The following is a 57,100-nucleotide window of genomic DNA, read 5'->3' as shown; positions in this document are numbered from 1 at the left end:
ACCTTATTAACAGGCGCATGTGGATAAGCCTGTGGATACTTAAGGGGACAAGCTCGGTTAATGGGCTTAAAACCCTTAAGGCATCTGTGGATCGTTAAAAACGGCCCTGGGGGTTATCCACGTCCACACCCTGTTTAAAACCCCGTCGCCCACACATCGTGAACAGGCCTTAACCGCGGAACTGCGGGTCCAGAGGCAGTTATCCACAGTTTCCACAGGGGTTATTAACACTACTAATCCCAAAAAAATGAATTCCCTCAAATAACAATCTCCTTCCGCCCGCTGACCGACGCAGCCCGTGGCTGCGTGAACCCCAAGCCAGCAGGCTGGAGATGGGTTAATCCCCGAACTTCCCGCTAAGCTGTCTGCATCGCGTCCATCCTTGGCGCTGCTTTGTAGTTCGCTCACTGCGGACCATGCAGCTTTCGGGTTCCGGGCGCTGGTTTTCGGGGCTCCTGGGGAGTTCCCGGTGGAACACTGGCAGCAGCAATGAAAGGCGGCACCCTTCCGTGAAGTTCAGAGTCGAGCGGGATGTCCTGGCAGAAGCCGTCACATGGACAGCCCGGTCGTTGTCTCCGCGGCCGCCCGTCCCGGTCCTTTCAGGTCTCCTGCTCAAGGCAGAAGCCGGAACCGTGAGCCTCTCGAGCTTTGACTACGAGACCTCTGCCCGTCTTGAGATTCCCGCAGACATCACCACCGAGGGAACAATCCTGGTTTCCGGGCGTCTCCTGGCCGATATCTGCCGCAGCCTGCCATCGGCACCCGTCGAAATCGAAACCGATGGCAGCAAGGTCACCCTCACGTGCCGTCGAAGCAGCTTCCACCTCGCCACGATGCCGGAATCCGAATACCCGCCGCTTCCCGCACTTCCCGCCATCAGCGGAACCTTGCCCGGCGACGCCTTCGCCCAGGCCGTCTCGCAGGTCATCATCGCGGCCAGCAAGGACGACACATTGCCGATCCTCACGGGCGTTCGAATGGAGATCGAGGATGACATGATCACCCTCCTCGCCACGGACCGTTACCGCCTCGCCATGAGAGAAGTACCGTGGAAGCCCGTTACTCCGGGGATTTCCACGAGTGCCCTGGTGAAATCCAAGACCCTCAACGAAGTGGCGAAGACCCTCGGCGGCAGCGGTGACATCCACCTTGCCCTCGCTGATGACGACAGCCGCCTGATTGGCTTCGAAAGCGGCGGACGCACCACCACGTCCCTGCTCGTGGACGGCGACTACCCCAAGATCCGCTCGTTGTTCCCGGATTCCACTCCAATCCACGCAACTGTCCAGACGCAGGAGCTCGTCGAAGCCGTTCGCCGCGTGTCCTTGGTCGCTGAACGAAACACCCCGGTCCGCCTGGCGTTCACCCAAGGCCAGCTGAGCCTTGACGCCGGTACTGGCGAAGACGCCCAGGCGTCCGAGGAACTGGAAGCCCAGCTCAGCGGTGAAGACATCACGGTAGCTTTCAACCCGCACTATCTGGTGGAAGGCCTGAGCGTTATCGAAACCAAGTTCGTGCGCTTCTCCTTCACCACAGCGCCCAAGCCGGCCATGATCACTGCCCAGGCTGACGCCGACGGCGACGACAAGGGCGACTACCGCTACCTCGTGATGCCCGTCCGCCTGCCCAACTAGTCCCCACCGCCACCCTCGCCTCGCAAGTCCCCGCCGGGGAACCCTGGCGGGGTGGGCCCAGACAGTTATCAACCAACGCAGAAAAGAGTTCACACCGTGCACATCGGACTGATCGGCCTTGGAAAAATGGGTTTCAACATGCGTGAGCGCATGCGGAACGGCGGAATCGAAGTCACTGGCTTTGACCGCAATCCCGACGTCGCCGACGTCGCTTCGATCGATGAACTCATCGCAGCCCTTCCGGTGCCGCGCCTGGTCTGGGTCATGGTTCCCTCCGGGGACATTACCGATGCCGTGATCAGCGAACTTGGCGAGAAGCTCTCTCCCGGAGACATGGTGATCGACGGCGGAAACTCACGCTTCACCGAAGACCAGAAGCACGCCGTTTTCCTGGGATCCAAGGACATCCGATTTGCCGATTGCGGCGTTTCCGGTGGCGTCTGGGGCCTGCAGAATGGCTATGGACTCATGGCAGGCGGGTCTGACGAAGACATCGAACTCGCCATGCCGGTGTTCGATGCCCTCCGCCCCGAAGGCGAACGCGCCGACAGCTTCGTCCACGTGGGCGGCGTGGGTGCGGGCCACTACGCCAAGATGGTGCACAACGGCATCGAATATGGTCTGATGCAGGCCTACGCCGAAGGCTACGAACTGCTGGCGGCCAAGGACATCATCAAAGATCTTCCCGGCACCTTCCGCGCCTGGCAAAAGGGCACGGTTGTTCGGTCGTGGTTGTTGGACCTCATGGTCAAGGCTTTGGATGAAGACCCGGGCCTGGCCTCGATCGGCGACTACGTCGAAGATTCCGGCGAGGGACGCTGGACCGTGGAAGAAGCCATCGCCAACGCGATTCCGGCACCCGCCATAACCGCTGCGCTCTTCGCCCGCTTCTCCTCCCGCGAGGATAACTCACCGGCCATGAAGATGGTTTCGGCGCTGCGCAATCAGTTCGGCGGACACGCCACCCGTCCGGCCAACTAGGCCCAGGGCAAACAGCAGTACGCGTGTACCTCGAACATCTTTCCCTCACCGATTTCCGCAGTTACGCGCAGGTTGACCTCAAGCTCGGCCCCGGTGTCACGGTCCTGGTGGGGTCCAACGGCATCGGCAAGACGAACCTCATGGAAGCCATTGGGTACCTGGCCACCCTGAGTTCGCACCGGGTCAGTACGGATGCGCCGCTCTTGCGCTTCGGCACCGAACGGGCTTTGATCCGGGCGAAGCTTGTCCGCGGAGAACAATCAACCGTGGTCGAACTCGAAATCAATGCCGGCCGCGCCAACCGTGGCCGGATCAACCGCGGAAATCCGGTGCGTGCCCGCGACATCCTGGGCATTTGTCACATAGTGCTTTTTGCCCCTGAAGACCTCGCTTTGGTCAAGGGTGATCCGTCCAACCGTCGACGCTTCCTCGATGAACTTCTGGTCAGCCTCATGCCGGTGCACGCGGCGACCCGCAGTGACTACGACCGCGTGCTCAAACAACGCAACGCCTTGCTGAAATCGGCCCGCACCGGGAAGTTCACTGCGGGCCATGAAGCTACCCTCGATGTTTGGGACCAGCACATGGCCCGTGCCGGTGCGGAACTCCTGCATGCACGGTTGGAACTCGTGGAGCGGCTCCGCCCCCACCTCAAGAGCGCTTACGCGCAACTGACGGATGGCACCAAAGAGGCCGGCGCGGTTTACCGCTCCACCATCCAGGGCGTGTTGGACGACGACGGCGGCCCCGCCGAGCGTCTCGACGAAGGTTCGGACGGGGTTGAGGAGCTCCGCTTGCTTTCGGTGGAACAGCTCACCGAGCGTTACATCCAAGCTTTCGCCGCCTCGCGTCGCAAGGAGCTGGAACGAGGGATTTCCCTGGTTGGCCCTCACCGTGACGAACTCGAATTGGTTCTAGGGCAAGCGCCAGCCAAGGGCTATGCCTCCCACGGTGAAACGTGGTCGATGTGCCTTTCCCTGCGCCTGGCCTCCTACTACGTCATGCTCGATGACACGCGGACCGGCGGTTCTGCCCCGATCCTCATTCTTGACGACGTGTTCGCCGAACTTGACGTCCAGCGCAGGCGTAAACTGGCTGCAATAGTGGCCGGCGCCGAACAGGTGCTGGTGACAGCCGCCGTCGACGCCGATATTCCCGACGAACTGGCTGGGCGGCGCGTGAAGGTTGTGCCCGGAGGCATTGATGGAGAAGGATAGCCCCGGCGGACGCCAGCCGGGCAGGGACCCTGACGAGATTGACGCTGCCCAATCGGCCCTGAACCGGATGCGCGAAGCGGCCGCTGCACGTGGCGAAATCCGGCGTGCTGCGCCCCGTGCCGGTGCCGCTGCGAAACGGAAAGGCGCCCGTGATACCCGTGGATTCAGCCAATTCCACGGCACCGGCCGGGACCCCCTTGGCTTGGGGAAAGTCGTCGGGAGGCTCGTGGCCGAACGGGGTTGGACTACTCCTGTAGCTGTGGGCTCCGTGATGGCGGAATGGGACGCCTTGGTGGGACCGGAAATTTCCGCGCATTGCACCCCGGAGAGCTTTACCGACACCACGCTCCACGTACGTTGTGATTCCACGGCCTGGGCAACGCAACTCCGGCTTCTCAGTACCAGCCTCTTGGAAATGTTCCGGAGGGAACTCGGCGATGGTGTGGTGACGTCCATCCAAGTGCTCGCGCCAACTGCACCGAGCTGGCGAAAGGGCGGCCGGAGCGTCAACGGACGGGGTCCCCGGGATACCTACGGGTAACTTCCTGGGCGGCCCGTGCCGGCCGGTTTCCTTGAACGGCGCACAGGGGCGAGAAACCTCCCCGGACCGTATAGCTCCCTAGAGGGTGCTCTTTTGACGGCTTGCAGATGGGGCCAGCGGCCTCCCACAGGTACATTCGTGGGCATTCGGGCCGGGTTTTGCAAGGAACTGCGCTCAGTCACGATAGAATCGGCATAGACAACTGGGCGCCGGTGAACGTTGATTGGCTCCGCTTAACAGCAATGTGAAAGCGGATCCGCCAGTCGCGAAGTAGCCGGCGTTAGCAGTGACGTCCCTGTTGGCGGCTGCCGTATCCCGTGGTGTGTCCTGACGGACGTGCTTCCTTGGTGCGGTGACGGCCGGCGACCATCGAGTACAGAGGAGTCGAAAGCGCCTGTGGCTAACGACAATGCAGAGACCTTGGCAGTAGAGCCCGCGGAAGGGAATGCCCACACGCCTGATACGCCCGCGGAGGCCAAAGGATACGGTGCGAGCGATATCACCGTACTTGAGGGTCTCGAGGCGGTGCGCAAACGCCCCGGCATGTACATCGGATCCACGGGCCCACGCGGTCTCCATCACCTGGTGTATGAAGTGGTGGACAACTCGGTGGACGAGGCTCTTGCCGGTTACTGCAGCCACATTGAGGTGACCCTTCAGGCCGACGGTGGCGTGAAGGTGGTGGACGACGGCCGCGGCATCCCGGTGGACATGCACCCCACTGAGAAGAAGCCGACTGTTGAAGTTGTCATGACCATCCTGCACGCGGGCGGCAAATTCGGCGGCGGTGGCTATGCCGTGTCCGGTGGCCTCCATGGCGTGGGTATTTCCGTTGTCAACGCACTTTCGCGCAGGGTAGACACCGAGGTTCGTCGCCAAGGCCACGTCTGGCGGATGACTTTCGCCGACGGTGGCAAGCCACAGGGTGGACTCGTCCAGGGCGAAGCAACGGACCAGACCGGAACGTCGCAGACGTTCTACCCGGACGGCACCATTTTCGAGAGCACCGATTTCGATTTCGAGACGCTCCGTGCACGCTTCCAGCAGATGGCCTTCCTTAACAAGGGCCTGCGCATCACGCTTACGGACGAGCGTCCTGTGGCAGGGGTAGGCGACGATGACCTGGATCTTGACGCAGTTGCTACTGACGGCGAAGTGGCGGCAGAACACCGCACGGTCGTCTACCAGTACAACGATGGCCTGCTTGACTACGTCAAGCACCTCAACTCGAGCAAGAAGGTAGACATCGTCCACGAGGACGTCATCGCCTTCGAGACCGAAGACATCGAGCGGCACATCGCCGTCGAGGTCGCGATGCAGTGGACCACAGCCTATTCCGAGAGCGTTCACACCTACGCCAACACCATCAACACGCACGAGGGCGGCACCCACGAAGAAGGGTTCCGCGCCGCGATGACATCCCTCATCAACCGCTACGCGCGCGAGAAAACCATCATCAAGGAGAAGGAAGACAACCTCACCGGTGACGACATTCGTGAGGGACTCACAGCCGTCATCTCAGTGAAGTTGTCCGAACCCCAGTTCGAAGGCCAGACCAAGACCAAACTGGGCAACTCCGAGGTCAAGGGCTTCGTCCAGCGCGTGGTCACCGACCAGCTTGGCGACTGGTTGGAACGCAATCCCGGACCGGCCCGCGACGTCATCCGCAAGGCTGTCCAGGCTGCCCAAGCCCGCATGGCTGCCCGCAAGGCCCGCGACAACGCACGTCGCAAGAGCCCCCTGGAGTCCTTCGGCATGCCGGGCAAACTGTCCGATTGCTCCTCAAAGGACCCCGCGCGCTGCGAGGTCTACCTCGTGGAGGGTGACTCCGCCGGCGGTTCGGCCAAGCGTGGCCGAAACCCCGAAACCCAGGCCATCCTGCCGCTGCGCGGCAAGATCCTTAACGTGGAACGCGCACGCCTGGACAAGGCCCTCGGCAACAATGAAGTCCAGTCCATGATCACGGCCTTCGGCACGGGCATCGGCGAGGACTTCGACATCTCCAAGCTGCGGTACCACAAGATCGTCCTCATGGCCGATGCCGACGTGGACGGCCAGCACATCACCACGCTGCTCATGACACTGCTGTTCCGCTACATGCGGCCTCTGATTGAGAACGGCTACGTCTACCTGGCCCAGCCGCCCCTGTACCGCATCAAATGGTCGAACGCCCCTCACGACTATGTCTACAGCGACCGTGAACGTGACGCCAAGCTGGTCTCCGGCCAGGCCGCTGGCCGCCGAATCCCGAAGGACAACGGCATCCAGCGCTACAAGGGCCTCGGTGAAATGGACTACACCGAACTCTGGGATACCACCATGGACCCGGACCACCGCACCCTCCTGCAAGTCACCATGGACGATGCCCTGGCGGCGGACCAGACCTTCTCCGTACTGATGGGTGAGGACGTGGAGTCGCGCCGGAACTTCATTCAGCAGAACGCCAAGGACGTCAGGTTCCTGGATATCTAGAGACTTCAAAGCCTAGGAATATTCCAGAACTGACATATACCTGAAACGGAAATCATAAACTATGAGTGAAGAAACACCCGAGGTTCCCGCCGAGTCGGCCGGCATTCCGGAACCCGTACTAGAGGGCGATGTGCTGACCGACCGCGTAGACCAGGTGGACCTCCAGACGGAGATGCAGCGTTCCTACCTGGACTATGCGATGGCCGTTATTGTTGGCCGCGCGCTTCCGGACGTCCGCGACGGCTTGAAGCCGGTTCACCGTCGGGTGCTCTACGCGATGTTCGACGGCGGCTACCGCCCGGACCGCTCCTTCAACAAGTGCGCCCGCGTGGTGGGCGAGGTCATGGGCCAGTACCACCCGCACGGTGACACCGCGATCTACGATGCCCTGGTCCGCCTCATCCAGGACTGGACCATGCGCTATCCGCTGGCGCTCGGCCAGGGCAACTTCGGTTCCCCGGGCAACGACGGTGCCGCAGCTCCGCGATACACGGAAACCAAGATGGCCCAGCTGGCTATGGAAATGGTCCGTGACATCGACGAGGAAACTGTCGACTTCCAGGACAACTACGACGGCAAGAACCAGGAACCCACCATCCTGCCGGCGCGTTTCCCCAACCTGCTTGTCAACGGTTCCTCCGGCATCGCCGTCGGTATGGCCACCAACATTCCGCCCCACAACCTCCGCGAAGTCGCAGACGGCGTGCAGTGGTATCTGGCCAACCCGACGGCCAGCCGTGAAGAGCTTCTTGAGGCATTGCTCGTACGCATCAAGGGTCCGGATTTCCCGACCGGTGCCACCATCCTGGGCCACAAGGGCATCGAGGACGCGTACCGCACGGGCCGCGGCTCCATCACGATGCGCGCTGTGGTGAACGTGGAGGAACTCCAGGGCCGCACGTGCCTGGTGGTCACCGAACTGCCGTATCAGGCCAACCCGGACAACCTGGCGATTAAGATCGCCGAACTCGTCAAGGACGGCAAGATCCAAGGCATCGCGGACCTCCGCGACGAGACGTCCGGCCGCACCGGACAGCGCCTGGTGATCGTCCTCAAGCGCGACGCCGTGGCCAAGGTTGTGCTCAACAACCTCTACAAGCACACCCAGCTGCAGGACAATTTCGGTGCCAACATGTTGGCGATCGTCGACGGGGTACCCCGCACACTGAGCCTGGACGCCTTTATCCGGCACTGGGTGACCCACCAGATCAGTGTCATTGTCCGGCGGACCCGCTACCGCCTGCGTAAGGCCGAGGAAGAGGCGCACATCCTGCGCGCGCTTCTCAAGGCCCTGGACATGCTGGATGAGGTTATCGCGCTCATCCGAGCGTCCAACACCACTGAGGCCGCCCGCGACGGCTTGATGGGACTGCTGGATATCGACGAGCTCCAGGCCCGCGCCATCCTCGACATGCAGCTCCGCCGGCTCGCCGCATTGGAGCGGCAGAAGATCCAGGACAGGCATTCCGAGCTTGAGGCGATGATCACGGAGTTCAACTCGATTCTGGCCTCCGAACAGCGCCAGCGCGACATCATCAGCCAGGAACTGGCTGAGATCGTGGCCAAGCATGGTGATGACCGCCGGACCCACATCCTGATGGGCTTCGACGGTGATATGTCCATGGAGGACCTCATCCCCGAGGAAGAAGTGGTGGTCACCATCACCCGCGGCGGATACGTCAAGCGCACTCGCAGCGACAACTATCGTTCGCAGCAGCGCGGCGGCAAGGGCGTCAAAGGTGCCCAGCTTCGCGGCGACGATGTCGTGGAACACTTCTTCGTCACCACCACGCACCACTGGTTGCTGTTCTTCACCAACCTGGGCCGCGTGTACCGGGCCAAGGCGTACGAGCTTGCCGAGGCCGGCCGTGACGCCAAGGGACAGCACGTGGCAAACCTGTTGGCCTTCCAGCCGGACGAGCACATCGCCCAGGTCCTTGACTTGCGCGACTATGAGCAAGCCCCGTACCTGGTGCTCGCCACCAAGAACGGCCTTGTGAAAAAGACGCGCCTTGAAGATTACGACACCAACCGCACCGCGGGCGTGATTGCCATCAACCTTCGGGATGAGGACGAGCTCGTCTCGGCGCAGCTTGTGTCCGAGACAGACGATCTACTCCTGGTTTCCCGCAAGGGCCAGTCGATCCGCTTCACGGCCACCGACGAGGCACTGCGCCCCATGGGGCGCGCTACCTCGGGTGTGACCGGCATGAAGTTCCGCGAAGACGACGAACTCCTCGCCGCCGACGTCGTTCAGGATGGCTCGTTCGTTTTCGTGGTGACCGAAGGCGGGTACGCCAAGCGCACCGCCGTCGAGGAATACCGGCTCCAGGGCCGTGGCGGACTGGGCATCAAGGTTGCCAAGCTTCAGGAAGAGCGTGGCGATCTTGTCGGCGCGCTGATCGTCAACGAAGAAGACGAAGTCCTGGTAGTCATGGAGGGCGGCAAGATTGTCCGCTCCGCCGTGGCCGGTGTTCCTGCCAAGGGCCGCGACACCATGGGCGTCATTTTCGCGAAGCCGGACAAGAACGACCGCATCATCGAAGTGGCACGCAACAGCGAACGCGGCCTTGATGGCGAGGAAACCGACGACGAACAAGGCGATGGCGCTGACAGCGACTCAGCCGTCAATAGTGTCGAAAATCCTCTTGGAGGACCGTCCGAGGCGGCCAATGACGTAACGTTGGCTGCAAACGGCGGTGCCGATGAGGCGACCGCAACGGCCGAATCGGGATCGGCCGCGGGATCCGCTAATGGGTCCGGCGTCGAGCTGAACGAAGACAACACCGGAGGTAACGAGTGAGCAATTCGGACTCATATCCCAAGCCGAGTACGGGTGTCCCTGGAGGATTCCGGCAGCCGTCGGCCACTCCGCGGGTAGACGCACCGGCCCGTCCCCAGCAGCGCCCGGCGGCATCTGCTTCAAGCCCGGCAGGAACCGGCGCGGAAAGGGTCCCGGGCCAGCGCCCGGCCGTTCCCGGCCAGCGGCCTGCACAGGGTCAGCAGCGCCCCGCAGGGCAGCGCCCAGCCGTACCTGGCCAGCGGCCCGCACAGGGTCAGCAGCGTCCGGCCGCCGGGACTCCGGGTCTTGTGAAGCCGGCACCGAAGGCAAAGGTCCGCCGCGCCCGCCTTCTGGTCAGCAAGGTTGATCCGTGGTCGGTGCTCAAGATGGCATTCCTGCTGTCCGTTGCCCTGGGCATCGTGACGGTGATTGCCGCGATCGTTCTCTGGACCGTTCTGGACCTCACCGGTATTTTCAACCAGGTGGACAGCCTCCTGGGCACGCTGGCAGGTTCGGAAAGCGGTGGCTTTGAACTCAAGAAGGTCGCATCGCTCGGACAGGTTGCCTCCTTCGCCACCATCATTGCCGTCGTGAACGTGGTCTTGCTGACCGCCCTCTCCATGCTGAGCGCGGTGCTGTATAACATTTCGGCAACACTCGTCGGTGGCATTGGAGTGACCCTCACCGACGACTAGCCCAAATCCTCGCAAAGAGGGGGAAACTGCTGGAAAACAGTGGTGAAAATACCTCGATTTGAGATCGGGCCGGGATGTGCTGTAAAGTCATGTCTCGGCCCGAAGAGGTATCGGGGCGTATAGCTCAGGCGGTTAGAGCGCTTCGCTGATAACGAAGAGGTCCCAGGTTCAAGTCCTGGTACGCCCACGGAACCTGCACAGGTTTTGCTCAAGGTTCGGGAAACCGAACCGGAATGGGGTGCGTGTGAAGAAGTTGCTCATAGTTGCAGCTGCGATCGCAGGCGTCCTGCTCTACAAAAAAGTGCAGGAATCCGAAGCCCGGAAAACAGTCTGGAGCAAGGCAACCGACACGGTTGACTAGCCAGGACGCCCGGTCTGGACATGGTGAAAACCATGGAATGATCTGCGGTAGTATGGATGGGTTGCTTCTTATGGGGGCATGGCGCAATTGGTAGCGCACCTGCTTTGCAAGCAGGGGGTTCGGGGTTCGAGTCCCCGTGCCTCCACCATAAGAAAGAGTCCCGGTCAGAAATGACCGGGACTCTTTGCTTTAACCACTTCACTAAGGTTGAAATGTGAATTTCATTGTTGCTGCTTTGGGCGTGCTTGGTGTCGCATCATCCGGACCCCTCATCGCGGGAACGCTTGGCGCCACGTCTGTCACGGCACTGGCTATCGCCTTCTGGCGGAACGCAATCGCCGCCGTCGTCATGGCTTCGCCGGTCCTGATACGCGAACCCCGCCAGTTCCGGGAGGTCACCCGTTACGAGTTCACGTGGTCCGCCGTCGCCGCCGTCGCGTTGGCCTTCCACTTCGCGTGCTTCATCACGGCGCTTCAGTTGACGTCCGTTGCCGCCGCGACCGCCCTGGTGTGCTTGCAGTCGGCGTGGATCGCGGTTTTCCAGCTCCTTCGCGGCACTCGGCACCGTTGGCCGGTCCTGGTCGGCTTGGGCATCGCTCTGGGCGGCGTCGCGGCCATTACGGGCTTCGATATGGGATCTTCGCCCAAAGCTTTCCTTGGTGACGTCCTGGCCCTCGGTGGAGGCGCTTTGGCCGGACTGTATACCTTGGCCGGAGGAAAGGCACGCAAGAGCATGGGGACCGGGACCTACACGACGCTTTGCTATGGGATCTGTGCGGCCATTGTTGCCGTTCTGGCTCTCGCCAGCGGCGAGCCGCTTGTAGGGTTCGACGCCGGAGGCTGGGTGGGGATTGTAGCCATCACCGTGTGCGCACAACTGGTTGGCCACACCGCCTTCAACCACCTTCTCGCCACGATGAGCCCGCTGCTTGTCTCCATGATCATCCTGCTGGAGATTCCCGGCGCAGCCCTTCTTGCCGCGATCTTCCTGCATGAGACCCTGCCTGCCGGGACCTATGCGGGGCTAGCCTTGATCCTGGCCGGACTCGCCGTCGTCGTAGCTGGTCAGCGGCGCGGCAAGGCCGCCGAGGGCAAGATCGCCGAGCTGGGCACTGACTGAGCCCCGGTACGGCTGGCGCGGGAGGTTGCCGAGCGTGTGGCTACAGGCCGCCGCGGCGGACGCCCTGGGTGCTTGAGTTGGCCGTGTGGATTGCCCGGAGTAGCTTTGCTGGAAAATAGACCGAGAAGAACACCACCATAGGGGCCTTCAGCGCCATTTTCTTGACGTTGTGGGCCTTGTAGGTGCGGTCGAAGCGGGTCACGTAATAGCGGTAGTCGCGAGGTGAATCCTCGAGCCTGCGGGCGGACATTCCGGAGACCATCTGCGGCCAGTACTGCACCCTCAGATCGTGGTCGGCAAGGTGCAGGGAAAGATCGATGTCCTCATGCATCTCGTCCTTCTCGTCCAGGCAAGTCTCGTCACGGATGGTTTCCCACGCTGAGCGCCGGAGCGCCATGTTGGAGCCAAAAAGGAAGTGGAACTGGTGCTTCGCAAGCCGAAGCATGAGCTGGCGCATTTTGTCGTCGGCCTTGAGCCCGAATCGACGCATGGGCATGTCGTAGTAGACCACGGGACCTGTGGCGGCCTGTGCAGAGGGATCCGCGAAGGCCTTCTGGACCTGCTCAACCCAGTCCGGTTCCAGGACGGAGTCGGCATCGATCCGGCCCAGAATCTCCGAAGTGGCACTATTGAGGCCGAAGTTGCGGGTGGGAATGAGTCCTTGTGTCTTGTTCTGGCTCAGCAGGATGATGGGGCTCTCCGGGTATTCCTGCTGCATCTGCTGGACGATCTGGGTAGTGCGGTCCTTGGACATGTTGTCCACGACGATGATCTCGTCCGCAGGCACTGACTGATAAACGGCCGCGATAAGGCATTGCCGTATGACGCTTTCCTCGTTGAAGGCCGGAATGACGATTGAAACGCTCGGCTTCACGGGCGCGACGGGTGCGTTACTGGCTGCATCTGCGGAAGATCTATCGGCTAGCATCCCCATAAATCTAGCATCAGGCTGGTGTCCGCTGCGGAAGCCTATGGTGACATGTGGCCAAACAATTGAAGGGACCCCGGCGAACCGGAATCCCTTCAACGTGGAGCGAGTGTGGCTTTCTCCTAGGCGTCGTGCTTGCCTGCTTCGTCCGTGGCTGCCTCGTGTTTGCCGGCCTCGTCCTTATGCAGGCTGGCGGCGATGTTCTTCACTGCGGTCTTGGCGTCGGTCGCCACTTTTGCAGCAGCATCCTTAGCGTCATCGACGGCCTCCTTCGCCTTCTCCGTTGCAGTCTCGGCTTTGTCAGCTACTTTTGCGGCGACGTCGTCAACCTTTTCGGCAACCTTCTCTGCTGCGGCGGCAGCGGGAACCGGTGAAGGGGTCACGGGGACCGGAGTCTTCCACGGGTCTTCTACGGGGCGGCTTGCCTTCCATGCGGCAACTCCTGCTGCCGCAGCTGCTGCAAGAACAGTGAAAATCAAGAGGCCGCGCTTCTTGGGCTTCTTGTTCTTGGCGAGTTCGTTGGAGACTGCCTTTGATGCTTCCTCCGCTGCGGTTTTCAGCTGGGCCTTGGTGGCCTGTGCCTGCTCCTGGAGATTGTGCACCACTCCCGAGTCCACGAGTTTCTGGGCGACGGCATCCACCTGGGCGGGTGCATTCTCGAGGGCGTGGTGGACAACTTCGGAGGCTTGACCGAGCTGCTCGGAGAGCTTCGGCAAGTACTCCTCGACAACCTTGTCCCGGGCGTGGCTGAGGGCCGGCGTGGCCTTGTTGAGTGCTTCTTGGATCTTTGGCGAGGCGTCCTCGACGGCGTCGTGGATCTTCGGCGCGAGGTTCGCCAGGCCTTCCTGGAGTTTCGGCGTGACGGTGGCAACGCCGTCGGCGAGGTTGTGCGCAGCCGATTTCAGGCCTTCCTGGAGTTTCGGCGAAGCGGTGTCGATACCGTGCTGGATACGGGGAACCGCCCAGCTCACAGCTGCTTCGACGCGGGGCGTCGCCCAATCCTTGGCATTCTCGACACCATTCACAACGGTGTGTTCAAGTTCGCGGGCAATCCGGTCCGATTTCTTCACAACTACCTCCCGATCAACATGCTCGTTTGTTGTTAGCCTACGTCGCTTGACCGGCACCGGCTATTGCTCCAGCGGATTCGTGGAAGATTTCACCGAGCGCGGAACCGCCTTCCTAGCCGCCTCGCCGTTGACCCTGCATGAAAGAATGGCGCTATGACCATCGCAACCGCAAAAGCAACTTTCCACACGAGCCTCGGCGATATCGTGGTTGACCTCTTCGGCAACCACGCGCCCAAGACGGTCGCCAACTTCGTAGGCCTGGCCACCGGCGAAAAGTCCTGGACGCACCCGGAGACCGGCGAAGACAAGACCGGTACCCCCCTTTACAACGGCACCATTTTTCACCGGATCATCAAAGACTTCATGATCCAGGGCGGCGATCCCCTCGGCCGCGGCATCGGCGGACCGGGCTACAAGTTCGACGACGAGATCCACCCGGAACTGAACTTCAACGCCCCGTACAAGCTGGCCATGGCCAACGCCGGCGTCCAGATGGGCAAGGGCACCAACGGTTCCCAGTTCTTCATCACCACCGTCAACACCGACTGGCTCTACGGCAAGCACTCCATCTTCGGTGAGGTTGCTGACGAAGAGTCCAAGAAGGTTGTCGACGCCATCGAGGCCGTCCGCACCGGCATGGGCGACCGCCCGGTTGAAGACGTCGTCATCAACAGCATTGACGTCGTCCAGCTCTGATCCCCGGAGTCTGAGCAGCAGATGAGTTACGGAATCCCGGCGGCAGAGCCGTCCGCAGACATTCCGGTGTGCCCCAGGCACCCGGACAGGCCTTCCTATGTGCGGTGCCAGCGTTGCGGGCGTCCTGCATGCCCCGAATGCCAGCGGGCGGCCGCCGTCGGGTTCCAATGCATTGACTGCGTCAATGAAATGAAGCGTTCGACGCCGGCCGTGCGTTCCGCCTATGGCGGCGCCATTTCGACCGGTCGGCCCTTGGCGACGTACCTGCTTATTGGGCTGTGCGCCCTGGTGTATGTCCTGCAGTGGCTGATTCCCGGCAATGTGGTGGAGGATCAACTCGCCTTCGCATCTGTCTACGCCACCCCGCATTTTGGCGCCTTCGAACCCTGGCGGATGCTGACCTCCGCCTTTGTCCATTCCCAGGGCTTTGTCTTGCACATCGTGCTCAACATGTACATGCTCTGGATCTTTGGCCAGGTGCTTGAGCCCGTTCTGGGGCGTATCCGCTTCCTGGCTGTTTATCTGCTGTCCGCCGTCGGCGGCTCCGTTGGCTTTCTGCTCCTCACGCCCGTGTTGCCTCCAACCGGAGTTGAAGGTGCGTCCGGTGCGATCTTCGGCCTCTTTGGCGCACTCTTGGTGGTCCAAAGCCGGCGCGGCGGCGACACAAGGCAGCTCTGGATCCTCATTGCCATCAACGGCGTGATCGGCTTCGTTGTCCCCGGAATCGCGTGGCAGGCACACTTGGGCGGCCTCATCACCGGTGGGCTGTGTGCCGCCGTGATCGCCTTTGCTCCGCGTGGACCGCGCCAGGCATTGTTGCAGACTGCCGGCGTGGCAGTGGTGGCCGGGGTTCTGGTCCTGGCTACCGTCCTGCGGGCCACGGCGGGCTAGCCGCTCCTCGCGCTTTCACTACAGGAGCGCCTCCAAGCGATCCATCGATTCTTTGATGCCCGATTCCATGCCGCTTGCCACGGCCATGTCCCTCGCCTCGACCGACGGGAACACCGAGTGCTGCACCACGCGAGTGCGGCCTCCGAGGTCCTCAAACCTGGTGGTGTCCAGCGTGACCTGACCGGGGGCGCCGTCGAATTCGAAGGTCTGGATGATCCTCAATGGTTCCTGGACTTCGTGGAACACCCCGCGGAAGCCGAACTCGTTGCCTTGGCCGTCCGAGTGGATGTAGCGGTAACTGCCTCCGGTCCTCGCATGGCGACGCGGACCCATCCACTTGACCACGAGTTCGGGGTCCGTGAACGCTCGGAACACACGATCTGGTGCGGCGTCGAAGTCGCGGCTTGTGTCGATGAACGGCGTGCCGGCCGTGACGTCAATGGTTGTTGCGTTGGCGCTCATTTTTCTTTCTCCTTTTCCAGATGTTTCTCTTCGACCCGATCAGCGGTCTTACCGCCCAGCGGGGTTTCGTTAGCCAACAGCTCATCCAACCGGGCGAAGCGTTCCTCGGCTTGAAGGCGGTAGTTCTCGATCCACGCCGCCAAGGGACCCAGCGCCGTGGTGTTCAGGTGGCAAGGACGGCGCTGCGCTTCCCTGCTCCTCGTGATGAGCCCAGCACCTTCCAACACCTGTAGATGCTTTGAAATGGCTTGGAGGGTGACGGTGAATGGCTGGGCGATCTCATTGACGGTGGCATCGCCCAAGGCCAATCGCGCCAGTATCCTGCGACGGACAGGATCGGCGAGAGCCATGAAGGCCCTATTGAGCTGGTCTTCAGGATCCAGCTGTTTCTGATCCAGCGCTGCTGTTCCCGCAGTCTCCGGCATGCGTCTCCCCTGCCTGGCTCAAAGCTCAAGCATCGTGGACTTCGGAGTTTTCCACAGCGCCCAAGCGCCCTTGGTTATTCAAATACTTGGATTATTCAAGCTTTTGGTTGATCAACTAGTTCATTGAATAAAAATAGCGTAGAACCTTGAACTGGACCCGTCAATACCTCGGCGAAGTTTTCCACAGGGGTTATCCACAATGTGTGTAACTTACAAGCATGTAGTTCCGTGATGGATTGGCCGTCTGGGGCGAGATGGCGGGGGTGGCGGATTCTCCTGGGGATTAACGTCCACAACTGTGGATAACTTTTGCCCACACGCCTGTGGTTATGTGGATAAGAAGCGCCCTCTTTGGGGATGTGTGGACAACCTCACCATTGGCGGCGGCGGGAGCGTTGTATCAACAGGGTTATCAACATTGTTAATAACTCACATGGTTGTAGTTCGACGATTCATGGTCGGCCTGTAAGCCCGCCGTTACGGGAGTTTTCCACTTTGTCGCCACAGCTTTTCCCCAACTGTGGATAACTTGTGGGTACCTGCCTGTTGTTAAGTGTGTAACTCCGGTGGTGGCGGCCTGGACGGGCTTGTTCGCTACGTGGGTTCAGCGCGTCTGATGGGCGTCAGACCGGGACGTGCTCGGCCTGGGAAGCGACCGCTTGGGGCCTGCGGGCTGCGTCACTGATCCGCAGCAGCAGTGCAACGATGATCCAGTTGGCAAGGAGGGAGGACCCGCCCGCGGAGAGGAACGGCGTCGTCAGTCCTGTGAGGGGAATAAGGCGGGTGACGCCGCCGATGATGATGAAGCATTGAAGCGCCATGGTGAAGGACAGTCCGCACGCGAGGAGCTTCCCGAACGCATCTCGGATGCCTAACGCCGCCCGGAATCCCCTCGTGAAAAGCAGCAAATAGAGGAGCACGATGGCGAACAGCCCTATCAGGCCGAGTTCTTCACCAAGGGAGGCGACGATCATGTCGCTGTTGGCGAAGGGCACAAGGTCCGGGCTTCCGAGTCCGAGGCCTTTTCCGATCAGGCCGCCGTCGGCCATTCCGAAGAGGCCTTGGACAATCTGGGCACTACCTCCGGGAAAGCGGGTGTACACCTGGGGGTCAAAGGCATTGACCCAGGCGTCGATGCGCAAGCCGACGTGGGAAAAGATCTTTGCCGCGGCGTATCCTCCCACACCCATCAGTATCAGGCCGAGAACCAGCCAGCTGGCCCGGCTCGTGGCAACGTAGATCATCACCATGAACAGCCCGAAGAGCAATATGGACATGCCGAGATCGTGCTGGAAGACCAGTACGCCTACACTCGCGGCCCAAGCGGTGACCATCGGTCCGGTGTCCTTGACCCTGGGGAACTGCAGGCGCCCGAATTTCCTGCCCGCCAACAAGATCAAGTCCCGGTTGGAGGACAAGTATCCCGCGAAGAAGACGGCGAGGGTGATCTTCACGATTTCCCCAGGCTGGAACTGCAGGGACCCGAGGCGTATCCAGACATTCGCGCCGTTGATATCGCCGGCGGAAATGCCCGGGACGAGCGGAAGGATGAGAAGGGCAGCGCTGACAGCAAGGGCAATGAAAGTGTATCGGCGTAACAGCCGGTGGTCCTTTAATAGCCACAGCACGGCGGCCGCGACCAGGACCGAGACGATCGTCCAGTTGAGCTGATTGGTCCCCGCAGTGCTCCCGGTTGACGCGTCCAAACGTCGGATCATGGCGATGCCCAAGCCGTTCAAAGCCACGACAATGGGGAGGATCACTGGATCCGCATACCGTGCCCTGAACCGCAGGACAACGTGGAAGACCCCGGCCAGCGCAGTCAAGGTTCCGGCTTGGAGCCAGAATCCAAAATCGAGGGCTTCCTTCTTGTCCACGCTGGTCATTGCGATGGCCCCGACGCCGACGCCAAGGGCGAGTACCAGCAGCACCAATTCGACGTTCCGGCGAGGCTTCGCCAGAACCGCTTGCTGGCTCATGGGCATCTTCTTTCGCGGATTTCGAGCGGGCCGGTCGGTCCCTTCTCAGCGGGTCGGTGTTCAGTGGGTCATCATAGCCCCAGCAGCTGGGCGCCTGTTGGGAATGGAACCCGGCCTTTCAGCGGCCCGGTCCTGTCACAGGCTGTATCACGATGTCGTCGAGCTTTGGGAGCGCGCGCCCAAGCTGATGCCGCGCGTCGTCGACCGTTTCCTCCACGGCGGAGAGGGCCGTGTTGGCAACGACGATGGTGGCCGCCCCCTGAAGACGATGGCCAACCCAGCGAAGCTGCAGCTTCGGCACGGAAAGCACGCCGGGGGTCCTCTCCAACGCCGATTGGGCGTGATCGAGCAGTTCGGGCTCTATTCCGTCCATCAGGCGCCGTCCTACGCTGCGTACAGTGCCCCAGAGCAGGATCATGATGGCCGCCGAAATCAGCAGTCCGACGATAGGGTCGGCCAAAGGGAATCCGAGCAGCACGCCGCCGGCACCGAGTACCACGGCGAGCGAGGTGAATCCGTCGATCCGCGCATGAACGCCGTCGGCGACCAGCGCAGCGGACCCGATCTGCCGGCCAACCCGGATTCGGTAGAGAGCCACGATTTCATTGCCCGCAAAGCCGATGAGCCCGGCTGCGAGAACCCACCACAGGTTGTGGAGGGGTTGTGGATGGAACAGCCGGTCAATGGACTGCCATGCGGCGACCACAGCAGAAAGGGCAACCACGACGACGATGAACAGTCCCGCAAGATCCTCCGCCCGTCCGTATCCGTAGTTGTAGCGGCGAGTTGCCGCTCGACGTCCCAAGATGAACGCAATCCACAAGGGCACGGCGGTGAGCGCGTCCGAGAAGTTGTGGATGGTGTCGGCCAGCAACGCGACGGAGCCGCTGACAAGGACTACAAGAAACTGCAGCACGGTGGTGCCAAGGAGTAAGAAGAGGCTGATCTTCAGAGCCCGAACGCCCTGCGTACTGGACTCGAGGGCATCGTCGATGGAGTCTGCGGCATCGTGGGTGTGCGGGACAAAAAGCTCATACAGCCACCCCTTGAAGCCCTTGTGATGTTCGTGGGAGTGTCCGTCGTGGTCGTGGTCGTGGTCGTGGTCGTGGTCGTGGTCGTGGTCATGGTCATGCGCGTGGTCGTTGGCGTGCACATGGCCCGCCTGATGACCAACTTGCTGGTGACTGTTCATGCCGTTTCCTGTTCTGGGCGGTGGTGTGCAGGGGTGCCGCCGAGGGCGTGTTCCGCTTGGAAGATGGCATCTGCCACCAGTTGGCGGGCGTGTTCGTTCTCCAGCCTGTACATGACCTTGGTTCCGTCCTGCCGTGTTGAAACCATTCTCGCCAGGCGCATTTTGGCGAGGTGCTGGGATACAGCTGCCGGGGACTTCCCCACCAGCTCAGCTAGGGCACCGACGGCCATTTCGCCGTCCCGGAGCGCCAGGATGATCCGGACCCTCGTGGCATCTGCCAACATCGCGAACACTTCCACCGCCAATTCAACATACTGACTGTCGACACCCAGCGAGCAACCGCTCTTATCTGCATTCATACGCAGATTCTTTCACACTTCTCGACCAGTGCCCTTCCGGCGAGTCGAAAAGGCGAAGCGAAAGCCAGGCGGCTACCGGGGCAGGACGGGCCTGAATGAAGTTCTCAATGCCTCCGCGGTGAACTCTCAATGAACCCGGGAACACTATCCACAGCGTTGTTCACACTGGGTAAAACCTCATGTGGAAGGCGTGGCTGCCGGTTACGCACCTGATTCCCGGGGATTTTCGCCCCGTGTACATGGATGTCCACATGAATTGTCCACAGCTGTGGATAAAGTTACGCACTTCTGTGGAAAGAAACGGGGGGTATCAGAGCCAAATTCCGGAACTGCCACGACGATGGCTGTCCACGAGATGGGTATCGATGATGCCGATAGCCTCCATCAACGCGTACATGGTAGTGGGCCCGACGAAGGCGAAGCCCTTCTTACGCAGTGCTTTGGACAAGGCGATCGATTCCGGCGACTGGGTGGCGACGTCGGCAAAGGTACGCGGTTCGGGCGTCGACTGGGGTTGGAAGGACCACACGAAGTCCACCAGTCCGCCTTCGCGCCGCAAGGCGATCGTGGCCTTGGCATTCGTGATGGCGGCACGGATCTTGAGCCGGTTGCGCACGATCCCTGGATCCTGCATCAGCCGTTCGACATCCGCCTCTGTGAAGGCCGCGACGCTTTCCGGGTGAAAGTTCAAGAAAGCGGATCTGAACGCGTCACGCTTGCGCAAGATGGTGGCCCAAGAGAGGCCCGACTGGAATCCCTCGAGGCTGATGCGCTCGTACAGGCCCTGCTCGTCCCGCACGGGCATGCCCCACTCGTGGTCGTAGTACTCGCGCATAAGCGGGTCAACGGATGCCCACGGCGGCCGGGCGAGGCCGTCGTCGCCAATGATGGTGCCGTTCTCGGGCGGGGTCATAGGAATTCCTCCACTGGAAGCCGTGCAGAAGCTGTTGTTGACATTGTGCCCCGGTCCTACGACATTCCAGTGACGCGCATGGTGATATTGATCCGCCCGCTGGGCAGCCCGCAGCCTGCGGGAGCCGTTCCGGGGAGCACTCTGGTGATGCCGTGGTACGCAAAACGCGATGCACCGCCGAATACGAACAGATCGCCGGAGGACAGTTCGACGTCGGTATACGGCTTGGTGCGCGTCTCCGTGTTCCCGAAGCGGAACACGCAACTATCTCCGATACTGAGGGACACCACAGGAGCGCGGGACTTCTCGTCCCTGTCCTGGTGCATCCCCATCTTGGCGGCGTCGTCGTAGAAATTCACCAGCGCGGTGTCCGGCGTGTAGTCCGCGGCTTCGGCGGCGTCACCGTATGCCTCGAACAGTGCTTTGCGGCCCAGCCGCACCATCCAATCAGGAAATGCCAGGACCCGCCGCCCGTTGACGTCGAAAGCTTCGCGCGTGTATTTGTAGGGCTGCCAGTGCCAGCCGAGGCAGACCGTCCGGACGGACATCGGGCGTCCTCCGGGAAGAACCGCGGCACGCAAGGGGACGGGACCACGCGTCCACTCACCGAAACGGGCCGTGATCCACCGCTGCTGCTCCAGGCTGAGCCAGCCCGGAACGTGCACCGCGCCGGGTGCGATCTCCCGTGGGCCGGCGTCGGACGCGTCCGGCAACTCCAGCGGAAACAGCGGTTCCGTCCACCCTGGGCTCATGCTGCCTCGAGGGACAGCAAGGTTCGCTTGGCCTCCGTGCCGCCGAGGTAGTTGCCAAACGATCCATCGGATTTCACTACCCGGTGGCAAGGAACAATCACCGGCAGCGGGTTGGTGGCGCAGGCAGTGCCAACCGCGCGCACGGCTCGCGGACTTCCGGCGGCCAACGCCACTTGCGCGTAGCTTTCCGTGTGCCCGTAGGCGATCTGCGGCAGATGCTCCAGGACGCTAAGCCGGAATCCACGCGAAAGGCTGAAATCCAAGGGCAGGTCGAAATGGTGCCGCGTCCCCGCGAAGTATTCGTCCAGTTCGCGGGCTGCTGGATCCAGGCGGCCAGCTGAGTGGAGAATCCGCGGACTGAGCTTTTCAGCGAGCAGTTGCAGCACGGCGTCGTGGTCTTCCACTTCAAAGGCAACGCGCACTATGCCTCGCTCCGTGGCCGCGAGCAACAGTTTGCCGATCGGAGAATCAAAGGTGCGGTAGGCGATATCGAGCGTGTGTTGTTCCGCGGCCGCTGCCGCGAGACGGCGGTGGAGCCGCTGCAAAACCTCTGGTTCCACGGAGGTTGCGAGGAGCTCGGCGATGTCCGGTTCGTTGTGATTGATGGTCATGGGTTCTCTTCTTTCACGAAGCTCATGGAGCTATCGACGAGAATGGTGCGCAGGGCCTTGACGCCGTCGGCACCTGCTCGACGCGCGGCGTCGGAGGTTCCGCCGAGAAGCACGGCGACGTCTTTGTACGGGAGCCCGGCGAGGTAGTGGTACGCCACCGCCTGGCGCTGTTTCGGCGGAAGGTGCCCGACGGCGTCGAGCACCTCCGCATGGCCGTCGCCGGGGATGCCGAGCCCGGAATGCCTCACAGGCAGCACATCGACGGGAATTGGCTGGCGATTCCGCGCGCGGACGATGTCGATGGACTTGCGGTGCGCGATGGTGACGAGCCACGCCTGGACGTTGGCGTCTGCTGGGAGTTCGGGGTAGGCCTTCAGGGCCGAGAGGAAAGTTTCGGACCAGCCGTCTTCCGCGTCGAGGGGGCCAAGAACGGCCCGGCATACACGGAGCACCGTGGGCCCGTGGTCCCGGACGATCAGCTCGAACGGCTTCTTGGGCGCCATCAGAAGAGCTTGCTTTCCTTCGCCGCCGCTGGTTCCTCGAGTTCCAGGAGGAACCGCTTGTTGTCGAGTCCGCCGGCGTATCCGGTGAGCCTCCCATCGTGCCCCACTACCCGGTGGCACGGAATGACGACACTCAGCGGATTGCGGCCAACCGCCGAACCGACGGCCTGGGAAAGGTTGCGATCGCCCAGTTCGGTGGCCAATTCCCCATAGCTGACGGTTTCCCCGTACGGAATTTGTTGGAGCCTGGCCCAGACCCGCTCCTGGAACGGATTCCCGGAAGCCTTGAAGGGGACGTCGAACACCGTCCGTTCGCCCGCCAGGTATTCGCCGAGCTCTGCGGCAATTTGCTGGAACAGGGGGTCGCCAGCCGGGGCGGCTCCACCGAAGAATTCCGGTGGTGGCATATGCCAGTGACCTTCGAAGAAGATGCCCGTCAGCAGCCCTCCCCGGGCGGTCAGCGTGAGCTGGCCCAAGGGGGACTCAATGGTGGTGTGCCTGGTGGTCATGTCTAGTAGACGGTACAGGCGGCCGAAATGTGAGGTCGCCGCTCAGGAACGCCAGCGCGTGGTCATGAGGAAGCCGATGATCGCGATGCCGAAACCTGCCACGATGTTCCAGGACTCCCACGCCGGCACGGGAAGTTGGCCACTGGTGATATAGAAAGTGATGATCCACAGCAAGCCGACAATCATGAGGCCGAACATCACTGGCTTGTACCAAACGGGGTTCGGCTTGTAGTGCTGTGCGGTAGCCGCCTCGGTGGGGCGGGCGGCCCTCTTGCGGGGCTTGGACTCGGGCACGGATCCTCCTTGGCCGGCTGAATGAATGGCCACGCGCCGTCTTGATATCCTGCAGGAAGGAAAATTCCAGCGGTCAACGCGCACGCGGCAATTCCGGGGTTCTTACTAGCAAACAAGTCTAGCCGGATTTCGGAGGCTGCTCGTCGTGGGGCATCCGCGCCTGTGAAGAGGAGATCCAGTGGCGCAGCAGCAGACGCGGCAAGCCGCTGCCGTACCCGATGACGGCACAGGAACAGGGGCGGGGGTTCCCCGCCCCGGGGGACACAAGCCCCGCTCGGGGAAACGTGAGGGACGGCCAAGCGTGGGTGACGTTGTGCGCAAGATCGTCCAGATCATCGGCGAACTCCTCCTCACGGCAGGTTTCATCCTGTTGCTCTTTGTGGCCTGGGAGCTGTGGTGGACCAATGTCGAAGCCGACGCGCAGCAAAGCCAGGCCATCCAGGGATTCGCCAAGGACTTTGCGGGACCGGTTGTCCCTGCCGACCCTGCCAAAGCGCCGAACTACGGTAAACCCGTAGTTGCCCAGGCTCCCGAGCACGGCGGCATGATCGGCATCATGTATATCCCGCGATTCGGCCCGGATTATTCGCGGCCCATCATCGAAGGAACCGGTGCCGACATCCTGGACACCTTGGGCCTGGGCCACTACGGAAGTACCAGCATGCCCGGGGCGCCCGGCAATTTCGCCGTCGCGGGACACCGCCAGACCCATGGCGCCGTCCTGGACAACATCCATCTTTTGGTACCGGGCGACAAGATCTATGTGCAGACCAAAGACGGCTACTACACGTACGTCTTCCGCAACAACCAGATCGTGCTTCCCTCGCGGACGGACGTCCTTCTTCCGGTCCCCACACGGCCCGGTGCGACGCCTACCGAAAGCTACCTGACCATGACCAGCTGCAATCCGCGCTTCGGCGCGGAAGAACGCATCATCGCGTACTCCCTGTTGGCAAGCTGGCAACCTGCATCCGCCGGGCCACCACAGGACATCGCCAGACAAGTCGCCCAGACGCGCGGAAAGGGCTAAGTCATGTACGGATGGATCTTCCGCCACCTTCCGGGACCCCTGTGGGTGCGTATCCTGACATCAGTGGCCCTCGTGGCATGCGCTTTTGTCCTGATGGTCGAGTTCCTCTTCCCCTGGATGTCACAGTTCACAACCTTCACCGACTCAACGATTGGTTCAGCAAAGCAGCCATGAGCACAACAAAAATCCTCGTCGTGGATAACTACGACAGCTTCGTCTACACCCTCGTCGGCTACTTGCAGGAACTCGGCGCGGAAACCACAGTGGTCCGCAATGACGACGTCACCCTCGCCGAGGCGATCGAACTTGCGGACGCACGGGACGGCGTGTTGATCTCCCCCGGTCCCGGCACCCCGGCCGAAGCCGGCGTCTGCATCGAGTTGATCAAGTGGTGCGGCAGCAGCAACAAGCCGATGTTCGGGGTCTGCCTTGGCCACCAAGCGCTGGCAGAGGCCTATGGCGGCATTGTCACGCACGCTCCAGAGCTGATGCACGGCAAGACCTCGCCCGTACATCACGAGGGCAAGAGTGTTTTCGCCGGGCTGCCATCGCCGGTGACGGCCACGCGCTACCACTCCCTCGCAGCTGTCCGGGAGAGCATCCCCGACGTTCTGGAAATCACCGCTGAAACCGCCAGCGGCGTGGTCATGGGCTTGCAGCATCGCACGGCGCCGCTATGTGGAGTGCAGTTCCACCCGGAATCGGTGCTCACCGAGGGTGGTTACCTCATGCTCGGCAACTGGCTTGAATCACTCGGGATGTCCGGTGCGGCCGCCCGTGCGGCCACTCTTAGCCCCCTGATCCAGCGCTAACCGCGCCCGGCCCTAACCGCCAGAGCCCTAGCCGCCAGAGCCCCCGCGGCTACGAGTGTCGCTTGGGCTGGGTGTAGGGCTGGGGCTCGGGGGCGGAGTGGGAGCTTTCGCGACGATCACACTGATGGTTTTGCCTTGCTCCACAAGGGACTTGAAGGCGTCCCCCTGGCTCGTGACCTTTCCAGGGGTTACTTGCGAATTCTCCTGCTCGGTGACGGCAATGGCCAGGCCGTTCTCCTTGAGCAGGGCCTCTGCATCCGCCACGCTCAAACCAACGAGTTGAGGGACGGACACCTTGCCCGTGGACACCACCAAATCAACGGTGCTGCCCGCGCCCACAACCGCCCCGGGAGCGGGCTTGGTGCTGATGACGGAGCCCGCGGGAACCGTAGGACTATTGGCTAAAGTGCTCGATCCGCCCACAAGACCGGCTTGGCGCAGGAGGTCGCGTGCGGCGGCTTCGGTGAGTCCGCTCAAGCCCGCCGGAACGGTCACCGAGACCGGACCGGCTGAAACGAACAGGATTACGTGTGAGTTCGGTGCCACTTGAGACCCCACGCTCGGGTCTGTATTGATCACCGTACCTTTGGCGACGGTGTCATGCGGGATCGTGCGCGACTCCGGGCTGAGGCTGGCGCCGTAGAGCGCTTGTAATGCCATGGCCTCGCTCATGCCGGCCACTTGCGGCACCTGGACCAACGCCGGCGGAGCCGGCTTCTGGTTCACCGTGCTGTACAACCAGAATCCACCGCCAGCCAGGACAAGCAACGTAAAGATGACCACAACGGCGGCCCATGCACGACGGCGGGACTTCTGCCGGGGGGTCCGCTCCCGTTCAGGGGTGAAACCAAGCGGCATGAGGCCGTCGGGGTCTGGCTCCGATCCCGGTCCGCCGGCGTGCAGGGCCAACAGGGTGTCCTGGTCACCGGCGTTCTGGGCATCGCCCAGCCTCCCGGTCAGGGTGCTGTCCAGGAATTCTGCACCCGTGAGGCCACGCGCCAGGCCAGCTTCGGGAAGGTGTTGCGTGGACGGTACGACGTCCTGGGGATCCGTGGGTGTCCCGGCGGCAAACGCGGGGACCGCCACGCCGTTCTTGGCCGCCCGCAAGGCACGGCGGAAGGCAGCCGCATCTTGGAAACGGTCGGCGCGGTCCTTCTGCAGGCCCTTCGCCAGGACGCTGTCCAGTGCTTCCGAAACTGCCGGATTGAACGTGCTGGCGGGCTCGGGGATCTCGCGGACGTGCTGGTAGGCAACCGAGACAGGACTGTCTCCCGYGAACGGGGGCCGCGACGTGAGCATTTCAAACAGCAGGCACGCCGCCGAGTACAGGTCACTGCGGGCATCCACCGTTTCGCCTCGGGCTTGCTCGGGCGAGAGGTACTGGGCTGTTCCAACCACGGCCTGGGTCTGGGTCATGGTTGCCGCGGAGTCGGCCATGGCCCGGGCGATGCCGAAGTCCATGACCTTGACGTCGTTTGAGTCCCCGGACACCATGACGTTGGCCGGCTTGATGTCGCGGTGGACGATCCCGGCTTTATGGCTGTATTCCAGGGCGGACAGGACTCCGAGGATGAACTCGATGGCTTGATCGATGTCCAATTCCTTGGCACGGATCAGATCGCGGATAGTCCGGCCGGACACGTATTCCATGACGATGTAGGGAACCCGGACGTTCTCCCCTGGACCACCGGACACCGTGTACTCGCCGGTGTCATAGATGGCCACGATCGAGGAGTGGTTCAGGGCGGCCACTGCCTGGGCCTCGCGCTTGAAACGAGCATGGAACTGCGGATCGCGGGCAAGGTCGGCGCGGAGCAGCTTCACTGCCACGGTTCGCCCGAGCAGCGTGTCGGTGCCTTTGTAGACATCCGCCATACCGCCACGGCCGAGCAGTTCACCGAGTTCGTACCGCCCGTTGAGGACGCGCTGGGTTGTCATTGGAGTGCTGTCCTCTCTGTGGGCAGGGGTGGAGCGTCCGGCTGGCATGGTGTCCTACTGACCGGGAGTGGCCGACGAAGACGGGGTCGACTTGGACAGGTGGTAGGTGACCGCGGATCCTGCGGGCACCTTCTGACCGCCGGCAGGATCGGAGCTGACGAACGTTCCAGGCGTCTGGCCGGTAGCTCCGACAACGGGCGTTCCCGGGACCCAGCGCAGACCGGCGCCTTCGATCGCAGCCTGCACTTGTGCCTCGGTGGCGCCCTTGCCGATGGTCGGAACTTGGACCGTTCCCGGGCCCTTGGAATAGGTCACGTCAATCGTGGTTCCCTTGGCGACGACCCCGGAAGGGTTTATGTCAATAACCGTTCCGGGAGTCGCGGGGTTGAAGACTTCTATGCCGTTGACGCCGAGGCCGAGCGCGCCCAGCTCGGAACGCACCTGGTCGAAAGGCCGTCCTTTGTAATGGTCCGGGGCCAGGTTGATTTCCGCAGTGGATGTGGTGGGCGTCGGGCTGGCCGAAGTCTCCGTGGCACTTGGACTCGCCGAGCTTGGCGGCGCGCTTGAAGCCTGGACCGGTGAGCTTGAGGCCGGAGCCGGATTGCTTGGCGAGAACAGCCCCGACTGGGACAGGATCACGCCAACCAAGGCGAAGAGCACGAGCACGATGAGCGCGACGAGGGGCCACGTCCACGGGCTGCGCTTCTTGCGCTGCGGCTCTGCATGGTACTCCTCTTCCTCATGGAAGTACTGGTCCTGCTCGTCAGCCTGCTCCAAACTGCGTTCGGCGGCCAGGGCATGGGCGCGGGAGAGTGCATTTCCACCCTCAGCTGCAGCACCTGCGGCGGCTCCTCCGGCTGCAGCGGCGCCGATCACCGGGAGGGCCGACGTCGACGTCGAACGCGTTTCCTTGCCGTACGGTGAGGTGACAATGCCTGTGGGGGCGGTGGCGATGTCGGTCGGTGCGGTGATGGGGCCTGTGGCGGATTCGAACAGCAACATTCCCGGCACGGCGGCGTGCGCCGCGGAAATGTCGCCTGCGCGGATAGCCTCTGCGGCTTCAGCCAGCTTGATGGCGTCTGCAGGACGGTTCTTCGGGTCCTTGGCGAGCATGGACATCAGCAGCGCGCGCACCGGAGTGGGGAGGCTCTCGGGGAGCGGCGGCGGGGCGTCGTTGACCTGGGCCAGTGCAATGGCGATTTGAGATTCACCGGAGAACGGACGATGCCCGGTGAGGCATTCGTAGCCAATAACCCCAAGGGAATATATGTCCGAGGCCCCAGTGGCCGTCTGTCCCGTTGCTTGTTCCGGAGCCAGGTACTGCGCAGTTCCCATGACCTGGCCGGTCTGCGTGAGGGGGACCTGGTCGGCGAGGCGCGCAATGCCGAAATCGGTAACCTTGACGCGGAAGTCCGGCGTGATGAGCAGGTTGCCCGGCTTGATGTCCCGGTGTACCAGGCCTTGTGCGTGCGCAGGGGCGAGCGCGCGGGCGGTCTGGGAAATGATGGACAGTGTGCGGTCCGGCGAGAGGACCTGCTCGCGTTCCAGGATGCTGCTCAACGGCTGTCCAGGTAYGAGCTCCATTACCAGGTAGGCAGATCCGTCTTCTTCTCCATAGTCGAAGACGTTGGCTATCCCCACGTGGTTAAGCAACGCGGTGTGGCGGGCTTCGGCACGGAAACGCTGAAGGAAGCCGGGGTCGCCCGTATATTCCTCTTTGAGTACCTTGATCGCGACGATCCGGCCAAGGATCTGGTCCTTGGCCCTCCAGACCTCTCCCATGCCGCCAATCGCAATGCGACTGGTCAGCTGGAATCTGCCGCCGAGGGTGATTCCTGACGTAGGTCTCACTTATTCAACACCGCCTCAAAAATCTTCTTCGCGTTCGGACTGGTTAGCTTTGCGCCGGTAGACACGTCAACACCTTCCATGACAATGGTGACGGCCACCTGCGGATCGTTGGCCGGGGCGAACCCGGTAAACCATGAGTTGTTCAGGCCGGTGTCGCCCAACTGCGCGGTGCCGGTCTTGCCGGCCACTTGGACTCCGGGGACTGCAGCGCCACTTGCAATGCCCTTTGACACAACGTCGGTCATCCACGATGTGATCTGGCTGGCGATCTCGGGCGTGGTGGAGGTGCGCAATGTCTCGGCTTTGGGTTCGCTGATGACACGGAGGTCAGGGGCGCGCACCGTCTTGATGAGGTTCGGTTTCATCTGGACGCCATGATTGGCAATTGCCGCGGTCATCAGCGCGATCTGCAGCGGAGTGGCCCTGACGTCACGCTGCCCGACGGCGGACTGGGCGAGCTGAGCCTGGTCCAAGTTCTTGGGGAAGACACTGACGGCGGACTGGAGCTTGAGGAGGTCGCCGAAATCTTGTCCGAAGCCAAACTTGTTGGCCTGGTCTGCGATGGCCTTCTGCCCCAGGTCCAGGGCGATGCTGGCAAACGGCGTGTTGCAGGACTGCTCCAAGGCGAAGGCGAAGTCGGCCGTGCTGCGAGTTGAGCAGTTGCCACCGGCATAGTTGGGGAGCGATGCACTGGAACCCGGCAAGGGCAAGCTGTCCGGGTTCGGCAGCACACTGTCCTTGTTGTACTTTCCGGAGCTCAGGGCGGCCGCGGTATCGACGAGTTTGAACACTGAACCGGGGGCCAGCAGTGCGCCGGTGGGTCCGCTCACGGATTGGTTCAGGTTGATGCCGGGAACCTGGTTGAGCTGCTCGTAACTGGCCTTTTCCTTCGCAGCATCATGCGTGGCGATCAGGTTGGGATCGTAGGACGGTTTGGAGACCATAGCGATGATGGCACCGGTCTTCGGGTTGGTGACCACGATCGAGCCACGCTGGCCGTCGGGAATGAGGTCGTAGGCGAGCTTCTGGATCGCGGGGTCGATGGTCAATTCCACCGATGCCCCCTTCGGCTGGCTGCCGAGGAAAATCTGGCTGACGCGGTCCAGGAAAAGCTGATCGGAACTGCCGGCCAGCTCGTCGCGGAGCTGCTGCTCAAGCCCAGTGGATCCGTAGGTCCTGGAGAAGTATCCGGTGATGCCAGCATAAAGCTCCGGTTGGGGGTAACTGCGCTGGTACTTGCAGGTTTCATCTCCGGCAACGGATTCGGCGATTGGCTTGCCTCCCACAATGATGGCACCGCGGTCGTTGCAGTAGTTCGCCAGGACGGCGCGCTGGTTCCACGGATTGTCATTGAGGTCGCCGGCGCCGATGACCTGGACATAGCTGATCGCGCCGAAGAGGAGGGCGAACATGGCAACGGCTGCCATCCACGAGTTGCGTATGGAATGGTTCATGGGGTCTTCACCGCCTCTGCGGGGGCATGGGTAATGGGCGTAGTGTCCACCGGGCCGCGCGCGGTGTGGGAAATCATGAGCAACAAGCCCACGATGATCCAGTTGGCAAGCAAGGAGGATCCGCCTGCCGCAAGGAACGGAGTGGTAAGGCCTGTCAGCGGGATCAGTCTTGTGACGCCGCCGATCACCACGAAGCACTGCAGAGCGATGGCGAAGGACAGGCCGCAAGCCAGGAGCTTGCCGAAGGCGTCCCGCGTGCCAAGAGCCGCGCGGAACCCGCGGGTGAAGAGCAGCAGGTAGAGCAGTACGACTGCGAAGAGTCCAATCAGGCCCAGTTCCTCACCGATGAGGGCGATGATCATGTCGCTGTTGGCGAACGGGACCAGATCGGGCCTGCCTTGGCCTAGGCCCGTGCCGGCAAGGCCGCCGTCAGCCATGCCGAAGAGCCCCTGGACAATCTGCTCGCTGCCGCCCGGAAAACGGTCGAACACTTCCGGCGTGAAGGCGTTCCACCAGCTGTCCAGGCGGAAAGCGACGTGCGAGAAGAATTTCGATGCCAGGAATCCGCCGCCCAGGATGAGCACGATGCCGATGACCACCCAGCTGATTCGGCTTGTTGCCACGTAGATCATGACGATGAACAAACCGAAGAAAAGAACCGAGGTGCCGAGATCCCGCTGGAAGACGAGGATGCCGATGCTCACGAGCCACGCCGTGATCATCGGGCCAAGGTCTTTGAAACGGGGCAGTTGCATAGGGCCGATCTTGCGGCCGGCTAGCAGGATGAGGTCCCGATTGGAGGAAAGATAGCCCGCGAAAAATATGGCCAAGGTGATTTTGGCGATTTCGCCCGGCTGGAAAGTCATGGGACCCAACCGGATCCAGACGCTGGCGCCCAGCACTTCGCCGGCGGAGATACCGGGAACGAGCGGCAGCACCAAGAGAACCGCACTGGCCGCCAGCGAGATGAAGGTGAAACGACGGAGGAGCCGGTGGTCCTTGAGCAACCAGATGACGGCGATTGACACAGCCATGGCCAGGAGGGTCCAGCGCAGTTGGTTGTTGCCGGTGTCTTCTCCTGGCTGATCCATGCGATGGATGAGGGCAAGTCCCAAGCCGTTGAGCGCGACGACGATCGGAAGCATGATCGGATCGGCATATTTAGCGCGGAACCTGAGGACCATGTGGAACGCGAAGGCGGCCACGACCAGGAGGCTCGACTGGAACCAGAAATCGCTATCGAAAGCGGCTGCGCTGTTGAGTCCGACCATCGCGCTGGCACCGATTCCGACCGCAAGCGCAAGGACCAGGAGGATGAGCTCCACGTTGCGGCGCGGTTTGGGCGTAACGAGGGCCTGGGTCATGGCGACACCGCGCACGTGGGGACCGGCGTGGACGTGGGTGACGATGTCGGCGCACTCGTAGGGCTTGGGCTCGCCGGCGTGGGGCTTGCGGTTGCGGTGGGGATTGCCGTTGGCTTGGGTGTGCCGGTGGGGCAAGTGGCCGGCAGGCCGGTAGTGCCCTTGTCCTGCAGGCTCTTCACGATCTGCTGGGCGTCGGCGAGATCGCGTGCCGGGACGGTCTGGCGAACGGCTTGTTGTGTGTATTCAGGCAGGGAGTCCATGCGAATGGTCGTCTCGGTCTCCACTTTCGAGAGCTGGAGCGGGCCAAGGCTCTGTGAAATGCCGTTGAAAATTGCGACGTGCTGGTTGAATTCACCGACGTAATACCGCGTCTGGGTCCACGCATAACCAAGCCACAACCCGGCGATCACAAAAATGGCCAAGACAGCGGCGATGGCAGGCGTCAACCAGCGCCGCTTCCGGGCGACAAGCGGTTGTGCCTCCGGGCGATCCTGTTCAGCCTTGTGGGTCAGCACCGTGGCAGCACGGCGTGCGACGCTGCGTCCGGCCACAGTGGGGATCGAACCGGTTTCTGCTGCGGTAGCGGCAGCGCCCACCAATTCGTGCGGCCGGCTTGAGAGTTCTTCGCGGAGGATCTCCGCCGACAGGTGTTCACCCAAGTGGGGGTCTGTCGCCGTCGGAGGCTCAGTGGTTCCGGTGGGCTTCGCGGGACCGGCGGCAGCGGGCTCCGTCGCGGCGGCAGACGCTCCGACGTCGGGGGTTGTTTCCGCCGGCTTTGCCACCGGCATCACCGTCGGCAAGGCCGGGCTCGGCGCAGGTCCACCGGCTGAGGCGTCTTTGGCAGGGGCTTTCGCGCCGCCGTCGAGCGTGGTTTCCTTGCTTCGATCGGCTTTTCCGGCAGTCTTGCCGTCGTCGGCTGTCTTTGGCGCGGTTGCTGCGGTCAAGTTGGGTGCGGCTACTGCTTCAGGGTTGACGACCTCGACGGCGGCCGTGCTGAGGTCTTCGCCGGTCTCTTCCACGATTTCCAGGAGCACCACGGTGACGTTGTCCGGAGCCCCATTGGCCAGTGTGAGCTCAATGAGGAGCTCGGCGCATTCGGCGAGGTCCTTGGTTTCGCGGACCACCTGCTCTACCACTGCCCCTTGGACGTAGTTCAGGCCGTCCGAGCAGAGGAGCCAGCGTTCGCCGGGTTCGACGTCGAGCGCGTCCAGGTCCAGTTCAGGGCTCGCGTCCACGTCGCCCAGAACGCGCATGAGGACGTTTTTGTGCGGGTGGGTTTCAGCTTCCTCCGGGCGCAGACGCCCTTCATCGATCAGCCTCTGGACGAAAGTGTGGTCCACGCTGATTTGCTCGAACTTGCCATTGCGCAAGCGGTAGGCGCGGGAATCGCCGATGTGGGCGAAGTGCAGCCGCCTGCTTTCAAGGAGCAAGGCCGTGACCGTGGTGCCCATTCCTGCGAGCTTCGGATCTACATGGACGAGCTCGGAAAGCAGGGAATTGGCCGTTTGGATTTCGTCTGCCAGGACAGTCTCTGCGCCGTCCGGGTAGGAATCGTGATCAAGGTGGATCATGTCCAGCACCGTGGATGCCGAGGCGACGTCGCCTCCCGCATGGCCGCCCATGCCGTCCGCGACGACCGCGAGATGGCGGCCCACATAGGCGGAGTCGTCGTTCTTCGAGCGGATACGCCCGACGTCGGACCGCGCCGCGTAGCGCATGATCAGGGGGCGTTCCGGAGGCAGTGCCTTACCCTCGGAAGTCTGGGGGGAAGCCATGGGCTACGCCCTCAATTCGATGACCGTCTTGCCGATCCTCACGGGGACGCCAAGCTCCACCGGCAGGGCGCGGGTCAACTGTTGGTCGGCAAGGTAGGTGCCGTTGGTGGAGCCGAGGTCTTCGATGAACCATCGGCTGCCCTGGGGGAATAGGCGCGCATGCCGGCCCGAGGCGTAGTCATCCTCAAGGACCAGCGTGGCCTCTTGTGCACGGCCCAGCAGGATAGGGCTCGCAGCCAAAGGAACCGTGGTCCCCTTGAGTGGACCCTCGACGACGACGAGCTGGTGCGCCTGCTGCTTCACGGGCTGGGGCGGCGCTGGAGCGAGCTCCGGATGCTTCCGTACTTCGCGCGCCGTCGGCGTTCCCATGGCAGCTTTGCGGCCGATCACGAGATCTCGACGCATCGTCGAAACGATGCTGAAGATCAACACCCACAGCAGCAGGAGGAAGCCGAAACGGAGTGCGGTGATGGTCAGTTCGCTGATGTCGCTCACGGGCGCCCACCAGAAGGCAGGGAAAGAAGTCTGAAAATGATCTTGGTCCGTCCCATGGTGATGGTGGATCCGTCCGTAAGTTCCACACTACCGTCCACTTTGTGGCCGTTGACGTAACTTCCGTTGGTGGAACCGAGGTCCACAGCGCGGACAACCCCGGCCGCCGTCTGGATTTCGAGGTGCTTGCGCGAAACACCGGTATCGTCCACCATGATGTCGGCCTCGGAGGACCTGCCCAGCACGACGGAAGGAGCGTTAAGGGAATAGCGCTGTCCACCAATGTCCAGGACAGGCTGGAGCCGTGTGGGTTCGCGACTCGGGGCTGCAGGGACATTGGGTCTCGGAGCAGCAGGCGCCGCGGAGCCGTTGGACTTTTCAGTGCTGGAGGTGATTTCGAAGTGGCCCTCGCGCTGGACTTCGTCGTGGCGGAAGGAAATCCGAACCGGTCCCTGAAGGACGTAACCTTGGCTGCGCACGTGCTGTATCACGACGTCGCACAATTCTTCGGCCAGGGGAGTTCCCCATTCTTGGGCGCGACCGAAGTCTTCATTGCTCAAGAGGACCTCGAAGACGTTGGGAGCCAAGGTCCGGCCGGCGGCGATCGTGATGGACTTATTGTCCAGTTCACGGCGAAGTCTGCTGGCTATCTCCACTGGCTCCACACGCGTACGCGACCCGGTGGAGAAGACGCCCCGGACGGCCTTTTCGATGCCGCGTTCAACTCTGTCAAGCAAACCCAAGGTCCTTCTCCTTCCGTTTCGTTGCGCTGCAGTATGAGTGGTCAGGACGAATCCCTGCAGGCGCTCTATGCAGTTGCCGGAGCGCACGCGAAGAGGCTGTCCACAATCCAGATACTACTGGGCAAGACTGTGAATGGCCTTATTCCACAACGCCCGGAAGACCAGAAAAGTTCGCTTGCGCTCCCTGTTTCGGTTCACTTGCCGCATGATTTCTGCATCCTGCGCGGATCCAACAATCCGCGGATCTGGGAGGTTCTTACGGCCCCATCCTTGGTCGATTGGTGTTTTCAAGTGATTGTCCGTTATGCTTGATCTCGCTGCTTTCGCAGGGGTGAGGCCGGGGAAACCCGGTGTGTCCCGGGCGAAAGAAGTTGCGCGCGAGTGGCGGAACGGCAGACGCGCTGGCTTCAGGTGCCAGTATCCGAAAGGGTGTGGGGGTTCAAATCCCCCCTCGCGCACGCAATTTAAGGAACCCCGGTCTTTGGATCGGGGTTCCTTTGTTTAAGCCCAACTGACTCGCACTTAATGTCGCTTTGAGCCCGTTTAGCGACATCTAATGCGAGCTAGTTTGGCTGGGTGCGCAGCGCCCCGAGCCCGGCGATCAGGGCATCCAAGCCCATGCTGAACGCGAGGTCCGAAGGGTAGTTGTTCCGCTCGGGACCCAGGCTCCGGACCGCCGAGGTGAAATGCGGAGTAGAGTCGGCCAGTTTGCCGGAATCGAAAATGTCCGCCGGAGCGTTCGCGTCGAAAGCGGCTCCGAAAATGTAGGCCTCAAGGGCCACGATGCACGGGATGATTTGCTGCTCAGGGAACCCTGCGCGGAGGAACCCCTCGGTGACGGCCTCGTACATGGCGAGGGTCTGTGGGGCGTCCGTCACCGGAAGGACCGCGATCACCGAGATCAAGGGGGTGTGCCTTGCGAAAATACCGCGGTAGGAATAGGCCCACTGCCGCACGGCGTCCTCCCAGGGCAGCGTGCTGAATCCGCCGAAGTCCACCTTGGACATCAGATCCTCTTCCACTAGCTTGAGGACGTCGTCTTTCGAGGACACATGGTTGTAGAGAGCCGACGGCGCCACGCCCAGGGATCGGGCGAGTGCGGCCATGGTGAGGCCGTCGTAGCCCTTCTTGATGACCAGTTCGAGCGCCGCGGCAGTAATTCCGTCCTGGCCCAGGACCGCCGCCATTGGCCGGCCCGCCCTGCGGCGCGCTTTGGTCTCGCCGGGAGCGGGGGTGGGTGCAGGCATCGCTGACCTTTCTGGAGGCTTGTCACCAGCATTATTCCACTGGGGTCTTCACAGCCGCGGCCAATCCAGCTACAGTTGGGATAAATGAACGTCATTCATTTATTGGTCAGCCAACGGGGACGGCCACAGAAAGGACATCATGTTGAATCTTGATCGCGACGTCGTAATTGTCGGTGCCGGTCCGTCGGGGTTGACGGCCGCACGCGAACTGAAGAAGGCCGGACTCAGCGTTGCGGTGCTTGAAGCCCGTGACCGCGTCGGTGGCCGCACCTGGACCGACACCATTGACGGGGCCATGCTGGAAATCGGTGGACAATGGGTGTCCCCGGACCAGACCGCCCTCATGGGGCTCTTGGACGAGCTGGGCCTGAAGATGTACTCCCGCTATCGCGACGGCGAATCGGTGTACTTGGCACCGGACGGAAGCCGCACCCGCTACACCGGGGCTTCCTTCCCGGTCAGCGAGACCACCGCAGCCGAAATGGACAAGCTCACCGCCATCCTGGACAGCCTTGCCGCCGAGATTGGCCCTGAAGAACCCTGGGCCCACCCGAAGGCCCGCGAATTGGACACCATCTCCTTCCACCATTGGCTGCGCCAGAACTCGACGGACGAGGAAGCCTGCAACAACATCGGCCTCTTCATCGCCGGCGGAATGCTCACCAAGCCGGCACACGCTTTCTCGGCACTGCAGGCAGTGCTGATGGCGGCTTCGGCAGGTTCCTTCTCCAATCTCACAGACGAAGACTTCATCCTGGACAAGCGTGTTATCGGCGGCATGCAGCAGGTTTCCCTGCTGATCGCCGCAGAGTTGGGCGACGACGTCGTACTTAACAGCCCGGTCCGCACCATCAATTGGGAGCCGGCCGGTGAAGGCCACCGCGTCACCGTTGAGTCCGAGCGCGCAACCGTCAACGCGCGGTTCGTCATCATGGCCGTCCCGCCGAACTTGTACTCCCGCGTATCCTTCAACCCGCCGCTGCCGCGCCGCCAGCACCAGATGCACCAGCACCAGTCCCTCGGCTTGGTCATCAAGGTCCACGCCGTCTACAGCACGCCGTTCTGGCGTGAAGACGGGCTGTCCGGCACGGGTTTCGGCGCCGGCGCCCTGGTCCAGGAGGTCTACGACAACACCAACCACGGAGACACCCGTGGCACCCTGGTGGGCTTCATCTCGGACGAAAAGGCAGACGCCGTCTTCGAACTGAGCGCAGAGGACCGCAAGAAGGCCGTCCTTGAGTCGATCGCGGGCTTCCTTGGCGAGAAGGCCCTTGACGCCGAGGTCTACTACGAATCCGATTGGGGTTCCGAGGAATGGACTCGGGGAGCCTACGCGTCTAGTTACGACCTTGGCGGCTTGCACCGCTACGGCAAGGACCAGCACGCCAACGTTGGACCTATCTACTGGTCCTCCTCCGATCTGGCTGCCGAAGGCTACCAGCACGTGGACGGCGCAGTCCGGATGGGCCAGGCAACTGCCGCCCGGATCGTCACCGCCAACAACCGCATCGCTGCGGTTCCGGTCGCTTAGGAAGCGTTACTAAATCCACACGTGAGGTCTCGACTCTTTCGCCAGGTGAAAGGGTCGAGACCTCACGCATGAAAGTCCGTCCCCGATTTCCTCGCCAAGATTGTTGAACAATCTTGGCGTTTCAGGCATGATAGTGAGGTATTCAACCTGAGACGGGGATCACAATGCCTTATATCGACCTCAACAGCGACGTCGGAGAATCCTTCGGCAACTGGACCATGGGCAACGACGCCGCAGTCTTCCGCTACGTGTCGAGCGCCAACGTGGCTTGCGGATTCCACGCCGGGGACCCCAGCACCATCGCCAGCACGTGCCGTGAAGCAGTCGCTGGCGGAGTGACGATCGGTGCGCACGTAGGCTACCGGGACCTCGCAGGCTTTGGCCGACGCTTCCTGGACTGCTCCGCCACGGAACTGGCCGACGACGTTCTCTACCAACTCGGCGCGCTTCAGGCCCTGGCCCGTGCTGCCGGCGCCGAGGTCAAGTACGTCAAACCGCACGGTGCCCTCTACAACACGATCGTCCACCACGAGGTCCACGCCCAGGCAGTAGCCGACGCCGTCCATGCCTTTAGTCCCGAACTCCCACTCCTTCTCCTGCCGGGCTCGGTTGCCCTCGCCAAAGCCGAAGCGAAGGGCCTCCGAGCCGTAACCGAGGCCTTCGCCGACCGTGCCTACAACCCGGACGGCACCCTCGTATCCCGCCGCGAAGAAGGCGCCGTCCTGCACGATCACGCTGCCATCACGGAGAACATGGTCCGCCTGGCAACAGAGGGCAAGCTCGTGGCCCGCGACGGTTCCGTGCTGGACGTCCACGCCGAAAGCATCTGCGTCCACGGAGACACTCCCGGCGCCGTCGCCATGGCAGCCGCCGTCCGCTCCGGGCTCGAAGCCGCCGGAGTCACCGTGCGGAGCTTCGCGTGAGCGTCACGGGAATACGCTGGTCTGGTCCGCGCGCCCTGCTGGTGGAATTCTCCGACCTCGCTTCCGTGCTGGCGTTCCATTCCCGGCTGCTCGCCGAGCCGCTTCCGGGCCAGCTCGACGCGATCGCCGCGGCAGCGACCGTACTACTCAAGTTCGGCACGCACGCCGAGGCACTTGCCGCGCGCACCGCCGTCGGGCACGTTGACATGAGCGCGGTGCCGCAAGACAGTTCCCGCGAGGTCACCATTGAGGTGGTGTACGACGGCGAGGACCTCGCCGAGGTGGGCATGCTCACCGGGCTGGGGGAGGAAGGGGTCGTGGCCGCCCACACTGGACAGCTCTGGACGGCAGCGTTTGGCGGATTCGCCCCGGGCTTCACCTATCTGCTCGGCGAGAACCACAGCCTCGACGTTCCTCGTCGAACCTCACCCCGCACCTCGGTTCCAGCCGGGTCCGTGGCGCTCGGCGGCACGTTCTCCGCGGTTTACCCGCGGCAGTCCCCGGGCGGCTGGCAGTTGATTGGACGCACGACGGCGGTCCTCTGGGACCTCGAGCGGGAGTCGCCGGCGCTCGTCCGTCCGGGAGATAGGGTCCGGTATGTGGCGGTCCGGGAGGTGGTTGAGGTGACGCCCTCGCCACGGGTGGTTGCCGATGAAGTCACCGGTCCCGCCTTGGTGGTTGGCTCACCTGGCCTGCAATCCCTGATCCAGGATCTCGGCCGCCCCGGTCTGGGGGACTTGGGAGTGTCCGCCGCGGGTGCCGCGGACCAGCAATCGGCCCGACAGGCCAACCGTTTGGTAGGCAACGAACCCGGCGCCGCCGTTGTGGAAACGGTGCTGGGCGGACTTTCGGTCCGGGCCGTCGGTGACCAGGTGCTCGCTCTTGCCGGAGCGGTGGTGCCCTTGGAAATCCGTGATGCATCGGGGGCTCCGGCCCGCTGCGCCGCCATGTGCGCGCCCTTCGCTCTCCTGGATGGGGAAACCCTCAGCCTGGGCGCAGCTACCCGAGGGGCCCGAAGCTACCTTGCCGTCCGCGGCGGGATTGATGTGCACCCGGTGCTCGGCAGCCGCTCAAGCGACTCGATGTCCGGAATCGGTCCCGCGCTGTTGTCGGTCGGGACTCGCCTCCCAGTTGGAAGAGCGCCGCTCTTCCAGATGGTCGGCGCTCCCGAGGAATCGACGCTGCGGCTAGGAGCGGGCGCGGCGGAACTCCGCGTCACCTTGGGCCCGCGGGACGACTGGTTCGACGCTGGAGCCCTCAAAGCGCTCACGGAGCAGGGCTGGATCACCACCGAGCAGTCCAACAGGATCGGTGTCAGGCTTATGCCCGGCAGCCCAGGCCGGCGCCTCGAACGAAACTGTGCTCCCGGCCGCGGCGTTGGCGAGCTCCCCAGCGAAGGCGCCGTTGCCGGCGCACTCCAAGTGCCGCCCAGCGGCCATCCCGTCCTCTTCCTGGCCGACCACCCGGTGACCGGCGGATATCCGGTGATTGCCGTCGTCGTACCCGAAGACCTACCGACGGCGGCGCAGCTGCCGCCCGGTCACAGCGTGCGGTTCACGATCGTGGACCCCGCAACCCTCGAACCACTTGAAGTTGCCGTTGCTGGCGCTGTATCCGAAGGAACCCAGCCATGAAAAAGGTCCTGATCGCCAACCGCGGCGAAATCGCCGTGCGGATTGCGCGTGCCTGCTCCGACGAGGGCTTGCAGTCTGTTGCCGTGTATTCGGATCCCGACGCCGATGCCCTCCACGTACGGTTTGCCGACGAGGCCTACGCACTGGGCGGTTCCACCGGCGCCGAGACATACCTGGACATCGCCAAGCTGATCGACGTCGCCCGCCGCGCCGGTGCCGACGCCGTGCACCCCGGATATGGCTTCCTGTCCGAGAACGCCGACTTCGCGCAGGCCGTGATCGACGCAGGCCTTACGTGGATCGGCCCCGCGCCGCAGTCGATCCGGGAGCTAGGCAATAAGGTGACGGCCCGCGAGATCGCCGTCCGCGCCGGGGCTCCACTGGTTCCCGGCAGCGATGGGCCCGTAGCCAACGCGGCGGAGGTCCTTGCTTTTGCCTTGGAATACGGCATGCCCGTGGCCATTAAGGCTGCTTTTGGCGGGGGTGGGCGCGGGCTCAAGATTGCGCGACGCCTGGAAGACATCGAGGACGCCTTCGAATCAGCAGTGCGCGAATCCAAGGTGGCGTTCGGACGCGACGAATGCTTCGTGGAGCGTTTCCTGGACCAGCCAAGGCACGTCGAGGCTCAGGTCCTGGCCGATATGCACGGCAACGTTGTGGTGCTCGGTACCCGTGACTGCTCCCTGCAGCGCCGCAACCAGAAGCTCGTGGAAGAGGCTCCGGCGCCGTTCTTGAGCGCCGAGCAACGGTCCCTGATCCATGAATCGGCCAAGGCTATTTGCCGTGAGGCCGGATACTACGGTGCCGGAACTGTGGAATACCTCGTGGCCGTGGATGGCACCATCTCCTTCCTCGAGGTCAACACGCGCCTGCAGGTTGAGCATCCCGTTACCGAGGAAACGTGCGGTGTGGACTTGGTCCGCGAGCAGTTCCGGATCGCCGCGGGCGGTACCCTCTCCCTGACCGAGGACCCCGAACCGACCGGCCACGCCTTCGAATTCCGCCTCAACGCCGAGGATCCTGCTCGCGGCTTCTTGCCTGGCCCCGGCACGGTGGACGTGTTCGAAGCGCCCACCGGTCCGGGCATCCGCGTGGACTCGGGCGTTCGATCAGGATCGGTGGTTCCCGGAGAATACGATTCTCTCCTGGCCAAGCTGATTGTCCGTGGCGAAAACCGGCAGCAGGCCTTACGCCGTGCCAAGGCTGCCCTGGACGAGATGCAGATCAAGGGTTTGCCCACCGTCCTGCCGTTCCACCGGGCCGTGGTCCGGCACGAGGCCTTCACCTCGGAGGACAAGCTCGGTGTCTACACCACGTGGATTGAGACCGAGTTCGCCGAAGCGCTGGCCGCGTCGCCGGAGCTCGCCCGTGTGGCCCCCGGCTCCGAACGCAGCACGTTCACGGTGGAGCTGGACGGGAGGGCGGTCCAGCTGGGGCTCCCCGTCCGGTTGTTTGAAGCGCTGATGAGCGGCGGCGGCGGTGGTGGTTCCGCGGCTTCGGCTGCGGCTCCCTTGGTGGCCGACGACGCCGGGCTGGCCTCCCCGATGTCCGGCTCGCTGGTGAAATGGCTGGTCGAGGACGGGGTGGCCGTGGAAGCTGGCCAACCAGTGGCGGTGTTGGAGGCCATGAAGATGGAAACCACTGTCCCAGCCCACCGTTCCGGCACCGTGGCACGTGGTCCGCAAGAGCCAGGGGCCGCCGTCGGGCGCGGAGAGGTGCTGGCGAGCATCGGCTGAGGCGTTCGCGCGCACATTCTGCTGGATCATCAGCGGCGGAACCGACTTTTTGCCGCGGATTTCCGGGCCTTGTCCGAGGCTTGGACGGAATGATCCAGCAGAATGTGTCGAGGTGATGGTTCGGTAGATTTGGAGGCATGCCCATGAACGCTGCGCTTCAAGGAATCGCCGACGCCGGCCACGCCACCCATGCCCATACTGGAGCGTGGGTTGCCGCCCAGCTTCGCCAGCGCATTTCGGACGGTTTGTTGCCGCCCGGCACGAAGCTCTCCGAGCAAGCCCTGTCCGAGGCCCTCGGAGTTTCCCGGAACACCCTGCGGGAGGCTTTCACCGTGCTTGCCGGTGAATCAGTGGTCCAGCGCATCCCTAACCGCGGGGTGTTCGTTGCTGCCCCCGGAGCCGACGACGTCCGGGAAATCTACCGGGTGCGTCGCCTCATCGAGCCGGCCGCCGTCCTATGGGGCGATGTCCCGGCTGGAGCCCTTGATGCCATGGACGTCATTATCGACAAAGCCCGGGCTGCCCTCGCCGAGGGATCGGTCGCTGGGATGGCGGACGCCAACCAGGAGCTCCACAAGGCCCTGGTGTCGTTGTCCGGAAGTGCTTCCCTGGACGCATTGATGGAGAAAGTGCTGGCCGAGATGCGATTGGTATTCCACGCCATGGCAACCACGCCCGACTTCCACGGCCATTATGTGGAACGCAATGCCGCCTTGGTTGCCCAGATCCGTAACGGTCAGCGCGAAGAGGCCGCGACCGAGTTGCGCCGTTACCTGGACGGTGCGGAGCACGAGCTCCTGGTGCACATCGGAGCTATTCCCTAAGGCCTGGCCATTGGGTTTCGGTGGTCAATCACGAAACCAAAGTGAGCATATGGACCACTGCCTGAAACCGGTGTCATTGAAATTCTTACCGGATTGTTTGACCGGGCAGTGTTTGCCTGAATACGGCCAATTTTGATGTAGATTCTATTCATGGATTCCCTGCCGCATCGGACTGCAAGCCTCATGGATGTTGCGCGCCTCGCCGGCGTTTCACGTTCGACGGCGGCACGGGCATTGGGTGGGTATGGATCCGTCAGCAGCGAGCTTGTCGCCATGGTGGTCGCTGCCGCGGAAACCCTGGGATACCGCGGAAATGCCCTTGCCCGCAGTGTTAGCTCGGGGCGGTCCCACACGATCGGCGTGGTTGTCAGCGACATTGAGAATCCATATTTTGCCCGGGCAGTCCGGGGTATCGCGGACAAAGCCAAAGAATCCGGGTTCGACGTCATCCTTGCCAACACGGATGAGAACGTCGAGGCGGAAAGGGCTGCGGTTCAGGTTTTCCTCGACAAGAGGGTGGATGGATTGATAGTTGCTTCCGCGACGCGGAGCGACTCGGCACATTTGCTTGATGTGGTCAGGATGGAAAGGCCCCTGGTCCTGTTTGACCGGCGGCCGGACGACGTCGTTGCGGACCGGGTCGGGACGGATTCATACAGTGACGCCCGCAAGGTTCTGGCCCACTTGGCGGAACATGGTCACCGAAGGATTGCTTTCGTCTCGGCGACCACCAAGACGCCGGCGGAACTGGAAGCAGGGCACCCGTTGCCCATTTCGACCATTGCGGACCGCGTGCGCGCCATCAAGGACGAGTCCGCCGCGACCGGGCTGGAGTACCAGTTCGTTTCGGGAGTCATGACTCCTGAGCTCATACACGCTGCCGTAACTGAGCTGCTGCGCTCTCCAGCGCGCCCCACCGCGCTGATCATGTCTTACAGCCGGTTAGCCCTTCCTGCCTTTCAGGCCATCAAGGCGCTCGGGCTGCGGGTTCCGGATGACGTGTCCTTGGTTTGCCTGGATGACACCGACTGGATGACCGTCAGCGCGCCTCCCGTTTCCGCTGTGCACGTCCCGTCATATGAATTGGGGGTTCGTGCCGCGGAGATCCTGCTCGCCAGGATTGCCGGCGGCGGGCCTGAATCAATGGATCATCTCCTTCCCACTGAGTTCGTGGAACGCGAATCGGTGGGACACCTGAGCCTTGCGACTCCGTAATTTCCTCGTGCTGACAGCGGGCGGTTAGTCGGCTACCTGGCCCGCTTCTCACCGCGGCAGAGCGCGCCTTCCAACCGCGCCTGCCGGGCGCCGCGCTTGCCTTGAATCCTGCCTCAACGCGCCGACGTCGATGTAGCAAACCAAAAAACTATTGATGAAGATACCGGTGTCCTGTACGGTTCGTCAGAAGAGACACCGGTCTCTCCAAAGAGAATGATACCGGTGTCTCAAATGGCGATGACGCATGTTTCAAGCATGAACATTCTCTGTAAATTGCATGTTTCGATCGCAGAAATATCTCAAATTTCATTGACCTCGCTGGTTTACTAAGGAAATACTTTAGTTGCACCCAAGGTGACGTAGCTCACCGGATGCAACTCACCACTGGCAAGACACCGATAGATCTAGGAGTTTCACTCATGACAGGACAGACCAAGCTGTGGGGCGGCAGGTTCGCCGGCACGTCAAGTCCGGAGCTGTCCCGCTTTTCCCGTTCTGACCCCCGCTACTTTGCCTTGGCCCCTTATGACCTCCATGGTTCCCGCGCCCACGTCAGGGAGTTGAACCGGGCAGGACTCATCAATGACGACGAGTTGCCCGGCTTCCTCACCACGATCGACGAGTTGGCGCATGATGTTGTGCAGGGCAAAGCAATTCCGCAGCAGGGGGACGAAGATGTCCACACCTTCTTGGAGCGCTTGCTGATCGAGCGAATGGGACCCGTCGGCGGCAAGATCCGGGCGGGGCGGTCCCGCAATGACCAGGCAGCCAACGATCTCCGCCTCTACATGCGGGACAAGGTCCGCGGGGTCAGCGCCCTCGTGCTGGAGTTGGCCGAGGCTCTGGCAGGGCAGGCCGAGCAGCACCTTCACACTCCGGTGCCGGGATTCACCCACCTTCAGTCGGCCCAGCCCGTGGTCTTCGCCCACCAGCTTCTGGCCCACGCCCAGCCGCTGCTGCGGGACTTGCACCGCTTCCAGGACTGGGACCGCCGCTCGGCTGTCTCTCCGCTCGGAGCAGCGGCTCTTGCCGGTTCCACTTTCGCGCTCCAACCGGAGCTTGCAGCCCGGGAGCAGGGGTACGAGACGAGCGCCGAGAACTCGATCGACGCCGTCGGAAGCAGGGATGCGGCGATCGAATTCCTGTTCGTCTGCTCGTTGACCTTGATCGACATCTCCCGGCTGTGCGAAGAGATCATCTCCTGGGCATCGCAGCAATTCGGCTGGATCCGCATGGATGACGCCTACTGCACGGGCAGCTCGATCATGCCGCAGAAGAAGAACCCGGACATCGCCGAAATCGCCCGGGGAAAGTCGGGCCGGGTCCTCGGCGACCTCATGGGCCTCATGGCCAGCGTCAAGTCGCTTCCCTTGGCATACAACCGGGACCTCGCGGAAGACAAGAACGCAGTCTTCGATGCCGTCGACACCCTGGAGGTGGCACTTCCGGCCCTCAGCGGGCTAGTGCGAACCTTCACTGTCAACGTCGAGGTCACCACAAAGCAGGCGACGGCGGGGTTCACCCTCGCGACGGAAGTCGCCGATTGGCTCGCCAAGCAGGACATCCCGTTCAGCGAGGCGCATGAGATTTCGGGAGCCTTGGTCCGTTTCTGCGAAACGAACGGACTGGACTACGGGGATCTCAGCACTGAACAGCTCGCATCCGTGGACCCGCGCCTCACCCCCGAGGTGAAATCGGTCCTGACGATCGAAGCCGCCCTTGAGGCACACTCGGGCTTCGGCGGAACCGCACCGCATCGCGTTGCGGAACAGCTCACCCGCCTGCGGGCAAACCTCGACCAGGTGAAGAGCTGGACCGGCAACTATCAAGGCCTGCGGGTCACGCCGGAAGACCAAGGCTAGAAAGGGTGGTCCGTGCCATGACCACGCTCTCTGCCGCACATCGATCCCCAACCTAGGAACAGCCAGGAACAGCTATGAATACTCAAATCGAGCCGCGCGTCGCGAGCGACGTGCCGGAGCTGAAAATTGTCCCGCGCCGCCACATAGGTCGCTGGGCCGGGGCGGCCTTGGTGGTGCTCCTGTTGGTTTGGCTGGGAATCTCCTTTTCCCGTGCACAGATCGACTGGGCAACTGTCCAGGAATACCTGGCGGTCCCGGTGTTGATCCAGGGCATCGGGGTGGCAATTGTCCTCACGGTGATCGCCATGGTCATCGGACTCGTCCTGGGCGTCGTCACGGCCGTCATGCGCTTGTCCAAGAACCCGGTGGTGTCAGGTGTGGCCTGGCTGTACATCTGGGTCTTCCGTGGAACTCCGGTCTACCTGCAATTGCTCATGTGGTTCAACTTGGCCCTGATCTTCCCGTACATCGGTATCCCGGGGGTGTTCCAGGGCCGGATGATCGACCTTCTGACCCCGTTCGTGGCGGCCTCGATCGGCCTTGGCCTCAATCAGGGCGCCTACACCTCGGAGGTAGTGCGGGGCGGGATCCTGTCCGTCGATGAGGGACAGACCGAAGCCGCACAGGCAATCGGCATGACCCGACTCCAGGCGATGCGGAAGATCGTCCTTCCGCAGGCTATGCGGGTCATCATCCCGCCCGTTGGCAACGAAGTGATCGGCATGCTCAAGACCACCTCGCTCGCCTCGGCCATCGGCGTCAGCGAAATCCTCTCCGAAGCCCAGCACATCTACTACGTGAACAACCGAATCATGGAGCTCCTGATCGTCTGCGCGGTCTGGTATTTGGGAGCTGTTTCGCTCCTGAGCATCGGGCAGTTCTACCTGGAACACTTCTTCGCCAAGGGTTCCTCCAGCAAGCAGCTTCCACTGACACCGCTTCAGCGGCTGAAGAGCATCTTCGGCACGAACAGAAAGGCCATCCGATGAGCGACGTCCTTGTCAGGGCCGAAAACGTCCACAAGAGCTTCGGCCTCAACGAGGTCCTGAAAGGGATCAACCTTGAGGTCAAGTCCGGCGAAGTGGTGTGCCTGCTAGGGGCCTCGGGATCCGGCAAAAGCACCTTCCTGCGCTGCATCAACCACCTTGAGACGCTTTCCAATGGCCGTATCTGGGTTGGCGAAAGTGTGGTGGGCTACCGCCAGGACGGGAACCGCCTGTTTGAACTTTCGGACAAGCAAGCTGCCCGGCAGAGGCAGTCCATCGGCATGGTCTTCCAGAGGTTCAACCTGTTTCCGCACATGACCGTCCTCGACAACATCATCGAGGGCCCCGTCTTGGTCAAGAAGGAGAAACCGGCCGAAGCCCGCAAATTCGCTTCGGAACTGCTGGCCCGGGTGGGGCTCGCAGGCCGGGAGGACTCCTACCCTCGGCAGCTCTCCGGAGGCCAGCAGCAGCGCGTGGCAATCGCCCGGGCGCTTGCCATGAGACCGGAGTTGATCCTTTTCGATGAGCCGACGTCGGCGCTGGACCCTGAGCTCGTGGGCGAAGTCCTCGATGTCATGAAGGACCTCGCACGCTCGGGCCTCACCATGATCGTGGTGACGCACGAAATCGGCTTCGCCAAGGAAGTCGCAGACCGTGTGGCCTTCATGCACAACGGGCAGATCGTCGAGATGGGCCCGCCGTCCGAAGTCATCGGAAACCCCCAGCACGAACGTACGCAGGCTTTCCTGTCCCGCGTCCTGTAGCCCCTTACCCCAACCGCATCCCTCACAACAACGGAGCCATCATGAAGCACCTCAAGACCGCCGCCCGCCTCGCCGCGGTGGCCGCCGCCGCAACCTTCGGCCTGACCGCCTGCGTGGGTGGACCGGTGGCCGCACCTTCTGCATCCGCACCTGCCGGTCTTCCGCAGGAAATCAAGGATGCCGGAAAACTCCGCATCGGGCTCTCTCCCGATTTCCCCCCGATGGAATTCCGGGACAATGACAAGAACCTGGCCGGCCTCGACATCGAGCTCCAGCAGAAGCTCGGCGAAGCCCTCGGCGTGAAGGTTGAAGTAGTGGAATCGCCGTTCGACCAGCTGATCAACTCGGCCCAGACCGGCCGGGTCGATGTGGTCATGTCCGGCATCTCGGACACCATGGAGCGCCAAAAGAGCGCGGACTTCGTGGACTACTTCAAGTCCCAAGGCCGCTTGTACACATCGGGAAGCCGAGCCGGCGAGTTCACCAAGCAACAGGATGCCTGCGGCAAGAAGCTGGCTGTGAGCGGAAAGACCGATTATTTCGAGCAGGTCAAGGCGCTGAGCAAGACCCTCTGCACGGACAAGGGCCTGCCGGAGATCAGTATCCTTCCCACGGACTCCGGGGCAGCAGCACGCTTGCAGATCGACCAGGGACGCGTGGACCTTGCCGTCCAGGGCGCCGAAAACCTCGCGTACTTCGACAAGACCGAGCCCGGGAAATACAAGGCCGTGCTTGATTCCCTTCCGGCCAAGCCGTTCGGCATCCTTGCCAAAAAGGGCAACACGCAACTGGTGAACGCCATCCAAGACGCCCTCAACAAGGTCAAAGCCAGCGGCGACTACCAGAAAATCCTGGACAAGTGGGGCCTCGGCTATGGCTCCATGACCCCGGAAGTCAACGGCGTCAAGTCTTGATTCCGTTGAACAACGAAGCGGGGGCGGCGGTGTGGCCGGCAACCAAGCGGGCCGCCGTCGCCCTCGCTTTCGATCTGGACGGTCCCACGGGGGACGCCATGCTCAAGGGCACCATTTGGGACCGTCCCGAGTATTTTACCCAGGGGGCCTACGGCCCTTGGCGGGCCCTGGACCGCATCCTTCGGCTCCTTGAGCGGCACTCCTTCCCGGCGACGTTCTTCACCCCTGCATGGGTGGTGAAGACCTGGCCGGAACAGTGCCGCCGGATCGTGGAACAGGGACACGAGGTGGCGCACCATGGCTACCGGCACGAGAAATATTGGGACCTCAGCTTGGAGCAGCAGCGCGAGGTCATCGAAACCAGCCAGCGGATCTTCCACAATGTCCTGGGGACCACGGCCGTCGGTTTCCGGACTCCGTCGGGGGACTGGCGCCCCGAAACGCCGCTGCTCTTGGAGGAGCTCGGCTTCGAATACTCCAGCTCCATGCGCGGCGACGACCGGCCGTACTTCCATCCCGGAGGACGCCTCGTCGAGATTCCTGCGCGTTCCGAAATGGACGACTACTCGTCATTGGCTTACACGACCAACCCGGACTGGCCCTCGGGCGGCGATCGGATAGCCAGCTACGAACTGACCTTGGATAACTGGATGCGCGAATTCGACGGCTACCATTCCGAAGGTTTATGCCTCTCGACGATCTTCCACCCCAAAGTGGTGGGCCGGCCGGGCCGTGCCGCACTCCTAGACCGCTGGATGGAGCACATGGGCGCCCAAGACGACGTGTGGTTTGCCAGTTGCCGGGACGTGAGCCGCTGGTGGCAATCGCGACAAGCGCCAGATCTGCAGGAGAAAGCTTGATGACGACGCCGGAACAGCAGTCCCCGACGCCGGGCCATCAGTCGCCGGATCCCGCCCGCTGGCCGGAAGGCAAGAAGAGCGCTTTCGTCCTCACCGTGGCGTTCGAAGCGGAACTGTCCATCCTCTCCGCAGCCCCGGACGCCGTCGACCGCGCCAAAAGCCTTTCCGTGGGGCAATATGGCGCCACGCGCGGCGTCGACCGCTTACTCGCGGAACTCGAGCGCAGCGGAACGCGAGCCAGTTGGTTCATCCCCGGACGCAATCTGGAGGTCTATCCGAGGCAACTCGAGGCGGTGGCCGCGGCTGGCCACGAACTCGCCAACATGGGCTGGGCGCTGGAGGACTTCGGCGGCCTGGACCTCGACGGACAGCTGGAATCGATCCTCAGGGCACAGGCTGCGTTCCATGACCGCCTCGGCTTCCGGCCGGAGGGTTTCCGCGTCGGTCGCGGATCGTACGCCCACGGCCTGCCTGCCGCATTGGCTGGCCATGGCTTCAGCTGGTCGTCCTCGTGGCATGGCGACGACATTCCGCACTTCCACGCGGGGGAGGCGAGTCGGCTGGTGGAGATCCCCAGGCATCACGAACTGGACGATTTTCCCTACTTCGTGTTCAATTTGGACCCGCCCCTTCCCAAGGGCAGCCCGCGCATCGCCTCCACCCGGGAGGTCCTGCGGAATTGGATCATCGAATTCGAGGCCTACCGGACCGAAGGCCTTTGCTTCGTCCTCACCGTCCACCCCGAGATTATCGCGACCCCGGGTCGAATCGGGATGCTGCGCGAATTCATGGACCATGTGAACCGCCACGACGACGTCTGGGTTGCCACGGGCGGCGAGGTCGCCGCGTGGTGGCGCGAACGCGGCGAATCGAATGCAGCCGGCCATCCCGCGGAAATCTTCCACACCATCACCACGTCAGGCAAAGGCAAATGAACCATTCCCGGAGCGCATCCGAGATCTTTTCCGACTTCATCACCTCGCTCAGCTTCCAGGACATCCCGGACAGCGTGCGCCACCGGGCGAGGATCCACATCCTGGATACCCTCGGGGCCGGGATCGCGGGTGCGGCTTCCCGGGAAGTCGCCATCAGCCGTTCAGCCCTTCTGCCCGGGTACGGCCTGGCCGGTGACGGCTCCAGCCAGACGGGATCAAAGGCCGCGCCCCTGTGGGGAGCTCCGGCCGTGGCCCCGCCCCTCGCCGCCGCTTTCATCAATGGCGTCGCGAGCCACGCCTTTGAACTGGACGACTCCGGCGGCTGCGATCATTCGGGGGCTGTTGTCCTCCCTGCGGCCCTCGCCGCGGCGGCCATGCAGGACGGTCCGGTGTCCGGCAGGCAATTGATGCACGCGGTAGTGGCGGGGTACGAGCTCGCCCGTCGCGTCCAGGACGCCTTGGGCGGGTACGACGCCGTCAACAACCTCGGCTGGCACTCCACCGGCGTTTGCGGTACTTTCGGCGCTGCCGCCGCCGCGGGCATCATCTTCGGACTCGACGCCGAGCGCATGGCATCGGCCATCGGACTGGCCGGTTCTTTCACGGGCGGAACCTGGGCGTTCATCGGAGATGGCGCAATGTCCAAGCGCATGCACGTGGGCCGGGCCGCGGAGGCCGGTCTCAACGGTGCCTTGTTGGCCAGGGGCGGGTTCACCGGCCCCGCTGACCTCTTCTCCGCGCCGTGGGGCGGCTTCCTGAAGATCTACGGCGGAAGCTCAGGCGTCTCTACGGACGAGTCGGCGATCCATGCCGCCCTGGGCGAGGAGTGGCAGATCGAAAAGGCGTCCATCAAGCCGTACGCCAGCTGCCGCAGCACGCATTCCGCCGTTGACGCAGCCCTGGAACTCCAGCGGAACCACGGCTTCACCCGGGAAGACATTCGTGGCGTCACAGTCCGGACCAGCTCCCTGATCATGGACATGTGCGGCAAAGCGGATGTGTCTTCACTGGTATCGGCCCAGCTCAGCATGCACTTTGCCTTGGCCACGGCCCTGCTCCGCGGCGGTGTAGGGCTGGACGACATCACCGAACACGGCAGGAATGACCCCCGCGTCGGCGCACTGATGGGACGAATTTCGATGGAAGTGGATCCCGCCCAGCAGGGCGGATCCGCCGAACCATACATCACCGTCAGTACCGTCGACGGCGACTACTCGCTCCAGGCCGTCCGGGCGCGCGGAGCTTCCACGAATAGGCTCAGCGATGAGCAAACCATCGGGAAGTTCCTGTCCCTGGCCGGTACGCGCCTTTCGGCGGATGACGCCGCCGAACTCGTCAATCTGGTCACGGCGCTGGAGGACGTGCCGGACATCGGGCGCGTGCAGCAACTGCTGCTCGCCCCCGGCGAGGCGAGCGTCATCAGCTGACTAGTCGCTTGTTAGCTGCGGGGCGGAAACGCCAGCAGCTGCTTCCGCCTCGGCCATCGCAACGTCCAACCGCTCGACGGCGCGGGGATAGTCCGTCCCGGCGGTCATGCGGCAGAGTTGGGCTTCTTGGATTGCACGGACCAAGGCGGCGGTTTGGGGAACGTTGACGTCGCTCATGCCGGGGAAGTCGATGCCCTTGGCGGGGTCCAGTTCATACCGTTGCCAACGAGCCAAAAGAGCGTCGTGACGTGCGGATGCTTCAGCGTAGCCTGGGCGGTTTTCCGGCTTGCTCTGGCGCTTCTGCTCCATTTTCCGGCCGACGGTGAAGGCACCAGCAGCGGCCCCCATGCCGAGGAAGAGCATCAAGAGCCCGACGGCGGGCGAGGCGAGGGCGGGGATGACGACTGCCGGGACAACCACCACAAGTCCGGCGAAGATGTTCCAAAAGACGGAGTCGGGCTCTTTGATGAGGTCCAGATCCCGGTGGGAACGCGGCCCCTGCAAGGTGACATGTCCGTCGGGCACTCCTTGCGCGACGCTCTTGCGGACGGCATGGACCGTCAAGGCCACAGCGCACATGAGCAGAATTGCCCACAGTCCGATCTCCCAGACCGTCAGCTGGACTCCAGTTGTGGCGGGCAATCGGACCACCTCCAAGCGAACGCGCACCGCTTTCAAATTCAGTATGCGCCGAGGAAAGCTTGGAGGCGAGAGCCTGATCTGAGCACAAACGCAGGAAGACGGATCATCCCGGCTGGGACGATCCGCCTTCCTGTCGAAATCCGAGTGGAGCCTAAGCGTGGTCCCGCTTGGACGCCTTGGGTGCGTCCCGCTTGGCCGAGGCGTTCGTCTTCGCTTCCTTGGTGGCTTCCTTCTTGGCAGCTTCATCCTTAATGCGCTTTGCCTCGGAGCGGACGGCCGCGTGGGTGGCTCGCTCGACGACGAGCCACTGCGGCGGTGCAGCTAGCAGTTCGGTGATTTCCGCCGTCGTCAGGGGTTCGGTGATGCCGCCGCGCGCGAGGCCGCTGATGGAGATGTTCAGCTTCTGGGCAACCACGGGACGCGGGTGCGGACCCGTCCGGCGGAGTTCGGCGAGCCACTCCGGTGCGTTGGCCTGGAGCTCGGCGAAATCGGCGCGGGTGATTTCCGAATCCTGGAACTCCTGGGGTGTTGCGGGCAGGTAGATGCCAAGTTTCTTGGCAACGGTGGCCGGCTTCATGGACTGGGAGTTTGCAGAGGTCATGGTTCAAGGGTATCCGCCACCGCAGGGAAGTGGCACAGCGGCTAACCGGATCGTCCGGGCGATGCTCCGTGCGCTCGACGGCGGAAGGGGCGCCTAAGCACGGGTCACATATGGTTTTGCGGTCAATAGTTCTCATCAAAAGCGCATATGAGGTTCTAGGATGAATTCATGCCGCATATACGAGTTTCCGAGGCCGCCCGTTTCCTCGGAGTGAGCGACGATACCGTCCGCCGTTGGATTGATCACGGCGCCCTTACTGGAACGAAGGACGAGTCCGGCCGCCTGGTGGTGGACGGACTCGAGCTTGCCCATCTGGCCCGCGAGCAGGCAGCGCTGCCCGAGGACCCCAGCAAAGTGGGCCGCTCTGCGCGCAACCGTTTTGTAGGCCTGGTTACCGGCATCACTACTGACAAGGTGATGGCCCAGGTAGAGCTGCAATGCGGCCCCTTCCGGGTGGTTTCCCTCATGAGCAGCGAGGCTGTCCGGGAACTCGGCCTTGAGCTGGGATCCGTTGCCACGGCCGTCGTCAAGGCCACCACCGTCATTGTTGAAACAGCGCAGGGAAAGAGCATTACGTGAAGATCGCACACAGGAACGTTGGAATCTTGTTGGCAGCGGGGAGCTTGATTGCCGGACTCGCGGGCTGTGCAGGCTCGCCGGGCGCCGGGAGCGGCAGCGCGGGCAGTAGCAGCGCGGGAAGCGCGGGTTCCGCGAGCACCTCGCCCCAGCTCTCCGGCACCGTCACGGTTTATGCCGCCGCTTCCCTCAAGGCAACATTCACCAAGCTTGCCTCCGAGTTCGAAGCCAAGAATCCCGCCACCAAAGTGGTCCTCAGCTTTGCGGGGTCCTCGGACTTGGTCACTCAGATCACCCAGGGAGCCCCGGCGGATGTCTTCGCGTCCGCCGATACGAAAAACATGGGCAAGCTCTCCGATGCTTCCCTCGTGGACGGCAAGGCAACGAACTTTGCCACGAACGTCCTGACCATCGCCGTCCCGCCGGCCAACCCGGCGTCGATCTCTTCCTTCGCGGACCTCGCCAAGCCCGGCGTGAAGGTGGTTGTCTGCGCGAGCCAAGTGCCGTGCGGGGCTGCTGCCCAGAGCGTGGAAAGGGCCACCGGCACCACCCTGAAACCCGTCAGCGAAGAGTCCTCGGTGACCGATGTCCTGGGCAAGGTCAGCTCGGGTGAGGCCGACGCCGGACTGGTCTACGTCACCGACGTCAAGGGCGCTGGAGACAAGGTCAAGGGCGTTCCGTTTCCCGAGGCCAGCAACGCTCTCAACACCTACCCGATCGCCACCGTCACCACCAGCAAGCACAAGGACCTTGCTGCGGCCTTCATCAGCCTGGTCACTGGCAGCGAGGGCAAGAAAGTCCTGGGTGACGCAGGCTTTGGCGTACCGTAGGCGTTGATGAACTACAGCGGGATACCGCGTTGGGTCTATGGCCTTGCGGCAGCGGGCGGCTTGTTCGTCCTGCTGCCCTTGGCTGCCATGGTCGCCAAGATCAATTGGGCCCAATTCATCCCGTTGGTAACCTCCGAATCCTCGCTCACGGCGCTGGGGCTCAGCATCCGCACCTCCGCCGCGAGCACTGCCCTCTGCGTCCTTCTGGGCATTCCCTTGGCTCTGGTCCTTGCCCGACGGCCGTTCCGCGGGCAGCGACTCCTCCGCGCCTTCGTCCTCCTGCCCTTGGTATTGCCGCCGGTGGTGGGCGGCATTGCGCTCCTCTATACCTTTGGGCGCCAGGGCCTTCTGGGCAAGAGCCTTGAGCTCGCGGGCATCCAGATCGCCTTTTCGACGACGGCAGTGGTCCTGGCGCAGACCTTCGTCGCCTTGCCCTTCCTGGTAGTCAGCCTCGAAGGCGCCCTCCGGACGGCCGGCAACCGCTACGAAGCGGTTGCCGCGACTCTCGGCGCCCGTCCCACCACCATCCTGCGCCGCGTGACATTGCCCATGGTCCTCCCCGGACTCGCGTCTGGAGCGGTGTTGTCTTTTGCCCGCAGCCTGGGCGAATTCGGGGCCACCCTGACATTCGCAGGCAGCTTGCAGGGTGTCACCCGGACTTTGCCGTTGGAAATCTACCTTCAGCGGGAGACAGACGCCGATGCCGCCGTCGCTCTTTCGCTGGTGCTGGTGGCGGTGGCGGTGATCGTCGTCGGGCTCTCCTACCGGCGTCCGCACCGTGCGGATATTCCGGCGGAGGCGGCCGCATGAGTTTCCACATCGACGCCACCGTCCGTGCCCGCAACCTGGACGTGTCATTGAGCCTTGGACCGGCGGAAACCGTGGCGATCCTCGGGCCCAATGGGGCAGGAAAATCGACGCTGCTTTCCGTCGCGGCAGGGCTTTTGAGGCCCGACGCCGGCTCTGCCCGCCTCGGAGAGCGGGTCCTGTTCAACCTCGACGGCGGTAGCCGGGTTTGGACCCCGCCGCACCTTCGCGGTACGGCCCTGCTTGCACAGGAACCGTTGCTTTTCCCGCACCTGAGCGTCTTGGACAACGTGGCCTTCGGCCCGCGCAGCGCAGGTGCTTCCCGGGCGCAATCACGCGAAACGGCACGGCACTGGCTTGCCGAAGTGGACGTCGCGCAGTTGGCCGAACGGAAGCCCGGCCAGTTGTCTGGAGGGCAAGCGCAGCGCGTTGCCGTGGCCCGCGCGCTGGCGGCAAGCCCCGAGTTGCTGCTCCTCGACGAACCGATGTCCGCCCTGGACATCCATGCTGCTCCACATTTGCGCAGGCTCCTCAAGAGGGTTCTGTCCGGACATCGCGCCCTGATCATCACCCATGACGTCCTGGATGCCCTCATGCTCGCGGACCGGGTGATTGTCATGGAAAAGGGCACGATTGTGGAGGAAGGCGCCACCCGGGAGGTGTTCCGGCGGCCCCGCAGCCAATTCGCCGCGGGACTGGCCGGGGTGAATCTCCTCGCGGGCACGGTCACGGAGGATGGACTGAGGACGTTCGCCACTGCGGCCGGCGCTGCGGGCGCCAGCTTTGCGGGCGGCGCGAGCCTGCATGTCGCGGGACATCTCGACGACGAAGCCGAACCGGGCCAGCCCGGCGTCGCCGCCTTCCCGCCGTCGGCCGTTTCCGTCTTCCTGGACGCCGCGCATGGCAGCCCACGCAACTCATTCCCGGTTGCGATCACGGATCTCGAACCGCACGGTGACCATATCCGCGTCCGTGCCGGCGACCTCGCAGCGGACATCACGCCGGCTGCGTCCGCGGAGCTGGGACTGGAACCGGGGTCGCGCGTCTACTTTGTGGTCAAGGCCACGGCAGTCCAGGTGTACGCGGCGTAGCTTGGGCTGGCGCTGCGTTGCCGGATGGTGCGCGGTACTGTGAACTGGTGCCTGCCGATGAAGAATCCCTGCCCGCCTCCGGGACCCCCGATGCCGAAACCAGCGGTCCCCGGGAGTTGCGCTTCGCTTACGTGGCCGGCGTAACGCCCGGGAAATGGATCCGGCGCTGGGAAGAGCGGATGCCCGATGTCCCGTTGCACTCGTTCATGTCCGACGACGACGCGCAACTTGCGGTCTTGCGCGACGGCTCCGCGGACCTCAGCTTTGTGCGCTTGCCTGTGGACCGCGATGGACTCCACGTCATCCCTCTTTACGAAGAGCAGCCCGTGGTGGTTGCTCCGAAAGGGCATGAGATCTCCGTCTTCGAAGAGGTGGCATTGGAGGATCTCGCGGAGGAGAACTTCCTGGATGTCGCCGAGATGGGTGGGCCGGAGATGGCCATGCAGGTGGTGGCCTCCGGTGCCGGTCTGGTGATCCTGCCGATGTCCGTAGCCCGGCATTTCAACGTCAAGGACACGGTGGCGCGTCGCCTGACCGGGGCGGAAGGGACGCAGATCGCCTTGGCGTGGCCGAGCGATTCCACCAGCGAGGTCATTGAGGAGTTCATCGGAATTGTCCGCGGCCGCACGGCCCAGAGCTCCCGGCAGCCTTCGGCGCAGCAGGAGAAACCCAAGAAGGCCCCCAAGCCGGACAGGCGCGGCACCGGCGCCAAGAAGCCGGCGGTGGCACAGCGCTATGCTCCGAACCCTGACAAGGGACGCGGCAAGGGCTCCCGCAAGAAAGGAAAGCGCTAGGCTATGGGACTTGGAGCGAAGCCGACCATCCGGGACGTCGCCAAGAGCGCGGGCG

Annotated in this window: 55 protein-coding genes and 3 tRNA genes (1 of these 58 only partly in view); 35 read left to right on the top strand and 23 right to left on the bottom strand. The window is 63.0% G+C overall.

All coding sequences use genetic code 11. The features are described from left to right. The first annotated feature begins 509 nt into the window (after positions 1–509). From dnaN to AC1DLO_RS06460, 11 genes are all read left to right on the top strand, one after another. Positions 510–1,634, top strand: a complete 1,125-nt coding sequence (gene dnaN, locus AC1DLO_RS06510; protein ID WP_184741278.1) for a DNA polymerase III subunit beta — start codon at positions 510–512, stop codon at positions 1,632–1,634. 96 nt (positions 1,635–1,730) lie between these two features. Further along, entirely contained in the window at positions 1,731–2,615 is an 885-nt protein-coding gene (gene gnd, locus AC1DLO_RS06505) for a phosphogluconate dehydrogenase (NAD(+)-dependent, decarboxylating) (protein ID WP_476888867.1), read from the top strand. 23 nt (positions 2,616–2,638) lie between these two features. Further along, complete coding sequence (recF, locus tag AC1DLO_RS06500) at positions 2,639–3,832, top strand: DNA replication/repair protein RecF (RefSeq protein WP_476888866.1); 1,194 nt, start codon at positions 2,639–2,641, stop codon at positions 3,830–3,832. Continuing rightward, positions 3,819–4,373: a DciA family protein gene (locus AC1DLO_RS06495; RefSeq protein ID WP_476888865.1), complete on the top strand. Its 555-nt coding sequence runs from the start codon at positions 3,819–3,821 to the stop codon at positions 4,371–4,373. Before recF ends, AC1DLO_RS06495 begins: the two co-directional genes overlap by 14 nt. A 396-nt stretch (positions 4,374–4,769) precedes the next feature. Beyond that, complete coding sequence (gene gyrB, locus AC1DLO_RS06490; RefSeq protein WP_476888864.1) at positions 4,770–6,845, top strand: DNA topoisomerase (ATP-hydrolyzing) subunit B; 2,076 nt, start codon at positions 4,770–4,772, stop codon at positions 6,843–6,845. Positions 6,846–6,906: 61 nt separating this feature from the next. Continuing rightward, a complete protein-coding gene (gyrA, locus tag AC1DLO_RS06485) occupies positions 6,907–9,648 on the top strand; it encodes a DNA gyrase subunit A (RefSeq protein ID WP_476888863.1) in 2,742 nt (913 codons plus the stop codon). Continuing rightward, positions 9,645–10,322, top strand: coding sequence for a DUF3566 domain-containing protein (locus AC1DLO_RS06480; protein ID WP_476888862.1), 678 nt, complete (start codon positions 9,645–9,647; stop codon positions 10,320–10,322). The genes gyrA and AC1DLO_RS06480 overlap by 4 nt, the downstream gene beginning before the upstream one ends. A gap of 113 nt (positions 10,323–10,435) precedes the next feature. Continuing rightward, a tRNA-Ile gene (locus AC1DLO_RS06475) sits at positions 10,436–10,509 on the top strand. A 57-nt stretch (positions 10,510–10,566) separates the two neighbouring features. Further along, a complete protein-coding gene (locus AC1DLO_RS06470) occupies positions 10,567–10,683 on the top strand; it encodes a DLW-39 family protein (RefSeq protein ID WP_311770615.1) in 117 nt (38 codons plus the stop codon). A gap of 72 nt (positions 10,684–10,755) precedes the next feature. Next, a tRNA-Ala gene (locus tag AC1DLO_RS06465) sits at positions 10,756–10,831 on the top strand. 66 nt (positions 10,832–10,897) lie between these two features. Further along, positions 10,898–11,803: a DMT family transporter gene (locus AC1DLO_RS06460; RefSeq protein WP_476888861.1), complete on the top strand. Its 906-nt coding sequence runs from the start codon at positions 10,898–10,900 to the stop codon at positions 11,801–11,803. Positions 11,804–11,843: 40 nt separating this feature from the next. Here the strand turns inward: AC1DLO_RS06460 and AC1DLO_RS06455 are convergent, their stop codons facing one another. Next, positions 11,844–12,731, bottom strand: a complete 888-nt coding sequence (locus AC1DLO_RS06455; protein ID WP_476888860.1) for a glycosyltransferase family 2 protein — start codon at positions 12,729–12,731, stop codon at positions 11,844–11,846. Positions 12,732–12,853: 122 nt separating this feature from the next. Then, positions 12,854–13,801: a hypothetical protein gene (locus AC1DLO_RS06450; RefSeq protein ID WP_476888859.1), complete on the bottom strand. Its 948-nt coding sequence runs from the start codon at positions 13,799–13,801 to the stop codon at positions 12,854–12,856. Between the two features lie 153 nt (positions 13,802–13,954). On the opposite strand from AC1DLO_RS06450, the gene AC1DLO_RS06445 reads away from it, so the two are divergent. Next, a complete protein-coding gene (locus tag AC1DLO_RS06445) occupies positions 13,955–14,497 on the top strand; it encodes a peptidylprolyl isomerase (protein ID WP_476888858.1) in 543 nt (180 codons plus the stop codon). Between the two features lie 21 nt (positions 14,498–14,518). Continuing rightward, a complete protein-coding gene (locus AC1DLO_RS06440) occupies positions 14,519–15,388 on the top strand; it encodes a rhomboid family intramembrane serine protease (protein ID WP_476888857.1) in 870 nt (289 codons plus the stop codon). Positions 15,389–15,406: 18 nt separating this feature from the next. Here the strand turns inward: AC1DLO_RS06440 and AC1DLO_RS06435 are convergent, their stop codons facing one another. The 11 genes from AC1DLO_RS06435 to AC1DLO_RS06385 all read right to left on the bottom strand — a co-directional run bounded on the left by AC1DLO_RS06435 (position 15,407) and on the right by AC1DLO_RS06385 (position 23,387). Next, on the bottom strand, positions 15,407–15,850 hold the full coding sequence (locus tag AC1DLO_RS06435; RefSeq protein WP_476888856.1) for an SRPBCC family protein: 444 nt from the start codon (positions 15,848–15,850) through the stop codon (positions 15,407–15,409). Then, a complete protein-coding gene (locus tag AC1DLO_RS06430; protein ID WP_476888855.1) occupies positions 15,847–16,275 on the bottom strand; it encodes an ArsR/SmtB family transcription factor in 429 nt (142 codons plus the stop codon). The genes AC1DLO_RS06435 and AC1DLO_RS06430 overlap by 4 nt, the downstream gene beginning before the upstream one ends. Positions 16,276–16,898: 623 nt before the next feature. Beyond that, positions 16,899–18,254, bottom strand: a complete 1,356-nt coding sequence (locus AC1DLO_RS06425; protein ID WP_476888854.1) for an FtsW/RodA/SpoVE family cell cycle protein — start codon at positions 18,252–18,254, stop codon at positions 16,899–16,901. A gap of 118 nt (positions 18,255–18,372) precedes the next feature. Beyond that, complete coding sequence (locus AC1DLO_RS06420; protein WP_476888853.1) at positions 18,373–19,446, bottom strand: cation diffusion facilitator family transporter; 1,074 nt, start codon at positions 19,444–19,446, stop codon at positions 18,373–18,375. Beyond that, positions 19,443–19,805, bottom strand: a complete 363-nt coding sequence (locus AC1DLO_RS06415; protein ID WP_476888852.1) for an ArsR/SmtB family transcription factor — start codon at positions 19,803–19,805, stop codon at positions 19,443–19,445. Before AC1DLO_RS06415 ends, AC1DLO_RS06420 begins: the two co-directional genes overlap by 4 nt. 310 nt (positions 19,806–20,115) lie before the next feature. Beyond that, positions 20,116–20,718, bottom strand: coding sequence for a DNA-3-methyladenine glycosylase I (locus AC1DLO_RS06410; protein ID WP_476888851.1), 603 nt, complete (start codon positions 20,716–20,718; stop codon positions 20,116–20,118). A gap of 56 nt (positions 20,719–20,774) precedes the next feature. Further along, positions 20,775–21,470: an alpha-ketoglutarate-dependent dioxygenase AlkB family protein gene (locus AC1DLO_RS06405; RefSeq protein ID WP_476888850.1), complete on the bottom strand. Its 696-nt coding sequence runs from the start codon at positions 21,468–21,470 to the stop codon at positions 20,775–20,777. Next, positions 21,467–22,081, bottom strand: coding sequence for a methylated-DNA--[protein]-cysteine S-methyltransferase (locus AC1DLO_RS06400; RefSeq protein ID WP_184741260.1), 615 nt, complete (start codon positions 22,079–22,081; stop codon positions 21,467–21,469). The genes AC1DLO_RS06405 and AC1DLO_RS06400 overlap by 4 nt, the downstream gene beginning before the upstream one ends. Then, entirely contained in the window at positions 22,078–22,584 is a 507-nt protein-coding gene (locus tag AC1DLO_RS06395; RefSeq protein ID WP_476888849.1) for an RNA polymerase sigma factor, read from the bottom strand. Before AC1DLO_RS06395 ends, AC1DLO_RS06400 begins: the two co-directional genes overlap by 4 nt. Beyond that, on the bottom strand, positions 22,584–23,093 hold the full coding sequence (locus AC1DLO_RS06390) for a methylated-DNA--[protein]-cysteine S-methyltransferase (RefSeq protein WP_476888848.1): 510 nt from the start codon (positions 23,091–23,093) through the stop codon (positions 22,584–22,586). Before AC1DLO_RS06390 ends, AC1DLO_RS06395 begins: the two co-directional genes overlap by 1 nt. 42 nt (positions 23,094–23,135) lie before the next feature. Continuing rightward, on the bottom strand, positions 23,136–23,387 hold the full coding sequence (locus AC1DLO_RS06385) for a cell division protein CrgA (protein ID WP_184741257.1): 252 nt from the start codon (positions 23,385–23,387) through the stop codon (positions 23,136–23,138). 301 nt (positions 23,388–23,688) lie between these two features. Between AC1DLO_RS06385 and AC1DLO_RS06380 the strand changes: the two genes are divergently transcribed. Further along, on the top strand, positions 23,689–24,417 hold the full coding sequence (locus tag AC1DLO_RS06380; protein WP_476889075.1) for a class E sortase: 729 nt from the start codon (positions 23,689–23,691) through the stop codon (positions 24,415–24,417). 170 nt (positions 24,418–24,587) lie between these two features. Continuing rightward, the gene (locus AC1DLO_RS06375) at positions 24,588–25,229 is read left to right on the top strand and encodes an aminodeoxychorismate/anthranilate synthase component II (RefSeq protein ID WP_476888847.1); all 642 of its coding nucleotides are present in this window, start codon (positions 24,588–24,590) and stop codon (positions 25,227–25,229) included. A gap of 27 nt (positions 25,230–25,256) precedes the next feature. On the opposite strand, the gene pknB is transcribed toward AC1DLO_RS06375, so the two are convergent. Genes pknB through AC1DLO_RS06340 form a run of 7 tightly spaced genes read right to left on the bottom strand, consistent with a single transcriptional unit; the run spans position 25,257 to position 34,846 of the window. Further along, on the bottom strand, positions 25,257–27,167 hold the full coding sequence (gene pknB / locus AC1DLO_RS06370; RefSeq protein WP_476914432.1) for a Stk1 family PASTA domain-containing Ser/Thr kinase: 1,911 nt from the start codon (positions 27,165–27,167) through the stop codon (positions 25,257–25,259). A 54-nt stretch (positions 27,168–27,221) separates the two neighbouring features. Further along, positions 27,222–29,018, bottom strand: coding sequence for a protein kinase domain-containing protein (locus tag AC1DLO_RS06365; RefSeq protein WP_476914431.1), 1,797 nt, complete (start codon positions 29,016–29,018; stop codon positions 27,222–27,224). Further along, a complete protein-coding gene (locus tag AC1DLO_RS06360) occupies positions 29,015–30,472 on the bottom strand; it encodes a peptidoglycan D,D-transpeptidase FtsI family protein (RefSeq protein ID WP_476888844.1) in 1,458 nt (485 codons plus the stop codon). Before AC1DLO_RS06360 ends, AC1DLO_RS06365 begins: the two co-directional genes overlap by 4 nt. Beyond that, a complete protein-coding gene (locus AC1DLO_RS06355; RefSeq protein WP_476888843.1) occupies positions 30,469–31,836 on the bottom strand; it encodes an FtsW/RodA/SpoVE family cell cycle protein in 1,368 nt (455 codons plus the stop codon). Before AC1DLO_RS06355 ends, AC1DLO_RS06360 begins: the two co-directional genes overlap by 4 nt. Beyond that, on the bottom strand, positions 31,833–33,611 hold the full coding sequence (locus AC1DLO_RS06350) for a PP2C family protein-serine/threonine phosphatase (protein WP_476888842.1): 1,779 nt from the start codon (positions 33,609–33,611) through the stop codon (positions 31,833–31,835). Before AC1DLO_RS06350 ends, AC1DLO_RS06355 begins: the two co-directional genes overlap by 4 nt. 3 nt (positions 33,612–33,614) lie before the next feature. After that, positions 33,615–34,097 (bottom strand): FHA domain-containing protein FhaB/FipA, encoded by a 483-nt coding sequence (locus AC1DLO_RS06345; protein ID WP_476889074.1) that lies wholly within the window; start codon positions 34,095–34,097, stop codon positions 33,615–33,617. Positions 34,098–34,102: 5 nt separating this feature from the next. Further along, entirely contained in the window at positions 34,103–34,846 is a 744-nt protein-coding gene (locus tag AC1DLO_RS06340; protein ID WP_476888841.1) for an FhaA domain-containing protein, read from the bottom strand. Positions 34,847–35,221: 375 nt separating this feature from the next. On the opposite strand from AC1DLO_RS06340, the gene AC1DLO_RS06335 reads away from it, so the two are divergent. Beyond that, positions 35,222–35,304 (top strand) — tRNA-Leu (locus AC1DLO_RS06335). A 105-nt stretch (positions 35,305–35,409) separates the two neighbouring features. Here the strand turns inward: AC1DLO_RS06335 and AC1DLO_RS06330 are convergent. After that, positions 35,410–36,093: a TetR/AcrR family transcriptional regulator gene (locus AC1DLO_RS06330; protein ID WP_476888840.1), complete on the bottom strand. Its 684-nt coding sequence runs from the start codon at positions 36,091–36,093 to the stop codon at positions 35,410–35,412. A 139-nt stretch (positions 36,094–36,232) separates the two neighbouring features. On the opposite strand from AC1DLO_RS06330, the gene AC1DLO_RS06325 reads away from it, so the two are divergent. The 13 genes from AC1DLO_RS06325 (at position 36,233) to AC1DLO_RS06265 (ending at position 51,704) form a co-directional block, all read left to right on the top strand. Continuing rightward, on the top strand, positions 36,233–37,624 hold the full coding sequence (locus AC1DLO_RS06325) for a flavin monoamine oxidase family protein (protein ID WP_476888839.1): 1,392 nt from the start codon (positions 36,233–36,235) through the stop codon (positions 37,622–37,624). A gap of 164 nt (positions 37,625–37,788) precedes the next feature. Continuing rightward, positions 37,789–38,547 (top strand): LamB/YcsF family protein, encoded by a 759-nt coding sequence (locus AC1DLO_RS06320; protein ID WP_476888838.1) that lies wholly within the window; start codon positions 37,789–37,791, stop codon positions 38,545–38,547. Beyond that, on the top strand, positions 38,544–40,181 hold the full coding sequence (locus AC1DLO_RS06315) for a 5-oxoprolinase subunit B/C family protein (protein ID WP_476888837.1): 1,638 nt from the start codon (positions 38,544–38,546) through the stop codon (positions 40,179–40,181). The genes AC1DLO_RS06320 and AC1DLO_RS06315 overlap by 4 nt, the downstream gene beginning before the upstream one ends. After that, positions 40,178–41,917, top strand: coding sequence for an acetyl/propionyl/methylcrotonyl-CoA carboxylase subunit alpha (locus AC1DLO_RS06310; RefSeq protein WP_476888836.1), 1,740 nt, complete (start codon positions 40,178–40,180; stop codon positions 41,915–41,917). The genes AC1DLO_RS06315 and AC1DLO_RS06310 overlap by 4 nt, the downstream gene beginning before the upstream one ends. A gap of 137 nt (positions 41,918–42,054) precedes the next feature. Next, a complete protein-coding gene (locus AC1DLO_RS06305; RefSeq protein ID WP_184741243.1) occupies positions 42,055–42,741 on the top strand; it encodes a GntR family transcriptional regulator in 687 nt (228 codons plus the stop codon). Positions 42,742–42,891: 150 nt separating this feature from the next. Next, positions 42,892–43,956, top strand: a complete 1,065-nt coding sequence (locus AC1DLO_RS06300) for a LacI family DNA-binding transcriptional regulator (RefSeq protein WP_476888835.1) — start codon at positions 42,892–42,894, stop codon at positions 43,954–43,956. 419 nt (positions 43,957–44,375) lie between these two features. Beyond that, entirely contained in the window at positions 44,376–45,818 is a 1,443-nt protein-coding gene (gene argH, locus AC1DLO_RS06295) for an argininosuccinate lyase (protein ID WP_476888834.1), read from the top strand. A 74-nt stretch (positions 45,819–45,892) separates the two neighbouring features. Next, the gene (locus AC1DLO_RS06290; protein ID WP_476888833.1) at positions 45,893–46,807 is read left to right on the top strand and encodes an amino acid ABC transporter permease; all 915 of its coding nucleotides are present in this window, start codon (positions 45,893–45,895) and stop codon (positions 46,805–46,807) included. After that, positions 46,804–47,568 carry an amino acid ABC transporter ATP-binding protein gene (locus tag AC1DLO_RS06285; RefSeq protein WP_476888832.1) on the top strand — a complete coding sequence of 255 codons (765 nt, stop codon included), beginning with the start codon at positions 46,804–46,806 and terminating at the stop codon, positions 47,566–47,568. Before AC1DLO_RS06290 ends, AC1DLO_RS06285 begins: the two co-directional genes overlap by 4 nt. A 41-nt stretch (positions 47,569–47,609) precedes the next feature. Next, entirely contained in the window at positions 47,610–48,482 is an 873-nt protein-coding gene (locus AC1DLO_RS06280; RefSeq protein ID WP_476888831.1) for an ABC transporter substrate-binding protein, read from the top strand. A 5-nt stretch (positions 48,483–48,487) separates the two neighbouring features. Beyond that, a complete protein-coding gene (locus tag AC1DLO_RS06275; RefSeq protein ID WP_476888830.1) occupies positions 48,488–49,342 on the top strand; it encodes a polysaccharide deacetylase family protein in 855 nt (284 codons plus the stop codon). Further along, on the top strand, positions 49,342–50,277 hold the full coding sequence (locus AC1DLO_RS06270) for a polysaccharide deacetylase family protein (protein WP_476888829.1): 936 nt from the start codon (positions 49,342–49,344) through the stop codon (positions 50,275–50,277). Before AC1DLO_RS06275 ends, AC1DLO_RS06270 begins: the two co-directional genes overlap by 1 nt. After that, a complete protein-coding gene (locus tag AC1DLO_RS06265; RefSeq protein WP_476888828.1) occupies positions 50,274–51,704 on the top strand; it encodes an MmgE/PrpD family protein in 1,431 nt (476 codons plus the stop codon). The genes AC1DLO_RS06270 and AC1DLO_RS06265 overlap by 4 nt, the downstream gene beginning before the upstream one ends. Here AC1DLO_RS06265 and AC1DLO_RS06260 read toward each other — a convergent pair whose 3' ends face one another. After that, entirely contained in the window at positions 51,705–52,346 is a 642-nt protein-coding gene (locus AC1DLO_RS06260; RefSeq protein WP_476888827.1) for a hypothetical protein, read from the bottom strand. It abuts the gene before it with no gap. Positions 52,347–52,497: 151 nt separating this feature from the next. Further along, on the bottom strand, positions 52,498–52,947 hold the full coding sequence (locus tag AC1DLO_RS06255) for a DUF5997 family protein (RefSeq protein WP_476888826.1): 450 nt from the start codon (positions 52,945–52,947) through the stop codon (positions 52,498–52,500). Positions 52,948–53,115: 168 nt separating this feature from the next. Between AC1DLO_RS06255 and AC1DLO_RS06250 the strand changes: the two genes are divergently transcribed. The 6 genes in view from AC1DLO_RS06250 to AC1DLO_RS06225 are tightly spaced (at most 47 nt apart) and all read left to right on the top strand, a layout consistent with a single transcriptional unit that may run on beyond the window. After that, the gene (locus AC1DLO_RS06250; protein ID WP_184741238.1) at positions 53,116–53,526 is read left to right on the top strand and encodes a TOBE domain-containing protein; all 411 of its coding nucleotides are present in this window, start codon (positions 53,116–53,118) and stop codon (positions 53,524–53,526) included. Beyond that, positions 53,523–54,353, top strand: a complete 831-nt coding sequence (modA, locus tag AC1DLO_RS06245; RefSeq protein WP_476888825.1) for a molybdate ABC transporter substrate-binding protein — start codon at positions 53,523–53,525, stop codon at positions 54,351–54,353. The genes AC1DLO_RS06250 and modA overlap by 4 nt, the downstream gene beginning before the upstream one ends. A gap of 6 nt (positions 54,354–54,359) precedes the next feature. Next, positions 54,360–55,163 carry an ABC transporter permease gene (locus AC1DLO_RS06240; protein ID WP_476888824.1) on the top strand — a complete coding sequence of 268 codons (804 nt, stop codon included), beginning with the start codon at positions 54,360–54,362 and terminating at the stop codon, positions 55,161–55,163. After that, complete coding sequence (locus AC1DLO_RS06235; protein ID WP_476888823.1) at positions 55,160–56,251, top strand: sulfate/molybdate ABC transporter ATP-binding protein; 1,092 nt, start codon at positions 55,160–55,162, stop codon at positions 56,249–56,251. Before AC1DLO_RS06240 ends, AC1DLO_RS06235 begins: the two co-directional genes overlap by 4 nt. Before the next feature lie 47 nt (positions 56,252–56,298). After that, on the top strand, positions 56,299–57,045 hold the full coding sequence (locus AC1DLO_RS06230) for a LysR family transcriptional regulator substrate-binding protein (RefSeq protein ID WP_476888822.1): 747 nt from the start codon (positions 56,299–56,301) through the stop codon (positions 57,043–57,045). A gap of 3 nt (positions 57,046–57,048) precedes the next feature. Then, positions 57,049–57,100, top strand: the 5' end (the start) of a protein-coding gene (locus tag AC1DLO_RS06225; RefSeq protein WP_476888821.1) for a LacI family DNA-binding transcriptional regulator. Its footprint extends 569 nt past the window's final position; only the first 52 of its 621 coding nucleotides appear in the window; its start codon is at positions 57,049–57,051; its stop codon lies off the right edge, out of view.

It is taken from the genome of Arthrobacter sp. 01T419 (genome assembly GCF_056398865.1).
The sequence above is the reverse complement of the archived record's forward strand: the minus strand, read 5'-3'. Positions and strand labels throughout refer to the sequence as shown.

Coding starts and splice junctions, on each gene's coding strand:
- AC1DLO_RS06495 (WP_476888865.1), top strand. CDS start 3,819: ATGGAGAAGGATAGCCCCGGCGGACGCCAGCCGGGCAGGGACCCTGAC.
- gyrA (WP_476888863.1), top strand. CDS start 6,907: ATGAGTGAAGAAACACCCGAGGTTCCCGCCGAGTCGGCCGGCATTCCG.
- AC1DLO_RS06455 (WP_476888860.1), bottom strand. CDS start 12,731: ATGCTAGCCGATAGATCTTCCGCAGATGCAGCCAGTAACGCACCCGTC.
- AC1DLO_RS06445 (WP_476888858.1), top strand. CDS start 13,955: ATGACCATCGCAACCGCAAAAGCAACTTTCCACACGAGCCTCGGCGAT.
- AC1DLO_RS06440 (WP_476888857.1), top strand. CDS start 14,519: ATGAGTTACGGAATCCCGGCGGCAGAGCCGTCCGCAGACATTCCGGTG.
- AC1DLO_RS06435 (WP_476888856.1), bottom strand. CDS start 15,850: ATGAGCGCCAACGCAACAACCATTGACGTCACGGCCGGCACGCCGTTC.
- AC1DLO_RS06430 (WP_476888855.1), bottom strand. CDS start 16,275: ATGCCGGAGACTGCGGGAACAGCAGCGCTGGATCAGAAACAGCTGGAT.
- AC1DLO_RS06425 (WP_476888854.1), bottom strand. CDS start 18,254: ATGAGCCAGCAAGCGGTTCTGGCGAAGCCTCGCCGGAACGTCGAATTG.
- AC1DLO_RS06420 (WP_476888853.1), bottom strand. CDS start 19,446: ATGAACAGTCACCAGCAAGTTGGTCATCAGGCGGGCCATGTGCACGCC.
- AC1DLO_RS06415 (WP_476888852.1), bottom strand. CDS start 19,805: ATGAATGCAGATAAGAGCGGTTGCTCGCTGGGTGTCGACAGTCAGTAT.
- AC1DLO_RS06410 (WP_476888851.1), bottom strand. CDS start 20,718: ATGACCCCGCCCGAGAACGGCACCATCATTGGCGACGACGGCCTCGCC.
- AC1DLO_RS06405 (WP_476888850.1), bottom strand. CDS start 21,470: ATGAGCCCAGGGTGGACGGAACCGCTGTTTCCGCTGGAGTTGCCGGAC.
- AC1DLO_RS06400 (WP_184741260.1), bottom strand. CDS start 22,081: ATGACCATCAATCACAACGAACCGGACATCGCCGAGCTCCTCGCAACC.
- AC1DLO_RS06395 (WP_476888849.1), bottom strand. CDS start 22,584: ATGGCGCCCAAGAAGCCGTTCGAGCTGATCGTCCGGGACCACGGGCCC.
- AC1DLO_RS06390 (WP_476888848.1), bottom strand. CDS start 23,093: ATGACCACCAGGCACACCACCATTGAGTCCCCCTTGGGCCAGCTCACG.
- AC1DLO_RS06375 (WP_476888847.1), top strand. CDS start 24,588: ATGAGCACAACAAAAATCCTCGTCGTGGATAACTACGACAGCTTCGTC.
- AC1DLO_RS06360 (WP_476888844.1), bottom strand. CDS start 30,472: ATGAACCATTCCATACGCAACTCGTGGATGGCAGCCGTTGCCATGTTC.
- AC1DLO_RS06355 (WP_476888843.1), bottom strand. CDS start 31,836: ATGACCCAGGCCCTCGTTACGCCCAAACCGCGCCGCAACGTGGAGCTC.
- AC1DLO_RS06350 (WP_476888842.1), bottom strand. CDS start 33,611: ATGGCTTCCCCCCAGACTTCCGAGGGTAAGGCACTGCCTCCGGAACGC.
- AC1DLO_RS06330 (WP_476888840.1), bottom strand. CDS start 36,093: ATGCCTGCACCCACCCCCGCTCCCGGCGAGACCAAAGCGCGCCGCAGG.
- AC1DLO_RS06325 (WP_476888839.1), top strand. CDS start 36,233: ATGTTGAATCTTGATCGCGACGTCGTAATTGTCGGTGCCGGTCCGTCG.
- AC1DLO_RS06320 (WP_476888838.1), top strand. CDS start 37,789: ATGCCTTATATCGACCTCAACAGCGACGTCGGAGAATCCTTCGGCAAC.
- AC1DLO_RS06310 (WP_476888836.1), top strand. CDS start 40,178: ATGAAAAAGGTCCTGATCGCCAACCGCGGCGAAATCGCCGTGCGGATT.
- AC1DLO_RS06305 (WP_184741243.1), top strand. CDS start 42,055: ATGCCCATGAACGCTGCGCTTCAAGGAATCGCCGACGCCGGCCACGCC.
- AC1DLO_RS06300 (WP_476888835.1), top strand. CDS start 42,892: ATGGATTCCCTGCCGCATCGGACTGCAAGCCTCATGGATGTTGCGCGC.
- argH (WP_476888834.1), top strand. CDS start 44,376: ATGACAGGACAGACCAAGCTGTGGGGCGGCAGGTTCGCCGGCACGTCA.
- AC1DLO_RS06290 (WP_476888833.1), top strand. CDS start 45,893: ATGAATACTCAAATCGAGCCGCGCGTCGCGAGCGACGTGCCGGAGCTG.
- AC1DLO_RS06285 (WP_476888832.1), top strand. CDS start 46,804: ATGAGCGACGTCCTTGTCAGGGCCGAAAACGTCCACAAGAGCTTCGGC.
- AC1DLO_RS06280 (WP_476888831.1), top strand. CDS start 47,610: ATGAAGCACCTCAAGACCGCCGCCCGCCTCGCCGCGGTGGCCGCCGCC.
- AC1DLO_RS06270 (WP_476888829.1), top strand. CDS start 49,342: ATGACGACGCCGGAACAGCAGTCCCCGACGCCGGGCCATCAGTCGCCG.
- AC1DLO_RS06265 (WP_476888828.1), top strand. CDS start 50,274: ATGAACCATTCCCGGAGCGCATCCGAGATCTTTTCCGACTTCATCACC.
- AC1DLO_RS06255 (WP_476888826.1), bottom strand. CDS start 52,947: ATGACCTCTGCAAACTCCCAGTCCATGAAGCCGGCCACCGTTGCCAAG.
- AC1DLO_RS06250 (WP_184741238.1), top strand. CDS start 53,116: ATGCCGCATATACGAGTTTCCGAGGCCGCCCGTTTCCTCGGAGTGAGC.
- AC1DLO_RS06240 (WP_476888824.1), top strand. CDS start 54,360: ATGAACTACAGCGGGATACCGCGTTGGGTCTATGGCCTTGCGGCAGCG.
- AC1DLO_RS06235 (WP_476888823.1), top strand. CDS start 55,160: ATGAGTTTCCACATCGACGCCACCGTCCGTGCCCGCAACCTGGACGTG.